This is a genomic window from Cytobacillus solani, assembly GCF_001420595.1.
GTDB classification, from domain to species: domain Bacteria; phylum Bacillota; class Bacilli; order Bacillales; family Cytobacillaceae; genus Cytobacillus; species Cytobacillus solani.
This window is the reverse complement of record NZ_LJIX01000006.1, coordinates 4,729,161-4,786,122: the sequence shown is the minus strand read 5'-3', so window position 1 is coordinate 4,786,122 and position 56,962 is coordinate 4,729,161. Positions and strand designations below refer to the sequence as shown.

Here is a 56,962-nt window from a genome sequence, read left to right as displayed (position 1 = left end):
ACAAAGGACGGTATGTTATATGAAAGTGAGCATGGTCCCTCGGCAAATGATGAAGTGAATCTTATTCAACCGGGCCATAATTATGGCTGGCCGCTTATTAAAGGAAAAGAGAGCAAGGAAGGATTGGAGACGCCACTATTTACCTCAGGGGACAGCGCCACATGGGCACCTTCTGGCATGGCATTTTATGAAGGGAAGCTGTATGCTGCTGCTCTAAGAGGCAGTGCCGTGTTGGAGTTTGATTTAAAATCGAAGAAGATGAGAGAAGCCATTACAGGTCTTGGGCGGATTCGAGATGTATATATTAAGGATGGATTCCTATATTTTGTCAGCAATAATACAGATGGCCGCGGCACTCCGCTGGAAAAGGATGATAAGCTCTATCAAATTCCGCTAGCTGATCTATAGAGAAAAGGTCCGGTCTCATCCAGGCCTTTTCTGTTTTGATTCAATAGAATATTATTCTATTTTCAGGATCGTTCGAATAATTGGAGTGAGACCACTTACAATAAATTCAACAGCTATAACCATAACGATCAGTCCCATCAATCGCATTAAAATATTGTTTCCAGTTTCGCCTAAAAGATTATAAATACGCGTTGAGTTCAGTAAAATCAGATAGGTTGCAAAACAAACAATGGAAATAACAATGATTAAGATACCTTGAAAGACAATGCTTTCAGCTGTATCCATCATGAGGATGGCATTCGTAATCGCCCCCGGTCCGCAAATCATAGGGATGGCAAGTGGTGTAATGGAAATATCATTTGTATAGCTATTTACTTCTTTTTCACTGATTTTAGCCCGAACAAGTCTTGCTTGAAGCATGTCCTGCCCCATGAGAAAGAATATGACTCCGCCAACAACCTTTAGGCTGTTGATTGTAATTCCAAAAAATTTAAAAATTAGCTGCCCTGTTATTGCGAACAATACAAGAATAATAAAGGAAACAATCGTTGCTTTTCTTGCTGTTCGCTTCTTCATCTCTTTATCTAAATCAGCTGTCATTGAGAGATAAATAGGCATAACACCGAGAGGATTTATAAGAGTAAAGAATGAAGTAAACCCAAGTAAGGCAAAAGCAAAATACTCGTGCATAAAAACCTCCAAAATTTTAATAACATATGTGCTAGTATATCAATATTTGTAAAAAAGCTAAACACGAAGAGTAAGAGAAAACAAAAAGCCCTATCATTTTAGATAAGGCTTACACTCGTTTTTTATATGTCCACTGCTTGTGTGCGAGTAACTCAACATTGCCATATGCAGTGTCTAATATCGCTAAGGTGTTTCAATAGTTAAATTTAATGATTCCATTTGTGACATGTAGAGCTCTTCGTACTTCTTATCAGTTAAATAGGATATTTCTTGTTCTGCTGCATCTGGATTTTCCTTTTTAACATCTTCTTTTAGTATATTATATATTTCCTCTGTTAAAACTCTTTGTTTAAAGTAAGTATTTAATTGAGTATTATATTCGTCTGATGAGCTAGCTTCTATTAGCTTCTTAGCTAATTCTGCTTGATCTACCTTTTGAGTAAAGTCATCGATCTTTTTTTGTAAAACTTGTTCATCTACTTTTAAACCCTTTTCCTCTGCAAGAAGATACATGGAGTTCTGTTCAATCATTTTGGATAGATTGACATTATAATTATCATGATATTTGATTTGTTCATCCCAGTATTTAAGCTTGTCTTCCAATTCCTTACCTGTAAGGCTTTGCTGGTCTTGAAGTCGATTCAATTCAATCTCAACTTTACTCATTAACTCGAAAAATTTAAGATCAGCATATGTGTAAACCATTCCATTAATTGTAACAACCTTGTCTTCATTCGTTAGCTTTTCCATACTCACATCTTCGTTTCCGGTATCACTTTTTTTCTCTTCGCTCGGATTTGAGGCTGCATTTATCTGGCAGCCGGCAAGAAAGCTGCATACAATTAAAATCAGCAAGGTAGTGAATAATCTTTTTTTACACATGTTCCTCATTCCTCATCAACATCAAATATAATTGCTTTTTCAAAGGATTCCCCATCTTTATCCGCTTCAATATTGGCAATCCATTCGCCCGCCATCGGCAACTCTACACTTGATTCGTATAGCCCATTCCCTTTATCTTGAAGGTTCAAATGGATTTCGCCATGGTCCATTTTTGCCATTTCAAGATTAGCAATGATTTCTAATCCTTCTATTGGCTTTCCATCCTCAGAAACTTTAAATATAATAGGTGAATCCTTCTCCCCATTATACGTTGGGGGTGTATCTATAGAGAACTCATAATTAGAGCCAGAACTACAGCCTGTGAGAAGGATAAGCAATAGTGTCAATATAGAAAAAAGCTTCCTCATTTTTTTCCAACCTCCTGCAAATGGTTACTCATAAAGTCGTCAACTGTATATTTGATAATTGTTCCTTCATTTAGAAAGGCAACATTTGTACAAGTTTGTTTAATTTCATCCATATGATGTGAAGACATCAAGATGGTCTTACCTGATAATGATTTCAGAATATCTAGCACCTCTTTGCGGCCAATTGGATCCAGTCCACTTGTTGGCTCGTCTAGGATTAAAATATCTGTATCGTAATAAAGCATGACACCAAGACCAAGGCGTTGCAGCATTCCTTTTGAATATCCTTTAATTTGGTGATGTCGATCGTCCCATAAAGACACAAGTCTCAGCTTTTCTTCCATCTTTTTCTCGTCTATTTCCTTTGAACTAAGGGAAGCAAAGAAGCGCATGTTTTCTTCCCCTGTCAGATGCGGATAAAGATGGAACTTTTCAGGTAAATAGGAAACTATTTTTTTCCATTCTCCTTTTTTGTGGGAATATCCCCCTAATTGAATGGATCCTTTTTTCACGGGAAGCAGGCCAAGCATAGAATGGATCAAGGTGGATTTACCAGCTCCATTCCGACCTACTAAAGCGCAATGCTCATTTTTTTCTATGATTAAATTTATATTATTTAGTACATTCTTATCTTTATAGGATTGATAAAGCCCCGTTATTTCAATCATGATTTTTCCCCCTTGCTTCTAAGCAGTATAGACATCTCGAAGAAAATGACCATCCATAGGACAATATCAATTAGAAGGAATTTCCATGGTTGCATCCAAATCATTTTTTCCATTAATCTGGACATGTTATTTAAAGAGAATAGACCTAGTGACGTCTCTAAAAAGAGTTGAAGGGTATGGATTGGATCTAAAAAATATAACCAAGAAAAAAGTTTTACATTTTCATATGAAACAGAAGAGACATATTGCAAAAATACAAGATCAATAAGAAAGATAAAGAAAAACCAAGTGAAAATCACGGCGCCAATCAGCTGCATTTTTGTATTGCAAATACTGCCGAGGAACAGTCCAATTTGATTAAAAATGAGTAAAAGGACAATCACAGTTCCTAAAAAAAATAGAAAGCTAGCTAGGTGAAATTGAAGAAACCATTTCATGAAAATAGCTAGAACAAAATACCAGACAACAAAGACACTAATAATAACACAATGAATGGCGAGACTTTTTTTCAATAATAGGGTCCGATAGGATTCTTTCTTTGTTAAAAGAATCATCGAAGTTTTTAACTCTCTTTCTTGAAAAATAGAAAAGGCAGATAGAAAAAGGCCAAAAATCGGAATGAGATAAACATTCATACCGTGAAGAGAAAGGAGAAAGGCGTCAAATCCTAATGCATCTGGATATGAACGTGCCTCCACTAATAAAAAGATGGAGGTAAGTATTACCATTGCAAGTCCTAGCCATAAACCTTTTCCACGTGATTGTTCAAGCCACTCCTTCCAAATGTAATTCATTGTCAACGGCTCCTTTTCGAATTGTAAAATCGACCAATACCAACCAAAAGAATTGGAATGGAAAATAATAGCATCGGCACCCAAGTAGGTGAACGGCCTTTTTGCTTTGCTATTAATGGAAATTGATCTTCGACCATTACATCCTGAGTATTCATTACCTCATTAATCTTTTCATAGATACCAATGGAAGGGCTTTTCAGAAATAGATAAGCAAGCTCGTTTTCATCAATTAACTTATATAATGAGGATTTATACTCAATGGGTGAATCACCAATACCGTTTTGATCTAAATCAAAACCAGATTGTTCATTTCCCCAATAATTTCCGCGACCATTTTTGAACCAATGATTTGTAGCCTCTCCGCCAACATTTAATACATGGGCTACATTTTGCTTGAAATGGTTATCTGTAAATACCTGATTGGTTGAGGAAGACCATAGTTCAATACCAATATCATTATGGAAAAATTTATTTCCAATAATTTGATTTTGATTCGATTGTTCTAAATAGATTCCTCGCTGGTTTAAATAAAATTCATTATTTTTAATGATATTATCTTCACTAGTTTGGATGATTAGCCCAAAAGACCTTGATCCTTGATTGAAAGAAAATTGATTTTCTTCTAAAATAATTCCTTGTGAGTGCATGATAGCTGCACCACCGGTATTTTTAATAAAGTGATTATTAATAAACTTGTTGTCATTTGAGTACATATAGTGGAGACCATAACGAGTCCTAGTAACAAGGGTATCTTTTACTTCAACTTGGTCTGCAAATTCAAAAAAAATGCCGTCTCTAGTTTGAGTAATAAAGGAATCTTGTATCATAATATCGGAAGATCGAATAAGTTGAATTCCATTCCCTTGACTACCAAGCTTTCCAGTTCCTTGCCCAGTCACTGAAACATTTTTTACTTCAGCGTGCCTCACCTTATTTAGAAATAAGCCATGGTAAACATCGTGAATAACAAGATTAATGAATTGATGGTGGTCTCCTTTAGCACGAATACCAGAAAACTCCTGATCTGAGCTTCTGTTTAAACTACCGTGCTCAATCGTCAAATTTTTCAATGTTACGTTTGAAGCATCTATTGTTATTACATTGCCTTTTCCATTTCCTCGTATGACTGTGTTTTCTTCACCGGTTATTGTTAGTGGTTTATTAATTTTAATATTTCCATCGTATTTTTTTCCTTCTAGTATTAACTCGCCATTTCTCGGTGTTTCATCTATTAATTGTTGTAAGGGAACATTGGCAGAGACGGGAGAATTGGTAAATATCCAGATGCCTATTGCAACAAATAATAAAACAAAATGCCTCATTTCTTTCGCTCCAACCATAAAGGAATAAGGGTGCAAATAAAAGCAGCACCAAGTATAAAGGCACCTGTTGTAAAGTAACTATTAGTTACAAAATTAGCAATGGTGTTTTCTCCGATAATTGGGGGGACAAAAGGATCTAATTCAATAGGTGCTTTCGGATCAAGCTCAGTACCAAATTTCTTGAGCCATCTCTTCATATCGTAAATACCAAGAATCCCTCCGATGGTAAATAAACCAATCCCAACATATAGTAGTTTCTTCTTCCGAAGGAATCCTATCATTAAGATAATGATAGCTAGGCCAATAACAAGATATTTCATATATGGTAATTCAGGAAAACTTTCATTGCTGAATTCCGTCATGCCAATATAGTGATTTAGACCATTAACAATATCGATATCTCCAGCTAATGTGTACGGATAAACAATAATATCGAGGCCTTCCGGATATTGCGGTGCAAAGAACTTCATACCCCACCAAGGGAAAAATAGGGAGGTAACTAAAAGGGCAGCAGCTATTATTAAACTAAGCATAGAACCAATTGATAATTTTTTAGACATGCCTTTCATCTCCTATATTTTGAACTTCCATTTTTCAAAGGTTCAAAATGGTGTCAAAGGTAGGAGGGTATTGTTCGTTATTTACCAATACCCTCCAAGAATAAATTATAGTTGATAATTACAATGCTTTATTTAGGTTCAACTAGTAAATATCCGCTCATTTCTTGGTGTAGCGCTGAACAGAAGTTTGTACAGTAAATAGGGAATGTACCTGCTTTGTCAGCTGTAAATTCCAATGTGTTTGTTTGTCCTGGCTGAACCTCGTAATTCAGGTTATAGTCCATAATACCGAACCCATGGGTTATATCTTGGTCAAGGTCAATGTTTGTCAAGTGGATAAAGACTTTATCACCTTGTTTCACAGTCAGTTCATCTGGACGTTTAGATTTAGCATCAAATATGAACTTTGAACGCATGGCAATCCCGTAAACATGGACTTCATTTCCTTTTCTTTCAATCCGTGTGTCTTCCTGGCTCCATACGGAATTAGGACGCTTCTCATCCTTTTCATAAATTGGTATTGTTTTAATTTTGTCTGCTTTAATAATTTGTGCATAATGTGGTTCAGGATCCACTGGATTGGTATAGACCAGTTCCATTTTGTCATTAGAAATATCGATTAATTCCATAGATTCTGGATGTGAAGGCCCTACTGATAAGAAAGCATCCTTTGCAATTTTATTTAATGATACAAGCCAGTTCCCATCTGGAGAAGCTGTATCCCCTTCAGCGGCAGAGGAGTGACCTGGTGAATAATGGACAGGAATTCGATCGATTACTTCCCCAGTGTCAATTTTCCACTTAATAACTTCTGAAGAAATAAACATTGTATTATAGGCATTTCCTTTGTCGTCATATTGGGTATGAAGAGGACCTAAAGCTCCTGGAGGATCAACCTCACGTTCCATCACCTTATCATATGGAAGAACAGGAATACCGAATTTCTCATCCGTAAAATCCTCATTTTTAACTGCTTCCATAGCTTTTTCAAAGGAGAAAACAGTCATTAGTGGAGCAAGTTTACCAGAAGCGATGAATCTTGTTCCATCAGGTGTAAAGTCCACTCCATGCGGAGACTTAGCTACTGGAATTGCATAAATTGATCCTTTAACTTTTGTTGGGTCAATCACTTTTGCACCGTTAATTTCCTCGAATTGGCCATCAGCAACCTTTTTCTCAAGTTCTTTCCAGTTAAGCAATACAATGTAGTCACGGTCATTTTGTGAAGCATTAATTTCTAAGTTAGTTGTTGCAAATTCAGTATTATACGTAGTCATGACAATCCAGTCGCCGGAAACCTTTTTACCGGCATCAGATAAATCGTAAGACCAAGGTGGAAGCATGATTTGGTAGCCTAAATCAAACTTCTTTGTTTCCTGGTCAAATTTAACCATTGAAACAATTCCTTTATATTTTTCTTCAAATTGGTCCAGAGATGCATAATCTCCTCCGAGAGGTCTAGAAAAGCGAGTAGGCATAACAATATATTCTGTATTTTGTGTTACAAATGTACCTGCATGAGGTCCACCCATATTAGGCATGCTCATAATATCTGCTGTATGAAATGTTTTTAAATCGACAGCAGCTATTCGGTTATTGGCCACGTCATTGGCAAATACAAACTTTCCATCATATTCAGCATCTGTTTCAGATATTGCTGGATGGTGGAAGTCACCCCAAGTAAAACCACCTAACATTTTCTTTGTGGCATCATCAAATCCATAACCTGTAGCTGGATCAGGAGTAAAAACTGGAACAGTCCGGAGTTTCCTCATTGACGGTACTCCATATACAAACAATTGACCAGAGTGTCCCCCTGATGAAAGCATATAGTAGTCATCGTGCTCACCATATGGAACGTAAACCTTTTCTGCATTCGTTTTGTTAGCGTTCTCATTGGTTGCTGATCCGGAAGGTCCTGATGAAAAATCCGCAAAAAATACTGTTGCTGCAAGGACGCCAGCAACTAAGCCGGTCGCAGCAGGAATCCAATTTTTCATTAATAATTGCACCGCCTTTTATTATTATATTTGTCTTTTGAGTCATCTAAGGTAATAGATATTATTCAGCTGCTTTTTTAAGTGCTTCTACAACTTGACTGATTTCTTCATCAGTTAATGGATTTCCGCCAATTACGCTAGACATAACTGCAGAAGTGGGTTCTTTTAAAAACTCAGCAAGTGGCTTGCCATGCTTGCCTTCAACATTATTAAATGCTTGTGTTAAATCAGGACCTGTTGCTCCACCCTCGAGATTTAATCCACTTACAGCATGACAGCCCAAGCATCCTTTTGCCTGAAGAATGTTATCATCAGAAACGGCTACTGTTTTATCTGTTTCTTCCGTTGCTTCCTCTGAGGATTTTGAGTCTTCCTTATCATTTACAGCTACTTCTGGCTGTGATTGACCAGGCGCTATAACATCAAATACTAAATAACCTAGCCCTAAGCCAATTAGAGCGCTAGTGACAAAAATAATTAAAGGTTTTTTCAATTGATTCCCCCCCTTTTTTTTGTATGTTTTTCCTTATTATCCTAACGTTTGGAAAGGGGAGGGCTGTGTGATGAGATTCACACCTTAGCTATTCTGCTGTGGATGTTCTGTGACTGGGTAGTGAAGAATTTGTGACGATTGAAAACCAAAAGGATCAAAAAACTCCTTTAAACCATACATCTATTAATATAAAACCAGTATTGATGATTTTTTTTGAGAAAGTGGATGTAGAAGGATAATGTGAAAAATGTCACATGCAACAACTGTAAGCTTAGATAGAATAAATATAAATATGAAATACTTTATAAGGTGGGAAATGAACATGAACAACCCAAATACAGCTCAGCAGCCAGATATTGAAGAGTTTTTAGGTCAAATAGAAGTGTTTAAGAACCTCCCAAAGCAATCGGTCCAATTAATTGATAAACGGATTGTAAAAAAAGCGTATAAAAAAGGTGAGCAAATTATTTCTGAGTATGAAGAGGCTCAAGGTGTCTTCTTTGTTTATTCAGGTATTGTGAAGTTAACGAAGCAGGATGAACATGGGAATGAAATCATTACTTGTATTAAGAAAAAAGGCGAAATTTTCGCAGAAGCTTGTTTGTTTAATGCGGAGGGCATGTGCTACCCGGCAACAGCAACGATGATTCAAGAAGGGGAAGTATACTTTTTAAATACAGATGACTTGGAGCAAGAGCTTGCGCTATCCCCAGAAATGTCTGTCCAAATCATCCGATATATGAGTGAACAGCTTCGGGATATGACATCGATCTTAAGAGATATTGCCCTTCTAGATGTTTATATGAAAACGATTCGTACGCTCGAGCGGCTTGCTGAGAAATTTGGAGCAAATCGCTGCAATAAAATGTATATTGAGCTTCCTATTACAGTTCAAGAGTTCTCCACCTTAGTTGGCACATCACGAGAAAGTGTCAGCAGAGTATTTTCAAAGCTTAAAAAAGATGGAATTATCGAAATCAAAGGGAAAACTATTGTTATTACCGATTGGTGTAAATTCTGTTCTCTGTTTCATCAAAAATTATAATTCACTAAAACAGGATTCTAATTAGAAAGAATTCTGTTTTTTGTTATAATAAAGAAAAAAGGCTCGTACTTAATAGAGGTGTAAATATGGCTGATTTTCGTTCAAGTGCTATCATTCATAAACCAGTGAAGGAAGTATTTCAATATATGGCAGGCATGGAGAATGTCCATGAGGTGATGCCGCTTGTTGCTAAAATGGAAAAGTTAACAGAAGGAGAGATCGGGAAAGGAACAAAATTTAAGGAAACGCGAATAGTTAGAGGAAAGGAAATCTTTGCAGATGTTGAATATATTCAATATGAGGAGAACCATTCCTTTACTTCAAGAAGCAATTCAAATGGATTAATTGTTGAGTATTACTATGTTTTCCATGAAATTGAAGAAGGAACACAAGTGGAGCTTGAGGCATTTATTAAAACAAGCGGTTTGAGGATGAAATTAACAAGGCCGATGATTGTCAAGATGATTAAGCAAGAAGACGGCTACCAGCTTGAGAACTTAAAGAATATGCTAGAGTCAGAAATCAATGAAACGAGTGATTTGCAAATATAATTCTTGTTTTGCAAAAAAACAGGCGGATATGCAAATAAAAATGGCATTTTGCAAAAAAAGCAGTTTTTCGCAAATTTGAAGTGAAAAACTGCCTTTTTTATTAGAACTTATAGGTCCAAAAACGCTCATTATGAATTCGTGCCATCACTGCGGGGTCTTGGTTTTTTAACTGTTCTTCCATTTCTGCGGCCATCAGCTGTGTTTGTGAAACATGCGCTTTTATGGCAGCCACCTTTAAATCAGCAACTTCACTTACATTGTTAACAACGTCTGCTTGGCCGATTTCTTCCTCGCAGTTATTAGAGAAGGCAACACAATGAACCTTTGGCCGCTTGTTTTCAGGCATATCTTTTACAGCTTTAATGACAGCGGCACCGCATGCATCATGGTCAGGATGTACAGCATAGCCTGGATAAAAGGTAATAATTAAAGAAGGCTTTACTTCTTTAATAATTGATCCCATATGGGCTGCAAGTACAGCTTCATTTTCAAATTCTACTGTTTTATCACGATAACCTAGCATGCGTAAATCGTTGATTCCAAGGACATTTGCAGCATCCTGCAGCTCTTTTTTTCTTATGTGCGGCAAGGATTCCCTCGTAGCAAATGGAGGATTTCCCATGTTTCTCCCCATTTCCCCGAGTGTCAAGCAAGCATATGTTACAGGGACCCCGCTCTTCGTATAGGAGGCAATTGTTCCTGAAACACCAAATGCTTCGTCATCTGGGTGAGGGAAAACGACTAATACATGTCTTTCTTTTTCCATGTCGCATACTCCTTTCTTTCACTTTATGTTCCGGTAAGCTCTAAAATGGCTGTTCACTTAATTGCAAGGAGACGGCCAGTTTGCCGCTAAAGTCATGTCCTGCTAGTAGCAGCCTTCCTTTGTTATCCACTTCAAAATGAGTAATTCCTTCTGCATACACCCAGCCGAAGCTCATTTTGAGCCCAACACGAAAAGGTCCATTTCCAGTTATTTTCCCATGTTCATATTGTAAAAGCGCATTCCGTATGTATGCTCCTGAAGAGAAAAAGGACTCATCGAAATGAGAAGCATATGCCCCGTTTGTTGTTTCTAAATGGATATACACTTCCTTTTGGGCAAAGCGATCCAATTCTTTTTGTACCTGATCAATAATTACCGGTTCCATCCTAATCCACCTTCTTCGTACGTTATCCCTATTTCTATCTTGATTTCAATTTTTATTTTACTAAAAAAGGAATGGAAAAGCGAAATTCATGCTTAAAGAAAAGCGCAATCGCCTTGGTTATCGCCGTACAAACTGGAAGGGCCGGTTCTTTCGATAAAGGAGACACAATGAGTGATAGCGAATTGATGTCGACTTATCGTAGGGAGGGGACCTGAAGTTTGATAGGCGATGGAGCTAGACAATTCTCTAACTCTAGAGTGTTTTCTGATGCTTTTAAAAAAACAGAGCCGCTTGGCTCTGTTTATGAATTAAGCTGTTCTGCTTCCAAACGACCTGTACCAAAACGGCGATAAGCTCCATGCATCGTTGGTCCAACATATTCATTTAATTTAAACCCATGACTAATAGCTGCTGTAATGAAATCCTTTGCAATTTCCACTGCTTCTTCTACTGTTTTCCCTTTTGCTAATTCTGCAGTAATAGCTGATGAGTAAGTGCAGCCTGCACCATGCGTGTAAGTCGTTTCAATTCGTTCGCTTTCAAACAGTTTAAATTCTTTCCCGTCATATAGCAGATCTACCGCTTTTTCATGCTGCAATTTACTTCCGCCTTTAATAAGGACATACTTTGCACCAAGCTCATGAATTTTCACAGCCGCTTCTTTCATATCATCAACGGTTTTGATCGGTCCCGTTTGAGCCAATTGCCATGCTTCAAAGAGGTTAGGTGTAACAACCGTTGCACGTGGAACAAGAATCGTTCTTAATGCTTCAGCAGTTTCTGGGTGAAGCACCTCATCTTCCCCTTTACAAACTAATACGGGGTCAATGACAACCCGGTCTAATTTATTTTCGTCTATCACTTTAGCTGCAAGTTCAATAATTTCAACAGAACCGAGCATACCCGTTTTCATTGCATCTATTCCAGTTGATAGGACCGTTTCTATTTGCGTTTCTAATGTATCAAGGGCAATTGGAAAGACATTATGATTCCAGTTGTTTTTTGGATCCATTGTCACGATTGTAGTTAGAGCTGTCATTCCGTAAACGCCTAGTTCTTGGAATGTTTTTAGGTCAGCTTGGATGCCTGCGCCTCCGCTTGTGTCAGATCCAGCAATAGTTAAGACTTTTTTCATCGTCATTTGCAAATTCCTCCCTGAAGTATTGCTTCATTAAATAAGTTGGTATTGTTTTTTCTATTATAACAATAATCACTTTTTCGAGAAACTTTAAATCAAAAGTCTTTTATTCCCAATTGCTATTCTCTATTATAAACGTAGGTGATAAAAATGAGAAGAATTCTATACATAGAAGATGATTTAGAAATTGGCAGCTGGGTGCAGGAGGATCTAGAGCAGAGAGGATATAACGTCCAGTGGTTAAAAACAGGCGAAGGAGCCGAAAAAGCAGTTATCAATAGTGATCTTGTCATATTAGATGTTATGCTCCCTGGACTTGACGGATTTACAGTCGGACAGCGGCTTAAAAAAGAGGCGCCTTATGTCCCTATATTAATGCTCTCGGCTCGTACAGCTGTAGATGATAAGCTGCATGGCTTACAATTCGCAGATGATTATGTAACAAAGCCCTTTCACCCGGATGAACTGGCAGCAAGAATTGAGGTATTGCTAAGAAGGTCTGGTCTATCGGTTTCAAATGAGATAAGGCTCGGCCATATATGTGTGAATCTCTCCGAAAATACCATTGTTGATCAGCGGAATGGAGAGGAAATCATTTTAACTGGCAAGCAATATCAGATATTTATGCATTTTATAAAACATCCAAATCAGATTCTAACGAAAGAGCAGATCTATGAGTCTGTTTGGGGAGAGCAGTACATGGAAGGCGACAAGACATTGATGGTTCATATTCGCTATCTTCGTGAAAAAATAGAAAAAAACCCAGGCTCACCTGAAATAATAGAAACAATCAGGGGAATCGGCTATAGGGTGAAGCAATGAAATTGAAAAACTCATTATTGAATCAGTATCTATTAATTATCTTATTTGCCATCATGATCGTACCAATATCCTTTTTAGGTATTTCAATTCTATTTTTTAATTATCTTCCTACTGATGTGGAGCCGAGTAAATATCAAAATGGGACAGATTTAGAAGCGATGTGGCATGAGGAAGCACAAAGCCTAGCTGGTGCTTCCGATGATCAAATAAACGAAAAGCTGACAGAAATAAAAAAGGAGTATTCAGAGGCATCTATGTTTTGGGTGGATGAAACAGGGCAGACGAGGGAAAGGCTGCCTGAAAGCCTTTCTGTTCCACCTTCATGGTCACCAGCCTTAACGATTGATTATATGAAAAAAAACCGTGGATTAGAGGTTGACCCTTTTACAGTCGTGGCTTTAATCGGCAAGAAAAAAGATGAAGGGTTTATGATTCTCCAGGTCCCGCGTTCAGCCATGCTCTCTGCTGGACAGAGTTTACAAGAACGGTACAGCTATGCCATTATTCTGGCTGTAGTAGCTGTATTAGCAATCTTTATATTTATCTCGTGGATTTTCTTCTACAAAATTAGAAAGCGCCTTCTGCGGCTTCAGCAGGCCATGTCCAGTCCAGCAGAAAGCGGCATTCCAGATACAATAAGTGTTGAGAAAAGGGATGAAATAGGGCAGCTGGAAGTTTCATTTAATGAAATGATTCATCAGCTTGAAATTAGCCGGGTCCGTGAGAAGGAAGAAGAAATGCTTAGAAGACAGCTGATTGCGAATTTATCACATGATTTAAGAACGCCATTAACAACGATTAGAGGACATGCCTTTAGCTTAAAGAAAGAAGCATTGAGTGACAAAGGTAAAGAATCGCTCGATTTAATCGACAATAAAATTGGCTATCTTGGCCAGCTAATTGAAAACCTTCTTTCTTATACATTATTGACAACAGGAAAGTATCCGTATTATCCAGAGAGGACAGACATGGTTCGGTTAGTAAAGACATCTTTTGCGGCATGGTACCCTGTATTTGAAGGAGCAGGCTTTCAAATGGAGGTTGAGTTTCCAGAGACGACCTTTTATTGGGAAGTTGATCCCCAAAGGGTGGAACGGGTGTTAGATAATTTTTATCAAAATATTTACCGGCATGCACGGAATGGCGCATATATTGGTGTGAAGATCGATGCTCATCTTCAGGAGATCTTCATTGAAGACCATGGTCCAGGGATGGGCGGGGAATCGATTGAAAAAGGAGCGGGAATCGGGCTTTCCATTGTATCTCTTATGCTGAAGGATATGAAGCTTAAATGGGAAACAGAAACAGGAGAGCATGGGACAATGATTAAAATTAGAAAAAGAAGTTGATGGCTGGCAGATAAAACGAAAAAAGAACTTACTTTTGAGCAGATGATTCTCAAAAATAGGTTCTTTTCTTTGTTAATTAAATATGTAAGGAGTTCTATTTATAATCAGCAATTGGGAATTCTTAAATAATCTCACATTTCTATGCATATAAATGCTTTGAGGTGGTTTTTATGACTAGGGATACAGGGAAATTTAGCTGGTCGAAACTTCCCGAGGGTGCAGAGGATGTTCTAGGTAAAGAGTTTTGGAATGATATTCAGCAGCTTTTCCCTAAAAAGGGACCACTTATTGATATGTATGAAACCGAACATGAAGGAATTATTCTTGTGGAATTACCAGGATTGCACTCTATTAATGATATAAAAATTAAGCTAAAAGACATGAATTTGGTTATTTTAGGCAATATTCCTGTTTTTTCGCTTAGCAGCAATGGGAAGGCAACTATAAAGGAAAGGTTTACAGGTCCCTTTGAAAGACAAATACCTCTTCCTTTTTCATTTATGGCAAAGAATGTCACTGCAAAGTATCAAAATGGTCTCCTTGTGATTAGGCTTGAAAAAGTGGTGAGTGAGCAATTAATTGATGTCCATTTCGAGTAATGAAGCGACGGAGGTGAAAAGAATGGCTCAGATTAAAATAAAGCAATTCGCGATTGGTCAAATCAAAGATTCTTCAGCTGTATTTTCTGGAAAAAATACACAGTATCGTTTTTCATCAGCCGCATACAAAGCAGAGGGAAATGGAACGATTCAGGGGAATCATAATCACATTTTTAATAATATTCATATGGTGAAAAATAATAAACCTACTTCAGAAAATGAGTGATTCCTTTGTTTTGGCATAAGCGGAGAAAAGATGATCTTTCTTACAAAGAACTGCAGAAGCAATTAGAGGATTTGCAGAAGAGGATCGATCGAATGAAGGAACATCAAAAGGCAGAATATCATTTTCATATTGATAGAGTAGATATTCATCAGCCTGTTCTTGATCAATTATCGTTTCACCTTGATCAAATTGATATAGAAGAATTGAGCGGTGCGCTCAATGTAGGGAATAATTTTGGCGTAAATATAGGAAATGAAAAAGAAAAGGGACAAAAGAACAAAAAGGAAAAACAATCTCAAGATAACAGTGTCTTCAAAACAACGAAAGAAGGCTATTCCATCTCTTTAAAAGACAAGGAGGCTAAGAATGACACTACTATCTCCTAACTTCTTTATTGGGACAATCCGAATTGGGACAGTAGAAGGTGCTTCATGTGTAAACTTCGGCAATAATGCTCCTTCGGGATTTGAAAGCTTTAAAAAACATAGTCAAGGCCTTGGGAGTATTAGTGGTGACGGGAATCATATTGAAGGCTTACGATCATTGTTAAATGACTCGGCCATTATGGATCTGCTAACCAGCCGGGATGAGAAGGATGTTCCAGATTGGGTAAAGGAGTTAATACAAGAAAAGATGAAAGGGGAGGACTAATGGTGTCCATCCCCTTTTTTTTTGTTACTCTGATTCATTTGGCTGGGCTCAGTGATAATAGGCATATCTATTAAATCATTATCGTAAACAACATTTATATTATTCATTAGGTGATTAAAGTCTCCTATCACCGTTCCCAATGCGCTGTTTTCTTTTGTTTGTGATTGCCAGTTTAATTGAATATTAGATCCTGTAAAAACACCAGAATTTTGGCTAATGCTATTAATTGAAATCGAATCAAAGACAATTTTCATGTAAATTCCTCAATACTGTATATTAGGCTGTGGATTGATCACTTCAGGAGTATTAATTGGAGTATCAACTAAATCGTTATCAAAATTAATATTCAGATTGCCTGTTGCAGCCGCCAATCCAAACTGCTGACCGGCAGCAAGATTATTTTTCCCTTGAAAAGACCAGTCCGCTTGGTTGTTTTGACCTGTTGCTACTGATGAGTTTTGATTGATTGTGTTTACTGCAATTTGGTTGAAAATGATGGATACAGGCATCGTCTTCCCCCTTTACGAAAAGCTGCGCCCTTGAATAATTTGTCAAAGGTGATCATACGTAAGCGGCATGATTTTTTAAATAAAGCATAATTGCTAAATATGGAGACTACTTATAGGTATCATATTCGCCTAATCGGGAAATGTGTTTAGTCCATTTGCATTCGAATATTTAAACGAATTTTAAACTTCATTGCCCTTCGTTTTAACCAAGGCTAGTTATGATGGGTATCGAGGTGATGAAGATGAGTGAATTAATTATTGAAACGAATCAATTGACGAAGAAATTTTCGAATAGGTATGCCGTGGAGAATATTGATCTCAAAATAAATAAAGGTGAGATCTATGGATTCCTTGGACCAAATGGTGCAGGGAAAACAACTACGATTCGGATGCTTCTTGGACTTGCTAAACCAACAAAGGGATCCATTCATATATTTGGAAAGAATATGAAAAAGGAAAAACTTAATGTGTTAAAAAAAGTAGGTTCTTTAGTCGAGTACCCATCCTATTATGGCCATTTAAATGCGTATGAGAATTTGGAGGCTCTGCGTATTCTGCTCGATGCGCCCAAATCGAGGATTAATGAAGTGCTTTCGATTGTCAGATTATCGAATGAAGCGAAAAGACCGGTGAAAGGATTTTCATTAGGAATGAAGCAAAGATTAGGGATTGCTGCGGCACTTTTAGGAAATCCTGAGCTGCTTATCTTGGATGAACCGACAAATGGACTCGATCCTTCGGGCATCCTGGAAATAAGAGAACTCATTAAAAGTATGCCAAAAGAGCATGGCATTACAATTCTCGTATCAAGCCACTTATTATCAGAAATGGACCAGATGGCAACGCAGGTAGGCATCATTTCAAAAGGAAAAATGATTTTTCAAGACTCCATTGAAGCGCTTAGGCAAAGAGCACAAAGCAAAATAGCTATCAAAGTTGATCAAACAGAACAAGCATGGAGAATGCTGCTTTCAAAAGGCAGGCAGGCAGAAATGGACAACAATCAAATATATTTGCCTCATACTTCGGATGAAGAGATTTCTACTGTGATTGGTGACCTCATTCATGATCGCTTCTCTGTGTACAGAGTCCAGGAGGAGAAAAAATCACTTGAAGATATTTTCCTGGAGCTTACTGGCGGGGAGGGGAGTTTGTAATGCTGAGCATTCTAGCCTCGGACTTTATTAAGATTAAAAGGAAGCTGATTTGGTTTTTGATATTTCTCGGGCCCTTCGGAGTTGTAGCACTTGAAGCCGTTAATTTTGGACTTCGGTATGACTATTTAACAAAGGTCCATGAAAAGGATTTATGGGCCGGTCTGATAGGAGAGGCAAAGTATTTAGCTATTCCTGCTCTCATGCTCGGGTTGACACTTATTGCCTCTATGATTTCGAACATTGAGCATCAGACAAATGCATGGAAGCAGCTTCTCGCATTGCCAGTTTCTAAACTGCGGGTTTTCACCGGGAAATTTGTGTTAACAGCCCTTTTGCTTTTCGTATCAAGCACGTTCCTATTCCTTGGGATCATTGTCCTTGGTTTCTTTCTTAAGTTTGGAACGGACGTCCCGTTTCTGTCCTTGCTTAAAATGGCTTACTTTCCTTATCTTGCTGCCATGCCTTTTATCGCGCTGCAAATCTGGCTTTCCATCACAATGAAAAATCAGGCCATTCCTTTGGTTATCGGAATTGTAGGTACGATTCTCTCATTGATGTCCTTTCGATTCCCAGATTGGATGCCTTGGAAATGGCCATCATTAAATAATGGCTGGGATGATCCATTGTATTCCGTCATTTTCGGTCTTGTTTGCGGATTAGCCATATACTTGATTGGTTTGCTTGATTTTGCAAGAAAGGATGTGAAGTAATGGGAAAGGTATTAAGGTCTGAGTTTTTAAAACTTAGAAAGTCAGCAATCTGGCTGTTAATTTTTATAAGCCCTGCTCTCTCATTCTTAGTTGGCCTTGGTGAATCTGTAGAAGATACACCTCACAAATGGGAGATGGCAATAACTTATATGGCATTTATACACGCACTTTTATTTTTGCCTTTACTCACAGGTGTTTTTTCTGCTTTTGTGTGCCGATATGAGCATATTGGAGGAGGCTGGAAGCAGCTGCTTGCTATGCCTGTTTCCCGCAGCAATGTTTATCTTGCGAAATTCCTGCTTGTTCTAGGTTTGCTTGCATTCACACAGCTGCTGTTTGCTTCAGGAGTACTGTTGGTTGGACAATTAAAAGGATTCGAAGAAGCCATTCCGTGGAAGACGATAGCGATAAGCTCATTAGGCGGCTGGATCGCTTGCCTTCCTCTTGCTGCTCTGCAAATATTCGTATCTGTTGCATGGTCCAGTTTTGCTGCTCCATTAGCCATTAATGTCATATTTACATTGCCAAATATGTTAGTAGTGAACTCAGAAAAGTTTGGTCCTTTTTATCCGTGGGCTCAGCCATTTTTAGCAATGGTGCCAACAGGACAGGATGGATTTGGTGCAATGAATGTAACGATGGAGACATTGCTGCTTGTCATTTTTGGGAGCTTTGTTCTATTTTTTCTATCAGGTTTTACTTATTTTCAAAGAAAAGAAATTTAGCATCCTTCCAATTTTGGAAGGATTTTTTTCTGTCTATGAAATAATAAATTTGGATGTTGTGGATAACTTTGCGACAGGTTTGTCTGCGTTCAGCTCCAGCGCCTACCCCCGACGTACAGGACGTACTAGTGTCGACAATGCGACAGGACAAGGAAAGCTTCGTCAGCGATGCATCGCACGACTAAAAGTGAAGCTTTTAGGAGGACGTCGCGTTTTTGTCGACCCCGTCTTGTGCTTGTCGGGGGTGATCAAGACGCTTGCGCATTTGTTCTAATTTGGAAAGGAGGATCATAATTTTCATTAATTATTCACAATAATTTTTAACAATATGGTGAACAAATGAACTGCTTTTTATTTGCCACTATTGAAACGTGATAAATGTTACTGCTGTTATTGCTTGTTCCATTTACTATATATTACGTATTAATAATAAATTTTCACATTAATCTCATATTTTAATCCTAGTTTTCGTGATAATTGTCGCAGAAGAGTTAGAACGGTTCTTCTTATAATAAAAAGGGAGATCACTCCGTACAATTGATATGGCCTGCGCTTCCTTTAGCAAAAGGGGTGGAAACGATGAATAAAAAGGGATGTCCTGAGGAGTATCCGATTACTCTCATAATAAATGGATATGAGGTAGCCGTTTTCCAGCTGACAAATCAAGATTTGGAGGACTGGGTATACGGCTATTTATTTTCAGAAGGAGTGATTGATGGAGCAGAGGATATTCAGTCTATTACGAGTGAAGAAGACTCTGGAACACTTTCAGTCACTTTAAGGGAAGGGTTTAACCCCGAATTAATGTTTTCGAAGAAGAAGCACTATACCGCTGGCTGCGGAAGGGGAGTCACTTTCTTTTCTATGACAGATGTGAAGACATTTAATAAGGTGCAATCCAACAATACGTATCTATTAAGTTATATCTTGAAGAAGCGCAGTGAATTTGCTAAGAACTCTCCATTGTATGCAGAAACAGGAGGCATGCATGGTGCCTGCATTGTACATGCAGATGGGGAAATGGCGATTCGAGAGGATATCGGCAGACATAATGCAGTTGATAAAGTTATCGGACATGCCATCCGGACAAACTGTAAGCCTGAGGAGCTGGTTTTGCTAACCACAGGAAGGGTTTCTTATGAAATGCTTTCGAAAGCAGCAAAGTTTGGCTTTTCGGTTATCGGATCGAGAACCGCTGCGACAAAGCAGGCGATTCAGCTAGCGAAATTTCTAAATATTGAGGTAGTTGGCTATTTAAGAGGAAGAATGGCTATTTCATATACGTCATTCGGAAGGGTCATTAACGATTTGGAAGAAAAGACTGTGGGGGTTCATCCAAAATAATTGGGTTTAATATATGTTCTATTTATGGAAAAGAGGGGAAAATAGATGGAATTTACAAGAAGACAGTTTCTGAAATTGTCCGGGGCTGTGGCAGCGACTCTAGCGGTTGTTGAGCTTGGCTTCGACGATAAAGGAGCGAGAGCAAAAACAAGAGAGTTCAAGATTGCTGAACTCAAGCCTACACCAACCATTTGTCCTTATTGTGCGGTTGGCTGCGGAATTTTAGTTTATTCTAAAGGCGATGATGTGGTGTATACGGAGGGGGATCCGGACCATCCGATCAATGAAGGAAGCCTTTGCAGTAAAGGAACGACAGTAAGACAGGTGTATACAAGTGAAAAACGGATAACAAAGCCAATGTACCGTGCACCTGGCAGCGACAAGTGGAAAGAAGTAGATTGGGACTTTGCCCTTGAAAAGGTAGCCAAAAATATTAAAGAAACACGGGACCGTACGTTTATCCATAAGGAAAAAGGACTGACAGTCAATAGAACAGATTCTATCGCCTATCTTGGCGGAGCTGCATTAGATAACGAAGAGTGTCATTTGCTGCAGAAATTGTTCCGTGCAGGGCTCGGGCTAACCTATATCGAACACCAGGCCCGAATATGACATAGTTCAACGGTTGCCGGTCTGGCACCTACATTTGGTCGTGGAGCAATGACAAACCACTGGAATGATCTTAAGCATGCCGATGTATTAATGATTATCGGTGCGAATCCCGCTGAAAATCATCCGATTAGCTTTAAATGGATTTTAAAGGCATTAGAAAAAGGCGGGAAGCTTATCTCTGTTGACCCGCGTTTTACAAGAACCTCACAAATGGCAAATGTGTATGGGCAGCTTCGTTCTGGGACAGATATTGCCTTCATTGGCGGAATGATCAACTATATTCTTGAAAACGAATTATTCCATAAAGAATATGTAGCCGCTTACACTAATGCCTCTTACATTGTCGAAGATACGTATTCGTTTAATGATGGAATGTTCAGCGGCTATGATATAGGAAAGAGAAGCTACGATAAGACAAAGTGGGCTTTCAAAAAGGATAAAGAAGGAAAAACCCTTAAAGATCCAACATTGAAAGATCCGAAATGTGTATTCCAGCTGATGAAGAAACATTTTTCTCGTTATGATATTGACACAGTTATTGGCGTGACAGGTACTGCGAAAGAAACGTACCTAGACATTTGCAAAACATATGCATCTACAGGTGAAGTAGGTAAAGCAGGCACCATTCTATATGCAATGGGTGGAACACAGCATACGGTTGGAACGCAAAATATTCGTTCTTATGCGATACTTCAGCTGCTCCTTGGTAATATTGGGATTTCTGGCGGTGGTGTGAATGCATTGCGTGGGGAATCCAATGTTCAAGGTTCAACCGATTTCGGTCTTCTATATGATAATGTGCCAGGATACATGCAAGTACCAACAACAGCTGAAACCGATTTTACTTACCAAGGCTTCCTAGATCGCATTACTCCTAAAGAAGGCTATTGGGTGAATAAGCCGAAGTTTTATACAAGCATGATGAAATCCTTCTATGGGGACAATGCAACAAAAGGAAATGAATTCGGTTATCACTATTTACCTAAGCTTGCAGCAGGCAAAAACTATTCATTTATGCGATTGTTTGATGCGATGCATCGGAAAGAGCTTGAAGGTTTATTGTTATTTGGTTCAAACCCAGCAGTTGGCGGACCAAATGCTGGCAAAGAAATCGAGTCTCTCAGCAACCTAAAGTGGATGGTTGCAGTGGATCTTTTTGAAACAGAAACCTCTTCCTTCTGGCAAAAAGAAGCAGGGGCAGACCCAGCATCCATTCAGACAGAAGTCATTTTCCTTCCTGCAAGCGGATCTTTTGAAAAAGAGGGCTCGGTTACAAATTCAGGCCGCTGGATGCAGTACCGCTGGCAAGCGATTAAGCCAAAGGGTGAGTCGAAGGCAGATTTGGAAATTGTCCATATGCTTGCACGTCGCTTAAAGGAAATGTACAAAAATAGCTCAAATCCTGCAGATATGCCGATGAAGGCATTGACGTGGGACTACGGTGAAAGTGATCACCCTGATATTGATCTCGTATGCAGAGAAATAAATGGCTATGACATGAAAACAAAACAACAAGTAAAGAAATTTGGCGACTTAAAGGATGATGGTTCCACATGCAGTGGAAACTGGATCTATTGTGGTTTCTATCCTGAAAATGAAAACCTGTCAAAACGAAGAGACAATACAGATGAAGGAATGAGTAATTTCCTAAACTGGTCTTATGCATGGCCAGCAAACCGCCGTATTCTCTATAATCGTGCAAGTGCGGATTTAAACGGGAAGGCATGGAGCAAAACAAGAGTTGGCATTGAATGGAATGCTACTGAAGGGAAATGGAAGGGAAATGACGTTCCGGACTTCGTTGTCGATAAGGGGCCAAATGATCCAACTTTCATTGATCCTTTCATTATGATGGCAGGAGGAAAGGGAGCCCTATTTGCTTCCATTAATGAAGGACCACTTCCTGAACATTACGAGCCATATGAAAATCCGATGTCCAATTCATTCTCAAGTGTCCAGCTGAATCCAGCTGTACAATTTGGTGAAGAAGAAATGAATGCACAAGGGGATGTATCCAAGTTTCCAATTGTTGCAACAACATACCGTCTATCCGAACATTGGCAATCTGGGGCGATGACGCGGAGCCAGGAATGGCTGGCAGAGCTTGTTCCTCATATGTTCGTTGAGATTAGTGAGGAATTAGCAAAAGAGAAAGGCATTAACAATAAGGATAAAATCATTGTTTCATCCGCACGTGGTGAAATTAATGCTTACGCAATGGTTACGAAGCGTTTTAAACCATACAAATTAAAGGATAAAACGGTTCATCATATTGGTATGCCATGGCATTTCGGATATAAAGGCATTGTCACAGGCGGCTCAGCAAACCGCTTAACACCGCATATTGGAGATGCAAACTCAACAATACCAGAATACAAAGCATTCCTGTGCGATGTTAGGAGGGCGAAATAATGGCTGAAACAATTAAATTAGTTGATGTAACGAAATGTGATGGCTGTCGTGCATGTATGGTGTCATGTAAAAATTGGAATGATCTCCCTTCTGAAATGGAGGATTTCCACGGAAGCTATCAATCTCATGAAAAGATTACAGCAAATACATGGAATGTCTTAACATTTAACGAGCAAGAAAGAAAGGATGGCGGGCTTGATTGGCTCTTCCGCCATTCCTCCTGCTTGCATTGTACGGAAGCTGCATGTGAGAAAGCATGTCCTGAAAATGCAATTAGCCATACAGAATTTGGATCAGTTGTCGTTGATTATGATACATGTGTTGGCTGTGGCTACTGTGTGCAGGCATGTTCGTTTGATGCTATCAATCTCGCAACATATATAGATAAAAATGGAAAAGAGTTCAGAAAGGCACAGAAGTGTACGCAATGTACGGACCGTTTAGAGGAAGGGCTTCAGCCTGCGTGTGCAACTGCTTGTCATACGGGAGCTATTGTTTATGGGGATAAGGATGAACTTCTTTCTTCAGCTGAGGATCGTTTAGCGCAAATAAAGGAGCGTTACCCGAATGCAAATATATACAATCCACAAGGCATTAGCGGAACAAATACGGTGTATATCCTTGCTGATAAACCGACAACATACGGCTTACCGGAAAACCCTAAAGTGGCACTTTCTCAAATTGTTTGGAAGGACTATGCACAGCCAATTGGGAAAATGATGCTTGGTGCGACAACGATGGCCGTTATTGGTTCATTCATCGCAACCAATTTAAACAAGAAGAACCATTCCAGTGAAGGAGACCAGAGCCATGAATAAAAGTGGAAATCAAAAAACGGTTAAACGTTTTAATTTGGGCTTTAGAATTTCACACTGGGTAAATGCAGCAGCCTTCTTTGTTCTTTATATTTCAGCATTGCCAATGTATACCGAATTCTTTGACTGGCTTTACCCTGTTTTTGGCGGACCAGCAGGTGCAAGATTAGTGCATAGAATTGCCGCAGTCGCCTTTATGCTTCCACTGCCAATTATGATAATTTTTGATTGGAAGGGTTTTAGTAATTGGGCAAAAAATATCTTTTCATGGAAGAAGCATGACCTGCAATTCTTCCCCCAATTTATTAAAGAGTTTTTTGGAATGAAAGCAAAGGTCCCAAAGCAGGATTTCTTTAATGCTGGTGAAAAAATTAATTCCTGGTTAATGATTATTACAACGATTATGCTGATTTGTTCAGGACTTATCATGTGGTTCCCGCAGTATTTTCCATATGGAATCATCATGTGGGCATATCCAATGCATAGCATTGGTTTAGGTCTTGCTGCAGCTGTTGCCATTGGTCATATTTATATGTCTCTTGTTACCGCAAAACCTTCTATGAGAGGAATTATCAAGGGGGATGTATCGGAGGAATATGCGAAGGATCACCATGGCCGTTGGTATGATGAGCTTCAGGCGGCAAAACCGAAAAAGAAAAAACATGCATAACCGCTCATGCTTTGAACAATTGATAACCGAATAATAATAGAGAGGAGCTACCCTGGATAAAGGGTAGCCCTTCCTCTCTTCAATGAAAGTGGTGTTTTCGATGGCAAAAATGAATGTTCTTGATGAAAACTATGAAAAACTGCAACAGGAGATACAGTCATTAAATGAAAAATGGAGAGGAGAAATAGGTAATCTGCAAATAGAGGATATAACAGGGAACGGTTCACCCATCCTTCCTCAAGCAGAACTTTCAATTGATTTCAGCCAATATCAACGATTTATTGAAGAGCTTCTCCAGATGCTTGGTCAAAATAATGAGGGCATAATCCATACAGCAGATAAAATAAAAGCACTATTGACGTTAGATGTCTTACAAGCATGGTTTAAAGAAGCAATTGTTGTGAACCATTTCTACTTTAAAAACTATGCAGATGAAAATAACCTTCCTGATTGGCTTCCAATCTTTGTTGCTGAACAGGCTGCACGTCCTTTTTTACAAGAGGCAACCGCTCTATTGGAATCACAATTAAGGGGAATGAATCATGCCAATGGCTGCCCTTCCTGTGGTGAACCTGCACGCTTTGCCTTGCTCAACAAGAAAGGCAAGAAGGAGCTGACATGTCCAAGATGTCTTCATGCTTGGGAAGAAAAGAAAATTAGCTGTGCACACTGTGGATCAGAAGACGAGTTAGTGATCCTTAAAGTAGAGGGCGACGAAAGTGCGGAAATTCATGCATGCCATAAATGTAAAGGGTATACTAAAGTTATTGATAGCAGAAAAATGTTTAAAAAGGAATCTCCAACCCTATTAGATGTGAAAAGCATCCATCTCGATTATATTGCTCAAGAAAAGGGTTTTGGGGTTTCAGACGATTCGGGTATAGGGACTCACTAATTTTCAAAGCAGGTGAGAAAAATGAGGACTACAGGAATAATCATGGCGGGCGGCAAGTCAAGCAGGATGGGAAAAAATAAAGCTCTGTTAAAAATAGGCGAAAAAACGGTCATAGAACATATTGCTGCAGAGCTTGAAAAGACGGTTACGGATCTAATGATTGTGACCAATACAATTGAAGATTATCACTTTCTTAATCTTCCAATGGTTGAGGACGAGTGGAAGGGTATGGGGCCGCTTGCAGGCATTCATGCGGGACTAAAAGCCTCCAAAACAGATAAAAACCTTGTTGTTGCTTGTGATATGCCATTTGTATCTTCGAAGCTAGGAGAAATTTTGCTAGGTTTCTTAGATGATTTTGATGCGGCCGTGCCAAATATCTCGGAACAGCTTCATCCATTATTCGCAGCTTATCGTAAAAATGTTCATGAGGAAATCAGCCATTCCTTACAGAAACAGGAGCTGCGAATTAGACAATTTTTTCAAAAGATAAATACAAAAATTGTGTTAGAAGAAGATCTCCAAATGCTGCATTTCCCTTATCAAGATCATCATTTTTTTAACATGAACCATCCAGAGGAATTTGAGGAAGCTCTAAAGCTAGCAAATGGATATCCAAAAGAAAGCAGAGATTTATCATGAAATTTTTTCAAGTGAAATCGGTAGAAGAAACGTTTGATCTAATCAGCCACCATGTAAAACCATTAACTGAATATATAACCATTCCGCTCATTGAAGCGCTGCATTTCGTTTTAGCTGAAGATATCTATGCCCTTGAAAATGTTCCTGATTTTCGCCGCTCAACTGTTGATGGATATGCTGTTAAAGCAAAGGATACATTTGGATCATCCGAAAGTCTGCCGGGTTTTCTTGCTCTTGCAGGAGAAGTTCAAATGGGCGAAGTACCACCAAGAGCACTTCAAGCAGGGGAAGCGATGTATGTACCGACTGGAGGCATGCTCCCTGATGGCAGTGATGCGGTTGTAATGATTGAGCATTGTGAAGATTTGGCTGGATTAATCAATGTCTTCAAGCAGATCGCTCCAGGTGAAAATGTCATTTCTGTCGGAGAGGATATAAGCAAGGGAGCCCTTCTCTTAGATAAGGGGACGAAGCTTCGTTCTCAGGAGTTAGGTGCACTTGCCTCTCAAGGAATTACAGCAGTTTCCGTGATAAGAAAACCGGTTATCGGCTATCTGTCCTCAGGTGATGAAATTGTTCCAATTGAAACGAAAAATCTAGCTCCAGGCGAAATACGAGATATGAACGGGATGACAATTGGTGCCCTTGTGACTGAGTGGGGCTACAGCTTCCATTATGGAGGAATTGTCAAAGATAACCGCGAGGAGTTTGAACGAAGGGCAAAAGAATTATTAGCACGTACAGATTGTTTAATTGTATCTGGCGGCAGTTCAGTTGGCACGAAGGATTATTCAGTAGAAGTGATCCAATCGCTAGGAAAACCAGGAGTATTTGTGCATGGTGTATCTATTAAGCCGGGAAAGCCGACGATTTTATCTTTAGCGGATAACAAGCCTGTTATTGGTCTCCCAGGTCACCCAGCATCAGCTGTTATTATTTTCCACTTGTTCGGAAAGGCTATCTTAGAACAGCTGCACGGAGCTCGAACGAAGGAGAAACAGCTAACCTTTGCGAAGGTAACGAAGAATATTCCCTCATCACCAGGACGGACAGATTATGTGAGAGTACGATTATTTGAAGAGAATGATGATTGGTACGCTGAACCGATTATTGGAAAATCCGGTCTCATCTCTACCCTCGTTCAAAGTGATGGAATGATCGAGATCGCAGCAAGGCGAGAAGGTGTTCAAAAGGGAGAACTCGTTCCGGTAAGAATTTTTAGGTAGGGGGTGGAATTAGATGTCAACATTCCATTTCAAGAGGAAGGTATATTTACAGGACAAGCCACGGCATGAGGCAGTTCAACAAATGCTTGCCCATTTTGAATCCAAGCAAGAGATCGAATGGCTGGACAGCTCAAGTTCATTAGGAAGGGTATTAGCTGAGCCTGTTTTTGCAAACAGTTCCATGCCCCATTACCATGCGTCTGCGATGGATGGAATTGCTGTTATTGCAGAGGAAACCTTCTCAGCTCACGAGCAGCGACCGATTCAGTTAAAACGAAATGAAGATTTTGTATACGTCGATACAGGAAATGAAGTTCCTTCTCCTTTTGATGCTGTTATTATGATTGAGCAAGTAAATGAGCTTACTGAGGATACGATTGAGATTATTGAACCTGCTGTACCTTGGCAGCATATTCGGCCCATTGGAGAGGATATTGTACAGGAAGAAATGCTATTTCCTCAAGGTCATCTTATTCGGCCTGTGGATATCGGAGCCCTTCTTGCATCAAGAACGGTGACCGTTCCGGTAGTGAAAAAGCCGATCGTTACAATTATTCCAACAGGGAATGAGCTGGTTTCTCCAGCTGCCGCCATCTCTGCTGGCCAATTAATTGAATTTAATGGAACAGTTTTTGCTAATTATATTCATGAATGGGGTGGAGAACCACACCTGCACCCGATCGTGAAGGATGAACCGGAGGAATTACGGGTAGTTCTTTTGGAAGCTGTCAAACATTCTGATATTGTTGTTATCAACGCAGGCTCTTCGGCAGGATCAAAAGATTACACGGTTCACATGATTCAAGAGCTTGGAGAGGTTTTTACTCATGGAGTGGCAACCAGACCAGGTAAGCCTGTAATCATTGGGAAAATTGAAGATACAATCATCATTGGGGTTCCTGGCTATCCTGTTTCCGCTTATCTAGCGCTTGAATGGTTTGTCAGGCCACTAATTTATGAAGTATTGCAAACACCTGAGCCAGTAAGGCAAAAGCTGAAGGTGAAAGTTGGACGCCGCATTGTTGGGGCAATGGGGGCAGAGGATTTTATTCGGATGAACATTGGGTTTGTAGACGGTGAATATATTGCTAATCCACTCCCAAGAGCAGCTGGAGTAACCATGTCGTTAGTCCGGGCAGATGGGATTCTTGTTATTCCACCTACAAGCCTTGGATATGAACAAGGTGAGTACGCAGAAGTTGAATTGTATAGACCGTTAGAAGAAATTCAGCAATCCATCGTTTGTATTGGAAGTCATGATTTAACGATTGACCTCCTATCATCCCAATTGAAAAAAGTAAAAAGAGATTCAAGAATCATGTCCTCTCATGTCGGAAGCTTGGCAGGAATTATGGCAATTAAGAAGGGAGAGGCACATGTGGCCGGCATCCATCTTCTTGATCCAGAAACACTGGAATATAATCAATCCTATATTGAAAGATTTTTGGCAGATAAAGAGGTTGTTCTTTATCCATTTTTAAAACGAAAACAAGGCTGGCTAGTGCCGAAGGGCAATCCACTTGATATACAATCAATAAAAGATATTGTTCAAAAACAGGGACATTTTGTTAATCGTCAAAAAGGAGCGGGCACGAGAATCCTATTTGATATGCTCTTAAGAAAAGAAGGAATGGGTGCGGAAGCCATTATAGGCTATGATAGGGAAATGTTCTCCCATTTAAGTGTGGCGGCAGAGGTAAAAGGAAATCAGAATGCAGTTGGGCTAGGAATTTACCCTGCAGCAAATGCAATGGGCCTTGATTTTCTCCCTGTTGCAGATGAACACTATGATTTACTTATGACAAAGGAATTCTTCGAAAGTCAAAAGGGCAAGGATTTAATCGATGCGATTCAGTCGGAAGAGTTTATAGAAATAGTAGAAGGAATTGGCGGGTATCATCTAGAAAGGAAACCTAATCCGATCTACTTTAGCAAAAAGGAGTGATTAAATGAATTACGCAATCTCAAAGGAACCAATCCATGTTCAGGAAGTGATTGATAAGGTTGTGCAGCGTGAAGCAGGTGCGATTACTACCTTTATAGGGACAGTTCGCGAATTGACGCATGGAAAGAAAACACTATATTTAATATACGAAGCATACGAATCGATGGCTGTGAAAAAGCTCGAACAAATCGGAAATGAGATTAAAGAGCGCTGGCACGGATCAGAGGTGGCAATTACCCATCGAGTAGGGAAGCTGGATATAACAGATGTAGCCGTTGTCATTGCCGTTTCAACTCCCCATCGTGCAGATGCATATGAAGCGAATCGATATGCAATTGAGCGGATCAAGGAAATTGTACCAATTTGGAAAAAGGAACATTGGGAAGACGGACAAGAATGGATTGGAAATCAGCTTGAAACAGTTGCCTATCCAAAAGGAAAACCGGAGGAGAGTGACTTAAATGAATAAAATTTTGTTTTTTGCTCATTTACGTGATGCTGTCGGTGAAGAGTCAATCATGATGGATGCAAAAGGAAAAACGATAGCGGATCTGAAACAGATGGTTTTGGAAACTTATAAGTCGGTCAATCTTGAAAATGTAATGACTGCTATTAACGAGGAATTTGCTTCGGATGAGGATATCATTCATGAAGGAAATGAAATTGCCTTTATTCCTCCAGTCAGCGGTGGCTGATAAGGGGAAAAAGATGTCATTTTTATAAATAGTAAGAAACCATCTTTAAGTTAGAGAATTGTCTAGCTCCAGCGCCTACCCCCTCGAGGTCACAAGCCAAGCCTCCCAGAAAGGTAAAGAACACCTTTCCGTGAGGCTCGTCTTGTGCTTGTCGAGGGTGACCTAGGCGCTTCCGCATTTCTTACTGAAAGGAGTAACGCACATGGATGAAAGGTATTCAAGGCAAACCTTATTTTCACCAATTGGAAAAGCGGGACAAGAGAAAATTCGTTCAAAGCATGTATTGATGATAGGTGCTGGTGCGTTGGGTTCAGGCAATGCAGAAATATTAACAAGGGCAGGAGTAGGCAAGCTGACGATCGTTGATAGGGACTATGTAGAGGCTAGCAATCTTCAGCGTCAGCAGCTGTATACAGAGCGAGATGTAGAAGAAAAGCTGCCTAAAGCAGCAGGTGCTGAAAAACGACTGAGGAAGATTAATTCTGATGTAGAGATAGAGGCATTTATTACGGATGCAACACCTGAAAAGCTAGAGGAGCTCGTTCAAGGTGTGGACCTAATTATTGATGCAACAGATAATTTTGAAACGAGAATGGCGATCAATGATGTCTCACAAAAATATCAGATCCCTTGGATTTATGGGGCATGTGTAGGCAGTTTTGGCATGAGTCTTACAATTATTCCTGGGAAGACGCCCTGCTTAAATTGTATTCTGAAAAAGATCCCCATTCAGGGAATGACATGTGATACAGGTGGGATCATTGCTCCTACTGTTCAGATGGTTATTTCACACCAAGCAGCTGAAGCATTGAAAATCCTTGTTGAGGATTGGGAAGCTGTTCGTACTTCATTTATTAGCTTTGATCTTTGGAGAAATCAATATACGAGCATGAAGGTTTCGAAAGCGAAGGATGCAGGCTGTTTATCATGTGGGGAAAATAGAACCTATCCGTATTTAGATAGCGAGAATATGACAAAGTCGACTGTTCTTTGCGGAAGAGATACAGTACAGATTCGCCCGCCCGAACGGCAGAATATCCAGTTAAATGATTTATCCCAGCAATTAAAAGAACTTGGATACAAAGTGAAGGGGAACCCCTATTTACTATCTGTTGAGATAGATGAACAGCGTCTCGTTATTTTCAATGATGGACGTGCACTTATACATGGAACTAAAGATTTAACACAAGCAAAAACAATTTATCAGCGACTGCTAGGATAAAAGTAAAGCCCTGACTATACATCGGTCAGGGCTTTTTTTTCGTGTGAAAAAAACGTCGACTGGTTAATACTAACTAGTTTTTAAATGAGCGGAATAACTAGGTAGGCAGATACCAAAAAAGGTTTCTATACGACAAAATTCCCCAGGAAATGAGTTGTTTCACGTGAAACAGACAGTATTTGTCATCATACGAGATGTAGCAGAAGAAAAGTAATGATGGATCGAAAAAATCAGCCAGTTCATGTATAATGAATGTTGATTAAAAAGAGGAATGGGAAAAATGGAGAAAAACAGAATTGATTGTTTCAAATGTAAATTTTTCTATTTGTCTAGTTCCGGCTCCTAGTCCCTCGAGGTCATAAGCCAATCTGTCTAGAAGGTTAAAGAACAACCTTCCAGCCAGCTCGTCTTATGCTTGTCGGGGCAACCCAGTCGCCTCCACTTTTCAATATTACTTGGGACCAAAGGTTTCCAAAGGGCTGCAAAGCGTTCCAATTTAAAATAGCAAAGCTTCCATCAGTAGAAGTACTCCGTGCATCAGGTAAGCCTTGCTTACGCTTTGAAAAGAGAGTGAATAAAAAGTAATTAAAATAAAGCTATTTTCTAAAAGATTGTGTTAATTGTGTAAATGATAATTGCAAAAAAGATTAGTTGATTGGAGCGGAAGGTGCGAGACTCCTGCGGGAAGTGTGGGACAGGTGAGACCCCGCAGACGCTTTAGCGTCGAGGAGGCTCAGCGCCCACCCCGCGGAAAGGGAGCATCCTGGAGCGGAAATCAACCACTATGAACTATATAATAGTAGAAACAAAAGCTTGATAAAGTAGAGGTGAAAATGTTGAACATTTCCGTCCAGCAATTGCTAAGGAAAATCGAAGAGGAATTGCACGAAGCTAAAGGAAACATAAATGAAGCAAGAATAAGAGAAAGAATCTATTCGATTAAATCACTATGTGAGCTCATACTAGATGAACAGGTGCAGCTAGCTGCTCCAAAAAAAACATTTGTTCCTCAAGAACCAGTTCATCAGGCTCAGCCAGTTAGTATTCAGCACCCTAAACGTCTAGAGATAGAAGATGATGCAAATGGGGATTCATTGTTCGACTTTTAACAGGAAGAGAGGGAGTTAAAATGAAATTATTTATTATTCTTGGTGCCATTAATGCTTTTCTATCAGTTGCTCTAGGAGCATTCGGCGCGCACGGCCTAGAAAAAATGGTAGAACCAAAGTATTTGGAAATCTGGAAAACAGGAGTCACCTATCAAATGTTCCATGCGACGGGATTATTAGTAATAGGTGTCCTTCTAGGCAAACTGCCAGCAAGTGCTTTATTATCCTGGTCAGGCTGGATCATGCTAATTGGGATTATCTTTTTCTCTGGAAGCTTATACATACTGACGCTAACGAAAATTGGTGTTCTTGGTGCGATCACTCCAATTGGCGGTGTTTGTTTTTTAGTGGCATGGGTATTGTTAATCATCGCAGCAGTAAAGCATTTATAAGAAAAAAGAGCTTTGACATTTTGTGTCAAAGCTCTTTTTTTAATCACCTCGGACTGTATTGTGAAAGGCTTGGTGCTCCACCGAATGAAGGATATTCATACTCGATTTCTTCTTCAAACGTGACATAGTCTACGTAAACCATTGGAATTAAGTATCGCATGCCTGATTGCGGGTCACTTAAGATTACATGATCCCTGCCTGCAGCTTCGATTATGCCTTCGAATTTTTTGGCGTTCCACTCTCGATTATTTTCAAAGGTGGCATAAACCGTTGCAAGTTTCCCTTTGTTCAAACGTAGAATGTTTTCGATATAGGATTGCTCAATCGGAAGCATCCCTGGAACTTGAGGAGCTTGTGAGGGGGCACTGCCGCCTCCTGTTGTTGGAAATGGTACAGTTTGCATTTGCGGGTAGGCCATTGGCTGCACTCTATATGCAGGAGTAGCAGTTCCTCCTGTATATGGCTGCTGATACCCGTAGTATGGGTTGGCTGTGTACTGATTAAAGTTTTGACTCACACTTTTCCCTCCTAGAAATCAAAGTGAAACTTCATATAAAGCTCAGGAGAATATGGATTTAATAGACTAATGGAAAACGATATTGATGATAAATACTCACTAATTCATAGTATGTATAGGCATGTTTTTTTATGCTTTTTTCTTTGTAAGAAAATTGTTTTAGTATACACGCAGTAAAGCCGAAAAAAACCTCCTTCGCATGATTGCAAAGGAGGTAAAATAAAGATTTATTAATTTATGTGTAATAGCTGTGCAATACGATCTTCCTCAAGAAGATTACCTACGAAGAATGAACCGAATTCTCCATACCTTGCACTTACTTCATCAAAACGCATTTCGTATACAAGCTTCTTAAATTGAAGGGCATCATCAGAGAATAAAGTAACACCCCACTCATAATCGTCGAAGCCTACAGATCCAGTAATAATTTGTTTTACTTTTCCAGCGTATTGGCGGCCAATCATACCGTGGCTGCGCATCATATTACGGCGATCTTCCATAGGAAGCATATACCAGTTATCATTTCCTTGACGGCGCTTATCCATTGGATAGAAGCAAACATGCTTGGATTTAGGCAGAATAGGATACAGACGTGCCAATATTTCTGGACTTTGGTATGGATCCTGATCTGAAGGTAAATAGTTGCTTAATTCAACAATGGAAACATAAGAGAATGTAGGTACAGTATACTCTGCTAGTTTCGTTTTATTGAATTCATTTTCAATTTCATTTATTTCCTCAAGTGTTGGTCTTAAAATCATCAGCATAAAGTCAGCCTTTTGGCCAACCACTGTGTATAATGCATGGCTTCCCTTTTTCTCGCTTTGAGTTGTGTTCCACTTATCTAAAAGGGATAAAAACTCATGGATAGCTGCTTGGCGCTCATCACTTGACAACATCTTCCATGATGTCCAATCGATTGCACGGAAGTCATGTAAACTATACCAGCCTTCAAGCGTTTTTGCTGCTTCACTCATTACTATCACTCCTAATATGTATATGTGCGAATAATCACACCATAACTATATCATAGTTTCTCCAAATGATAAGGGAATAAAACTTGTAAAAATGATGGATATTGATTAATATGACAGATTTGTGGATATTTTGTTACAAGAGGCTAATATTAAGGGACGTTCATGTTTATAAATGAGTAATAACTGGAAAATACATAAGAAAAGCGCAAGCGCCTTTGTCATCGCCGCACAAACTGGAAGGGCCGCGACTGAGATATAGGAAACACGGTGAGCGAGAGCGAACCGATGTTGACTTATCGTAGGGAGGGGACCTGAAGTTTGATAGGCGATAGGCGCTGGAGCTAGACAATTCTCTAACTCCAAAGTTATACTTTCTTATCTTTTAAGAAAAGACATTGTAAATGTGATAAAACCAACTTGAAATTTTACTATAGTAACGTATTCTAGAAGGGGAAGCTGTACGGATTAAATGGAGAATCTTAAGTGAATACATACAATTGAAAAGTAGGAGGAGCTCTTATGAGTGATTTATTTTCAGTCTTGAAAGAGAAAGTGAATGGGAAGGGTTTAAAGATTGTTTTTCCAGAAGGAATGGATGAGCGGATTTTGGTAGCGGCAGGCAGATTAGCTGCTGAAAAAATGATTATACCGATTTTAATCGGAAATGTTCAATCGATTGAGGCAAAGGCGAAGGATTTGAATGTTTCTTTAGAATCTGCAGAAATTTATGATCCAAGCCACTATGAAAAAATGGATGAGCTTGTCGCTTCTTTTATTGAGAGAAGAAAAGGGAAAGCGACGGAAGAAGATGCCCGAAAGATTTTACTAGATGAAAACTATTTTGGGACCATGCTCGTATACACGAATAAAGCAGATGGCTTAGTGAGCGGTGCTGCCCATTCAACAGCAGATACAGTACGGCCGGCACTTCAAATTATCAAAACAAAGGCAGGCGTTGGCAAAACTTCAGGTGTTTTTATTATGGTACGAGAAGATGAAAGGTATATTTTTGCAGACTGTGCAATCAATATTTCACCTGATAGCCAGGACTTGGCAGAAATTGCGATTGAAAGTGCAAAAACAGCAAAAATGTTCGATATTGAACCACGTGTAGCAATGCTGAGCTTTTCAACAAAGGGTTCCGCAAAGTCGCCAGAAACAGAGAAGGTCACCGCTGCTGTTCAGGAAGCGAAATTACGTGATCCACAGCTGATTTTGGATGGAGAGTTCCAATTTGATGCGGCATTTGTTCCTTCTGTTGCAAAGAAGAAGGCGCCGGACTCTCCGCTCCAAGGCGATGCCAATGTATTTATTTTCCCAAGTCTGGAGGCTGGAAATATTGGCTATAAAATTGCCCAGCGCCTTGGTAATTTTGAAGCAGTTGGGCCGATTTTACAAGGCTTAAACCGCCCGGTAAATGACCTGTCCCGCGGATGCAATGAAGAGGATGTTTATAAGCTGGCTTTAATTACAGCTGCGCAGGCGTTAAATCAATAGATTGATGAAGAGCTAGTCTATGCCTAGCTCTTTTTTCTGTAAAATCTGTTGGTATAATTGGGTTTGGCGAATAAACAGCTTCATTTGGCGAATAAAATTTAATTTTGTCCAATATAAGGTAGGGTTTGTCCAATATACTGCAGTTTTGGCGAATAAAATACAGAAATTGTCCAATAAATGATTAGTGTAAGATAAATTAGGTTAGGGGAATACCATAGATGAAAGATATATTACAGCAAGAGCAATGGAGAGTTATTGATGAATCGGTTTTGGCTAAACATTTGCCTGCACTGCATTCATTTGGAATAGATGATACGCTATGTGCATCTGTTGGAGGAGAAATGGTTCCAGCGACGGCTCGAAGCTGGGTGCATGAAAAGACAATTGTATTAGGCATCCAAGATACAAGACTCCCTTTTTTGGAAGAAGGCATTGATTTTCTAAAAAACGAAGGCTATCAGGTCATTGTCAGAAACTCTGGCGGGTTAGCAGTAGTGCTGGATGAAGGTGTGTTAAATATTTCACTGATCTTTCCAGAAGGGGAGAAAGGCATTGATATTAACCGCGGCTATGATGCGATGTGGATGCTGATTAAAGAAATGTTTTCAGATTTTAAAGCAGACATTGAGGCAAAGGAGATTGTTGGTTCTTATTGTCCGGGGAGCTATGATCTTAGCATTGGCGGTAAAAAATTTGCTGGCATTTCTCAAAGGCGGCTCCGCGGTGGGGTAGCTGTACAAATTTATCTTTGTGTAGATGGAAGCGGAAGTGGCAGAGCTAAGTTAATCGAACAATTTTATCAAACAGCGAGAAAGAATACAGATACAAAATTTCAATATCCTACGATTAAACCGTCAGTTATGGCGTCCTTGTCTGAGTTATTGAATACAACTCTAACAGTGCAGGATGTCATGTTCCGGTTTTTAACTAGTTTGAAAAACAGATGTAATCATTTATTCACCGGTGGGCTTACAGAAGAAGAACGAAAACTATATGAAGCTTATTACGATCGCGTCGTCCAGCGGAATGAAAAAATACTCGGTGATAACAAATAACGAAAAGCCGTACCTTATAAAGGGGTTACGGCTTTTCTTAATCGAGGCATAGCGGCCTTCCTTCTCCTATTACTGTATAAGTCGTCCACGTGACAAGTGAATGACCTCTTTCTATATATCCGTCTAGCTACAGTGCCTACCCCCTCTTGGGTCTAAGCTGAATCCTCCCAGAAAGGTAAAGGACACCTTTCCGAGAGGCTCGTCTTATGCATGCCGGGGGTGGTCAAGGCACTTCCGCTTTTGGGTTACTCCGCGACCTTTTCTAAATTCCCGTTTCGGTCCATTTTAAATTTGGTTGCAGGTCTTTCCTCTTCATCAAAGAGTACAAGTTTGCGAGCGCGGTTCATAATTTTCATTAAGGTCTCGTAATCTTCTTGAATGGTTACGGTGTTTTGCTCTAACTGGCCAATTTTTCCCTCTAGTTCGTCGTTTCGGCTCTTAATCTGCGCATTTTCACGTTTTAATCTTTCATTCTCATTTCTTAAAATATCCAATTGAATACTCGAGTGTTTTAAAGATTGTAAGTATGAAATAACACGATCGAGATTGATTTCAGAACTGACAGGATAATTTTGGACTTCATTATAGACTGGCGTTGGCCTTGTTTCAATTATTTCTTCAGCATACTCTTCAATATAATCTTCATTTGCTGAAACAGGCTCTGGCAATGAAATGGTAGTAGTTTCCATTTCATTTAATTCCGGTACTGGCGGTGAATATAGCAGCTTTTTCTTTCCGCCTTGATCTTTTCCAAGGATTCGCTGTCTTTGCTTCCGCTGCTTCTTAGCAAGCTGGAGTGCTTTCTCATATTGATGTCTAACGACAGCATTCCAACGAAATCCGCAGGCTGCAGAAGTGCGATCGAGCTTGTCTCCAACCTCTTCAAAGGCGTTTAATTGTGTGCTGCCCTCTCTTACATGTCTTAATACAGTTTCGGCTAGTAATAAATCATTTTCATCTGTCCATGCATCTTGACGAACTTTCATTTCCTCAACTCCCAATTTAATTTTGCAATTTTTTAAAACCTTAGTTTAAGGATGGACAACTTTGGGCGAATTTATACAAATTGGATTAAAAGGATAGTAGATTTTTATAAAAACAATAGATAGGTATGATAAAATAGAACTTGTGATTTGCTTGAAGCAGCGTTAGAAAAATTTAAAAAATTCCATATTGCTAGTGGGATAAAACGGCTTGCAAAGAAAAAGGTTAAGCTGTAAAATACAGCATGAGCCAAGTGAATAAGAGTAACTAGCATCGGAAAAACTTATAGATACTATGCTAGACCGCAGAAAGGGTTGTAATATAGATGGCAAACGAATTTCGTGTTTGCGATGATTGTCTAGGCGTAAACTTAAAAACATTAATTCCTCTTTTAAAAGAAATAGATCCAGAGGCAAAGATAGAAATAGGTTGTCAATCCTATTGTGGGCCAGGCAGAAAGAAAACATTCGCATTTGTAAATAATCGTCCGTTAGCCGGTTTAACGGAAGAAGAATTAAAGGAAAAAATTAATAAAAAGCTGAAGAAGTAAAAATCACCTTTGAAGAGTGTCCTAAGGTGATTTTTTGTTTTCGAGGAATTTATATAATTGGATATTGTAGCTAGCCTTTATTCAAAGGCGCTTGCGCTTTTCTTGTTGTCGAATATAGCTGAAATATCAGAAAATGTGTAGTGAATTGCGTTTGAAATCGAGATATAATAGAGAGAAGTTGGAAAATCGGAGGTAAAAGATGGCCTATTCGATGGAGAAGCTACGTGAAGAAAAGGTGTTTAAGGATCCTGTTCATCGGTATGTTCATGTGAGGGATCGGGTAATCTGGGATTTAATAGGCACGAAGGAGTTCCAGCGGCTAAGAAGGATTAAGCAGCTTGGAACAACCTATTTAACCTTTCATGGGGCCGAACATAGCCGTTTTAATCATTCGCTCGGTGTTTACGAGATTGTCAGGCGGATTGCAGATGATGTATTTATTGGAAGGCCGGAATGGAATGAAGATGACCGCCTCCTCTCTTTATGTGCTGCACTTCTTCACGATTTAGGACATGGTCCTTTTTCGCATTCTTTTGAGAAAGTCTTTGATTTGGATCATGAATATTTTACAAGAGCTATCATTCTCGGAGAAACGGAAGTTAACCAGGTGTTATCAAGGGTAGGAAAGGATTTTCCTATAAAGGTAGCTGAGGTTATCGCGAAAACATCAAAAAATAAGCTAGTAGTCAGCCTCATCTCCAGTCAGATTGATGCAGATCGGATGGATTATCTGCAAAGAGATGCTTATTTTACAGGGGTTAGCTACGGTCATTTTGACATGGAACGAATCCTGCGTGTCATGCAGCCGAGAGAGGATCAAGTGGTCATTAAGCAAAGCGGAATGCATGCTGTTGAGGATTACATAATGAGCCGATATCAAATGTATTGGCAAGTATATTTCCATCCAGTAACCCGAAGCGCAGAAGTTATTTTGACGAAAATTTTGCATCGGGCCAAATACTTGCATGAGCATGGATATTCCTTTAAATCACAGCCGATTCATTTTTATTCAATGTTTAATGGGGAACTAACATTAGAAGATTATATTAAGCTTGATGAAGCCATTATTCTTTATTACTTTCAAATGTGGCAGGAGGAGGAAGATCCAATCCTTCGAGATCTATGCTGCCGCTTTATGAACCGTAATTTATATAAGTACGCGGAATTTGAGCCTGCAAAGGAATATAAGAAGCTTGCAGAGCTTTCTGTCCTTTTTGAGAAGGCAGGGATTGACCCGGACTACTATCTTGTTGTCGATTCGTCATCAGATTTGCCGTATGATTTCTACCGCCCAGGTGAAGAGGAAGAGCGGCTCCCCATTCAATTATTAATGAAAAACAAAGAAATTCGAGAGCTTTCCAGGGAATCAGAGATTGTAGATGCGATCTCGGGGAAAAGAAGAACCGACCATAAATTGTATTATCCAGCGGATTTGCTCCAGGATGATTCGACCGAGCCGCTGATTAAGAAGCAAATTCGAAAGCTATTGGAAATAGAATAGAGATTTTAAAGTTAAGATATGGGACTAAACGGAGTAGGAGATGAAGAGCTTGTTAAAAGATCATGCCAAAATCATTCATGCGATTGCCGCTTCGGAGGAAATTATCGGACGAAAAAAACTGCAGAAGATAGTGTATATCGCAAAAAAGCTGGCTTTCCCCTTTCAGGAGCGATTCCAATTTCATTTTTACGGCCCTTATTCAGAGGAGTTAACATTAAGAGTAGAAGAGCTTTGCAATATGGGTTTTTTAGATGAAGTGAAGGAGAAGAAGGGCGGATACTATCAGTACCGATATACATTAACGGAAAATGGCAAGGAATTTTTAAGCCTGAATGAAGTGTCTATGCCGAATCTTCAAGAATGTTTAACAGATATGAACAATCAAAATGCCAGATTTCTTGAGCTTGTTTCAACGGTGTTGTATTTTGACACCCTTCCGAAAGAAGAAGTAAAAGAAAAGATCTTTACGTTAAAAAGCAAGCAGCGCTACACGGATGAAGAAGTAGAAACTGCTTATCAATATATTGCCAATTTAAGAGAAAAAGCCGGGCATTAATGCTCGGCTTTACTTATCGCTCAAACGTTCTCCACCTACAGCATAATGATTCTTTGTCATTTCTTCAATAAAGACAACGATCTTTTCCTTCGGTGCTCCAGTTGTCTCGTTCACTGCTGCTGTTACTTTTTCTACAAGTGCTTTCTTTTGCTCCTCAGTGCGTCCCTCTAGCATCTTTACCGTTACATATGGCATGAATATCATCTCCTTTTAAAATGAGTTAAAATGAGTTTTTCATATTTCGGAAAAATGTGCAAGTAGTGCAGTGGTGTCTATCTTTCACTTTCAGAGCAAAGTCGTGTATACTTTTAAATAATGTATAAGGGGAAATTCATTCCCTAGATAGGATCTCCAGTTTGAAAGAGGGGTTTGGTGTTTGGAACAATTTCTAGCCTTTTCACTTAGAGAAATTCCATATGTTGCGATTACGTTAATGATCGCTTTCACGGTCCATGAGTTTGCCCATGCGTTTGTGGCTTATAAATTTGGCGATTCAACCGCACAAAGGCAGGGAAGATTGACGTTAAATCCAATTCAGCATCTAGACCCAATCGGAACAATATTAATCTTTATTGCAGGCTTCGGGTGGGCAAGACCCGTGCCGGTAAATCGCTTTTTCTTTAAAAATCCAAGACTTGCGGGAATCATGGTTTCGATTGCCGGGCCGATAAGTAATCTGCTAATGGCCATTTTAGGCTTTATAATATTGTTTGCTCTGCTTGGAATGGGTGCTGCAGCTGGTCTGCCAACGTTTGTACCGGAGTTTTTAAATATTTTTATCCAGCTTAACTTAGTTTTATTTGTTTTTAATTTATTGCCGTTTCCGCCATTGGACGGGTATCGAATAGTTGAGGACTTGGCACCGGCGCATATACGTCCGAAGCTTACACAATTTGAAGCATATGGCTCTGTCATTTTTCTGATACTTGTTATCACACCGCTTGATCAATACACAATTCAGCCGATCTTTAGAACGGTCTTGCCTATCCTATCTAATGGATTAGGTGATTTCTTTTACCAATTATTTATCGCAGATTAACGGGCTGTAAGACCCCCTTAAGAAGTTTAGGAAACAAGAGATTCTAAGTAGGGGATCTAACAGTCTGTAAATGCCGATTGGTTCAACTAACAATCAACGGGGGATGAAGGAAAACCCCACTGATTGAGTTTCACTTTATGTAAGGAGGAATACCTTTGGAAGAGAAAAAAAAGAAAGATATTGGGTTTAATATTATCAAAAATGATCCGACAGAGGGGCATGGAGGATTTGGTTCAGGCTCATTAAGCCTAGACAATGTATCTCCCGTCATTATTGATGTGGATGCTGGAGAAGCATCGATAGAGGTTGGGGCGATGCATGCCCGCAGCCCTGTGGAAAAGGGGATAAAATTCTTAAAAAGCAAAGAAGAGGTTCCGAATGGAAAACCTTATTGGCTTGTTTGGGTGACGATTGACCGCAAGGAAGATGGCCCGTACTATGCGGGTGTAACAGCTTGCGAGATGACAGTAGACAGGGGAATCCGCAGAGGATACAAGTCCTTGCCAGAGCATGTTAATCGGATGGATAAATCCATTAAAAAACATATTATCGTTGATCATATGGATGCTAAATCAAAGGCAATTCTTACTGAGTTTTTGCAGAATCATAATCTTGGGATGTGGGATCGCTCTATACAACAGCTCAAAGACGATTTGCAAGCAAATTAATCGAAATAGCGCATGAATTTTGACGAAATTGTGACAGTTTACTGACTTAAATTTTTAACTACTTGCCCAAATCCAATAAAATAAGTAAACTTATAAACAGTGTGTAGACACTTATAAAAACTAGGACACGAAAAAACTCGGGGGAATTCCTCCGAGTTTTTTCATTTATATTTGCGGAGAAATTATTCTTGAATAATTTCTCTTAAATTTATATGTCCACTCCATAAAGACAAATATTGCACGATACTGTTACCAGTCAAATAATTTTTTATACCAAGGTTTTTTGGCCACTTTTTCCTTTTTGCTAGGTTTTTCCTCTGAGTAAGGCAAATGGTCTGTACAATATTCGGTTGGTTCGGTGCCTCTGACATAGTACGTAAATCGCTTGATTGGGCAATCGTCTGTTGCAAGCTTTCCATTCGCAGGATTCACATAAACTCCTACTGTCCCTTTCGGCTGCTTAAAGCTTTTGGAAGGCTTTCCTTTATGAGCATCCTCCATGAAGCGGGCCCAAATATTCTTCGCGTAGGATTTATCTGCAGAAAGTGTAATCGCCTTTCCTTTATCATATCCAGTCCAAACAGCAGAGACGAGCTGAGGGGAAAAGCCAATCATCCAGCTATCCGTGTCTGTTGTTCCAGATTTCCCAGCATATGTGCGTGAAATATCATTTATGATTGTACTCCCTGTCACACTAGTGTAGCCATTTAGTTTCCGATCAAAAATCCCTGTCATCATTTGTGTCATTACAAAGGCAGATTCAGGCTTTAAAATCGGAATGGACTGCTTGTCATTCTCATAAATCACTTTTCCGCGATGATCTTCAACTCGTGTAATCATAACAGGTGAAACCTTTTTTCCACCGTTTGCCAGGATGCTATAGGCACTTGCCATTTCAATGACTCTTACTCCGGATGTCCCTAGGGCTAATGATGGGACGTCAGCCATCTTTGTTGTAAGTCCGAATTTTTTTGCCGTATCGGCAAGTGTGTTTTCGCCTAAAAATAAATGTGTTTTCACAGCAAAAATATTATCGGATAGAGCCAGTGCCTGAGCCATTGTAATATCACCGTCTGCATACTGGCTATTAAAGTTCTTTGGTGAGTAGTCAGGTCTCCCGTCATCAAAACGAAAGGTTGTCTGCTCACTGCGCATGACAGTGGAAGGGGTAAAACCCTTTTCAAGCGCCGCATAATATAGAAGCGGTTTTATGGTGGATCCAGGCTGGCGAACCGCCTGTACAGCCCGGTTAAAGGGGCTCTCTTCATAACTTCTTCCACCAACCATCGCTTTGACATAGCCGTTTTTAGGATCCATCGCAACGAGTCCTGTTTGGATCTCTGATTCCTTAGAGATCAATCTCTTAACCGTTTGTTCAGCAATTTCCTGTTGTTTTAAATCAATGGTTGTGTATACTTTTAATCCGCCAAGCTCAATGACCCGATCATCTAAATTCAGCTCTGTTCTTAATATATGCCGAACCGTATCCTGAAAATAAGGTGCTGTCTTTGTTTTTGTGTGGAGATGCTTTCCAACGAAAGTGAGCTGTTCATTTAAAGCCTCATCTACTTCAGTTTTGTGAATGAGTTTGTTCTCAACCATTGTTTGTAAAATAAGCTTTTGGCGGCTCTTGGCATTTTCCATTGAGTTGAACGGGGAGTAAATGCCTGCCCCTTTTGGTATACCAGCAAGCATTGCTGCCTCTCCGAGAGTTAACTCACCAGCTTTTTTTCCAAAGTAGTATTGGCTTGCTGCTTCAGCTCCATAAGCGCCATGTCCATAATAAATCGTATTTAAATAGCCTTCTAAAATTTCCTTCTTCGTATAATTCATTTCAAGACGAATCGTATAAAAGGCCTCGAGCATTTTTCGCTTCCATGTTTTTTCATGTGCCAGGAATAAATTACGGGCATATTGCTGACTAATGGTGCTCGCGCCTTGAACCTTGGCCATTGCTTTGATATCTGCAATTAAAGCACCGACAATCCGTTTATAATCAAACCCATGATGGGAATAAAATTTGCGATCCTCTATAGAGATGGTAGCGTCGATTAAATGCGGGCTGATTTGGTCAAGTTCAACCCAATAACGCTTTTGGCCATTATGGCTCTCTCCGATCACAGTTCCGTCATCGGAATAAAATAAAGTTGACTGCGGAACAGCAAGTGGCGGGGGACCCAGTATTTTTGCGTAGAGCAATATACCTGCACCAATAAGCAAGGTTAATGCGAGTCCAATTAAGCTAATAATGAAGATTGCTCGAAAATATTTACCTGCTTTTCTAAATCGCTGGTTTGTCATTATCTCCATTTCGGTGCCTCCCCCTTTCTGGGCTAACCTAAAGAATTACGGTAAAATTACCTAAAAATCACATCTATTTATCTAGTATTGAAGAAACAGTGGGATTTTAAACATTTTTATCAAATACATGTAACTTTTTCTTGCATTTTCGCTAGATTCATCTATACTTTTTCTCATGTTTGTAATTATGGCGTTTGGGAATTATAAGAAAAGTGCAAGGCATTGATCATTGCTATACAAAATGTGGGGGCACCAACTGAGATAAAGGAAACATGGTGAGCGCGGGCGCATCGATGTTGACTTCTTGCAGGGTGGAAACCTGAAGTTGATAGGCGATAGTCTGCTGCTTGCGCTCGCCTTATTCTTTTTACATTAAATACACGTCATTTTTTTGATGGAAGGGATGATTCTAAAATGGGACTATGGTTTACTGAGAAACAAACAGAGAATTTCGGAATTACAATGAAAATTAAGCAGACTTTACATACAGAGCAAACAGATTTTCAAATGCTTGAAATGGTTGAAACAGAAGAATGGGGAAATATGCTTTTGCTTGATGGCATGGTTATGACTTCTGTAAAGGATGAATTTGTTTACCATGAAATGGTGGCGCATGTGCCATTGTTTACACACCCAAATCCTGAAAACGTCCTTGTAGTAGGCGGAGGAGATGGCGGTGTTATTCGTGAGGTGCTTAAGCATCCTAGCGTGAAAAAGGCAACGCTCGTTGATATCGATGGAAAAGTAATCGAGTATTCTAAGAAATTTTTGCCGGAAATTGCTGGCATGCTGGATGATCCGCGTGTAGATGTCCAAGTTGGAGACGGCTTCATGCATATTGCTGAAAGTGAAAATGAATACGATGTCATTATGGTTGACTCAACTGAGCCAGTGGGTCCTGCTGTTAACTTGTTTACAAAAGGATTCTACGCAGGAATCTCTAAAGCGCTAAAGGAAGATGGCATCTTTGTTGCTCAATCAGACAACCCTTGGTTTAAGGCTGACTTAATCCGCAATGTCCAAAAAGATGTAAAGGAAATCTTTCCAATCACAAATCTATATGTGGCAAATATTCCTACTTATCCAAGTGGCATGTGGGCTTTCACAATTGGTTCAAAAAAATATGATCCATTAGCAGTTAGTGAAGAACGCTTCCATGAGATTGAAACAAAGTATTATACGAAGGAACTTCATAAAGCCGCATTTGTTTTGCCGAAATTTGTACAAGATTTAGTGAAGTAACCTAGATTTGCAATAATAATTGTAATTTCACAATTAAAATTGAGATTTTGCAAAAATAAGGTTAATTTCGCAAATAAAAGTGGATCTTTCGCAAATAAATTCATTTTTTTGCAAATTAGACTTGAAAGGAGCTTCATGCTCCAAATACATACGAACGAGGGATGACAGTTATGCGTTTTGATGAAGCATACTCAGGCAATGTTTTTATAAAAAGCCATCCGAATTACGAAGAAAGTGAAGCTGTTTTATATGGAATGCCAATGGATTGGACGGTCAGCTATCGTCCGGGCTCCCGCTTTGGCCCTGCACGTATACGCGAAGTATCCATTGGTCTTGAAGAGTACAGTGCTTATTTAGATCGTGAATTAGAAGAAGTAAAATACTTTGATGCAGGCGATATTCCGCTTCCGTTCGGAAACCCGCAAAGAAGTCTGGACTTAATCGAGGAATTTATTGATAAGCTTTTAGCAGAAAATAAGTTTCCATTAGGGATGGGCGGCGAGCATCTAGTCTCTTGGCCTGTAATGAAAGCGATGTATAAAAAATATCCAGATCTTGCGATTATCCATATGGATGCACACACAGATTTGCGTGAGAATTATGAAGGGGAGCCATTATCTCATTCAACACCTATTCGCAAGGTGGCTGAATTAATTGGACCTCAGAATGTTTATTCATTCGGCATCCGCTCTGGTATGAAGGAAGAGTTCCAATGGGCAAAAGAAGTGGGCATGCACATTTCAAAGTTTGAAGTGCTTGAGCCTCTAAAAGAAGTGCTGCCAAAATTAGCCGGACGACCTGTGTATGTCACGATCGACATTGATGTACTCGATCCTGCGCATGCACCAGGTACGGGAACAGTTGATGCAGGAGGCATTACATCTAAAGAGCTGCTAGCCTCCATCCATGAAATTGCCCGTTCGGAAATTAATGTAGTAGGAGCAGATCTTGTAGAAGTTGCCCCAATCTATGACCCGTCAGAACAAACGGCAAATACAGCAAGCAAGCTAATCCGCGAAATGATCCTTGGCTGGGTTAAATAATAAAGCACTTTTCTAAAAGATTGTTGTATAAAACTAGTTGTGTAATTGAAAAAATTGGTTGATTAGAGCGGAAATCAACTTTTGCCAACTATGTGTTATTTAGCAACAATGTTAAAACAAAAACGGAGACCCGCTGTCTCCGTTTTTTTCCGTGAAATAAGAAAGTATAGCTTTGGAGTTAGAGAATTGTCTAGCTACGGCTGCTAGGGGCTCGAGGTCATAAGCCAACTCGTCAAGAAGGCTAAAGAGCAGTCTTCCTGCCGATTCGTCTTATGCTTGTCGCCCCTGGGCAAGCCGCCTCCGCATTTCGGATTGTCTAGCGCAAGCGCCTATCGCCTATCAAACTTCAGGTCCCCTCCCGACGATAAGTCGACATCAATTCGCTCTGCTTATTGTGTCTCCTTTATCTCGGTCGCGGCCCTTCCAGTTTGTACGGCGATAACCAAGGCGCTTGCGCTTTTCTTATTCAACTAGCACCTGTTATCGTTTTCTACTATAATGAAATGAAAAGGATGTGTAGCCAACCAGTGGAGCAAGTGCCTGTGAAAATTAAGGTAAAAACGGATATACGTGATGGGAGCAGTAAGGATACTTTTGAACTTACAGCTTTTGGACAATACTACAAAAAGGAAAATGCCCGTTTTCTGCAATATAATGAGGAAATGGAAGAAGGCACCGTAAAGACTATTATTAAAATTTCAGATCAGGATGGTCTAATTTTGCGAAGTGGTGCAGTGAAAATGAGGCTTCCTTTTCAAATGAATAAAAAGCTAAGAGGCAGCTATGATACGCCGTATGGGGTATTTGAAACGGCTACTTTAACAAAAAGGCTTGACCATCAGTTTGATGAACAGACAGACATTGGATCAATTGATCTTTTATATGAAATGAGCATACAAGGTGCAAATTCAGGTACATATCATTTAGTCATAACATTTCAAAAGGAGGAAGAAAAATGAATAGTGTTGAGCAAATGCAGAATAAATTAAAACAAGAAATCAAAGATGCTGTTCTAAAAGCGAATTTAGCAGCTGAAGAACAAATTCCGGATGTTATCCTAGAAGTGCCGAAGGATAAATCACATGGGGATTATTCAACAAATATGGCCATGCAGCTGGCACGTGTTGCAAAAAAGGCGCCTAGACAAATAGCAGAAGCATTAATCGAGAATTTTGATGCTTCCAAAGCGTCCATTAAAAAAATTGAAATGGCTGGACCGGGGTTTATTAATTTTCACATGGATAATAGCTACTTAACAAATTTAATTCCAACGATTCTTGAAGCAGGGGATCGATATGGGGAAACAAATATCGGCCGCAAGCAAAAGGTTCAAGTGGAGTTTGTGTCTGCAAACCCTACCGGTGACCTTCATCTTGGACATGCTCGCGGAGCGGCAGTTGGCGACTCTTTATGCAACATCTTAGCAAAGGCCGGCTATGACGTTTCTCGCGAATATTATATTAATGACGCGGGCAACCAGATTAATAATCTGGCATGGTCTGTTGAAGCTCGTTATTTCCAAGCACTTGGCATGGAAAAAGAAATGCCGGCAGATGGATACCATGGGGAAGATATTATTGGCATCGGCAAAAAGCTTGCCGAGGAATATGGCGATAAGTATGTTCATGCAGACGAAAAGGAGCGCTTTGACTTTTTCCGTGCATACGGGTTAAAGGTTGAAATGGCCAAGCTAAAGGCTGATCTTGAAGATTTCCGTGTCCCATTTGATGTCTGGTATTCTGAAACGTCTCTTTATGAAAATGGGAAAATTGATAAGGCATTAGCAGCATTGAAGGATAATGGCCATATTTTTGAAGATGGTGGAGCGACATGGTTCCGTTCAACTACTTTTGGCGATGATAAAGACCGTGTTCTTATTAAAAATGACGGCTCTTACACTTATTTAACACCAGATATTGCTTACCATAAGGATAAGCTTGAGCGCGGATTTGAACAGCTGATTAATATTTGGGGTGCAGACCATCACGGCTATATCCCTCGTATGAAGGCAGCGATCGAGGCACTTGGCTATAATCGTGAGGCATTAGAGGTAGAAATTATCCAGCTCGTTCATTTATATAAAAACGGCGAAAAAATGAAGATGAGCAAACGCACAGGGAAAGCTGTAACAATGCGTGATCTTGTTGAAGAGGTAGGACTTGATGCAACTCGTTATTTCTTTGCAATGAGAAGCGCAGATACGCACATGGACTTTGATTTAGACTTAGCTGTTTCTCAATCTAATGAAAACCCTGTATATTATGCGCAGTATGCACATGCGCGTATTTCAAGCATTTTACGCCAAGGAGAAGAACAAGGAATGACTGTCGACAGACAGGCTGATTTCTCTCTTATTTCTTCTGAGAAGGAAATGGATGTCCTGAAAAAATTAGGCGAATTCCCTCAAGCAGTTGGAGAAGCAGCTGCGAAGCGGTTGCCGCACAGAATTACAAACTATATTTTTGAACTAGCATCTACTTTCCACAGCTTCTATAATGCTGAAAAAGTATTAGATGCAGATCAACCTGAACGAACAAAAGCACGCTTAGCACTAATTAAGGCAGTTCAAACGTCTTTGAAAAATGCTCTTGCTTTAATCGGTGTGTCTGCTCCGGAAAAAATGTAATCGAAAAAGCTGACTCGCGGGAGTCAGCTTTTTTGCGATTTTCAATTATAAGAGTGGTGCAAAAAGCCTGGCTGCCCATTCTTTGATATTGCGCCTCCGATTTAATTCTGTTAGGGATAATTGTCTGGAATCCTGAATATCTTTTTTAATGACAGCCTGTACTTTTTTTATGAAAGGCTGATCATAAATATAACAGTTAATTTCATAGTTGATAAAAAGGCTGCGCCTATCGAAGTTTGCTGTGCCAATATCGCAAACCTCATCATCGATAATGATTGTTTTGGCATGATAAAAGCCAGTTTGAAATTCATAAACGGCAGCGCCATTTTCAAGAAGTTTCCTTAAAGATGGATAGGAAGCCTCTTTTACAAGGATATGATCTGAAATTTTTGGAACAAGGATGGTTAATGCAATTCCCCTTTCCTGCGCTGCGATTAAGTCATTAAATAATCTTTCACTAGGAATAAAATAGGGTGTACCAATGAAAATTTTTGTTTTTGCTCTATTAATTAAAGAAGAAAAGGTGTCTTCCAAAAAGGCACCTTTTGACGGAATAATCTGATGCTGAATCTTTCCAGTATGCAATGCAGGAAAATAAGCGTTATTTGCTAATAGATTTGTGTTCGTCTCTTTATGCCAGTCGACCAAAAATTCCTTCTGCAGATCAGCCGCACCTTCACCGGCCATTTTTAAATGATAGTCGCGCCAAGGGCTTAATTTTGGATCTAAATTAATATACTCCTTGCCAATATTGAATCCGCCAATATATCCAATTTTCCCATCAATAATCGTGATCTTTCGGTGATTTCTAGCTTGGAATGTATAGAAAAGGTAGGGCAGCTTAGGTGTATGGGCAAAGGAAAAATGAATCCCATGCCTTTTTAGTGATTCAATTGTTTTTTTCTTAATCGGGAAGCTCCCCATTCGATCAAGAAGCAAACGGACTTCTACTCCTTCATCCGCCTTTTTCTTTAATATGCTTAGAAATTCTTTACTGATTTTGTCGTCCTTTACAATGTAAAAGAGGATGTGGATATGATGTGTTGCCTTTTTTAGCTCGGAAAAATAGTCGGCAAATAGCTCTTGCCCCTGAGTGAAAATATCGATATTGCTTACTCGAAAAGGGGAGTCTACTCGTTTTAAGCCTTGTAACTGTTTTTTTCTCCCGAGGGTGAAATCAAGTGAAAGCCAAAGAGCAATTATTAGTAAAATAGCTGCTACTGTCAATATGATCGTCATTGCTGCGTGCTCCCCAGATATATGTTACCAATTATTATCTCCATGTCCATGCATTCTATAATTATTTTTGTAGAAAAAGCAAAAACTGGTTGACTGAATGCTCATTCATTATATAATAGATACAAGTAATAATATCTGAAAATTTAATTGTATTAAAAATTTTCGACTAATATGTATATTAGGAATCCAAGAAAGGAGCGCTTTATATATGAATGGGTTATTATGGATTAACTTAATCGCATTTCTCCTTGTAACCGCTTACGCTATTAGCTTGTTTGTCTATGTGATTAAGACAAGAATGGCGTATATCAAGCTCGGTAAGAAGGTTGACTTCGATAATAATGTGAAAGAGCGGCTCGGAAAAATCTGGGTGAATGTCTTTGGGCAGAAAAAGCTTATGAAGGATAAGAAAAGTGGAGCGATCCATGTTATGTTTTTCTACGGCTTTATTCTTGTTCAATTCGGTGCGATTGATTTTATCATTAAAGGGATCAAGCCAGGAGCTCATTTGCCGCTTGGGCCATTATATCCAGCCTTTACCTTTTTTCAGGAAATTGTCACGTTAACGATTTTAGTAGCGGTTGTTTGGGCGTTCTATCGCCGATATATTGAAAAGCTTGTCCGATTGAAAAGAGGCTTTAAATCAGGTCTTGTTTTAATTTTTATCGGTGGGTTAATGCTATCCGTTCTACTTGGAAACGGCATGGGTATGATCTGGCATGGACATGAAGGTGTATGGACAGAGCCAGTTGCATCTTTAATCGCCGGAGCATTCTCCTGGATGGGAGAAACAGCCTCTGTCGTCGTTTTCTACATCTCTTGGTGGATTCACTTGCTATTCCTGCTTGCATTCCTAGTATACGTTCCACAGGGCAAGCATGCTCACTTAATTGCTGGACCAGCAAATGTGTACTTTAACCGTTTGGAAAATCCAGGAAAATTAACGAAGATTGACTTTGAAGATGAATCACAGGAATCGTTTGGTGTTGGAAAAATTGAAGATTTCAACCAGCTGCAAATGATTGACTTCTATGCATGTGTGGAGTGCGGACGCTGTACAAATATGTGTCCAGCAACAGGCACAGGCAAGATGCTATCACCGATGGACCTAATTCTTAAGCTTCGCGATCATTTAACAAACCATGGGGCGGCTGTTACATCTAAACAGCCGTGGGTGCCGACATTTGCATTTTCAAATACAACAGGCAATCAGCTTGCATTAGCAGCGTCAGGTAAAGGAGCGCAAGAGGCTGCAGCAGGACTTGCCTACAGCCCAAGCTTAATTGGCGATGTGATTACGGAAGAAGAAATCTGGGCATGTACAACTTGCCGAAACTGTGAAGACCAATGTCCAGTAATGAATGAACATGTGGATAAAATTATTGACCTTCGCCGTTATCTAGTTTTAACAGAAGGAAAAATGGATGCAGATGCACAGCGCGCCATGACAAATATTGAACGCCAGGGCAATCCTTGGGGACTTAACCGTAAGGAAAAAGAAAACTGGAGAGAAGCACGCGAGGATGTATATGTACCAACAGTGAAGGAATTGAAAAAATCCGGAGAAGAATTCGAATACCTCTTCTGGGTTGGCGCAATGGGCTCATTTGATAACCGCAGCCAAAAAATTGCCCTTTCCTTTGCAAAATTAATGAATGAAGCAGGCGTTAAGTTTGCGATTTTAGGAAATAAAGAAAAGAACTCTGGTGATACACCAAGGCGTCTTGGAAATGAATTTTTATTCCAGGAGCTTGCAACGAAAAATATCGAAGAGTTTGAGAAAAATGAAGTGAAGAAGATCGTTACAATCGATCCGCATGCATACAATATTTTCAAAAATGAATATCCTGATTTCGGATTAGAAGCTGAAGTGTACCATCATACAGAAATTCTTTACGATCTTGTTAAAAAGGGCAGACTGAAGCCGCAGTATGCCGTAAACGAAACGATTACCTTCCATGACTCCTGTTACTTAGGACGCTATAACGAAGTGTATGATCCGCCTCGTGAGATCCTAAAAGCGATTCCAGGCGTCAAGCTTGTAGAGATGGAGAGAAGCCGTGAAACAGCGATGTGCTGTGGAGCAGGGGGCGGCTTAATGTGGATGGAGGAAGAAACTGGTCATCGCATTAATGTCTCACGGACAGAGCAAGCATTGGCGGTTAATCCAGGTATCATCAGCTCTGGCTGTCCATATTGCTTAACGATGCTTTCTGATGGGACAAAGGCGAAGGAAGTAGAAGAACAAGTAGGTACGTACGACGTAGCTGAAATTCTAGAGAAATCCGTCATTGGCGAACAGCAAACACTCGTATCCTAATAAATAATCAAGAGAAATTGAAACACAGCATCATTCATAAATATAATTTTATGAATTTTGGGTAAAGTGTTTCAATTTCTGCTATTTTTAAAGTAAAATAGAATAATAAGATAAAGCGCTTACAATTCTTGAAATGGAATATGTAAATTTTTTTATATCTGTTTCGAGCGAGCGTTCAGTCATTTAACTAGTCCACTAATTGAAACTTCAGCTATGAACAACTTCAAAGACAATTACTTTTTCATCTCAATATTTTAATACTTTTTAACAATTGAATTAAAGGAGCGATTCGAATGGGGAAGACCGTAATAGTAGGCGGGGCAAGAACGCCTTTTGGAAAATTTGCAGGCGGATTAAGCAGCTTTTCAGCATCTGATCTTGGCGGCATTGCAGTAAAAGAGGCCTTAAATCGCGCGGGTGTGAAGCCTGAAGAAGTTGGCGAAGTGATTCTGGGTACTGTTCTCCAAGGGGGGCAAGGTCAAATCCCATCGCGGCAGGCAGCACGAAAAGCTGGATTGCCATGGGAAGTGAAGACGGAAACAGTAAATAAAGTCTGTGCCTCAGGTATGCGCAGTGTGACACTCGGTGACCAAATTATTCGCTTAGGGGATGAAGAGGTCATTGTTGCAGGCGGAATGGAATCGATGAGCAATGCGCCGTATTTCTTGCCGAATGCTCGCTGGGGGTTGCGAATGGGAGATGCACAAGTTAAGGACCTGATGACACATGATGGCCTAAGCTGCAGCTTTACCGGTGTCCACATGGGTACGTATGGCAATGAGGTAGCAGAGGAGCTTGAGATTAGCAGGGAAGAGCAGGATCGCTGGGCATTAAGGAGCCATGAACGGACTGTTGCAGCGATGGAGTCTGGAAAACTAGCAGAGGAGATCGTTCCTGTTGAGGTTCCGCAACGAAAGGGCGAACCGATTATTATAGCAGAGGATGAGTCACCTCGAAAGGATACCTCTCTTGAAAAGTTAGCTAAGCTTCGTTCAGCCTTTGGTCAAGGCGGAACAATCACAGCGGGGAATGCACCAGGTGTGAATGATGGGGCAGCAGCCCTCGTATTGATGAGTGAGGAACGTGCGGAGCGTGAAGGAAGAAAGCCGGAAGCGGTTATTCTAGGGCATGCGGCCATTGCAGTAGAAGCAAAGGATTTTCCGAAAACACCAGGGCTAGTGATTAATGAGCTTCTTCGGAAAACTGGAAAATCTGTTGAAGATATCGATTTATTCGAAATCAATGAGGCATTTGCAGCCGTGGCATTAACGAGCGGAAAAATTGCAAACTTAGATGAAAGCAAAGTCAACGTGAATGGCGGTGCGGTTGCCCTTGGTCATCCAATTGGTGCGAGCGGGGCGCGAATCATTCTAACATTAATGCATGAATTGAAAAGACGCGGCGGCGGGGTAGGCATTGCGGCTATCTGCAGCGGCGGCGGCCAAGGCGATGCGATTATGATTGAAGTGCCAAAACACTAGGTCGTATCCTAACCTCTTGAAAAAAATTTAGTTTCTATTATCTGAAATCTATGTATATTGCTTAAATTTAAAATACACTATTCAACGAATAAATTGGGGGAGCAGAGAAAATGAACGTACAAAAAATCATGGTAATCGGTGCTGGCCAAATGGGATCAGGGATTGCACAAGTATGTGCCCAAGCAGGATACAGTGTTTTATTAAATGATCTGAAACAGGAATTTGTAGACCGCGGACTGAGTGTCATTAAGAAGAACCTCAATCGACAAGTAGAGAAAGAGCGGATGACAGCTCAGCAAATGGAAGAGATTTTGAATCATCTTACACCTTCAACTGAATTAACGGATGCAAAAGATGTTGACCTGATCATTGAGGCAGCAGTTGAAAATATGGAAATCAAAACGAAGATTTTCGGTCAGCTGGATGAAATTGCCCCAGCACATGCGATTTTAGCAAGCAATACCTCTTCCTTGCCCATTACAGAAATTGCAGCAGCGACAAAACGTCCTGAACAAGTGATCGGCATGCATTTTATGAACCCAGTTCCGGTGATGAAGCTTGTTGAAATCATCCGTGGATTGGCTACTGCTGATGAAGTCTATCAAACAATCGAAGATATCACAAAGACTTTAAAAAAGGTTCCTGTAGAAGTCAACGACTTCCCAGGGTTTGTCTCTAACAGAGTGTTAATGCCAATGATTAATGAAGCTATTTTCACCTTATATGAAGGAGTTGCAACGAAGGAAGCCATTGATGAGGTCATGAAGCTCGGCATGAATCATCCAATGGGGCCATTAACTCTGGCTGACTTCATCGGACTCGATACTTGCCTGTATATTATGGAAACCCTTCATGAAGGCTTCGGCGATGATAAATACCGTCCATGCCCGCTGTTAAGGAAGTATGTCAAAGCAGGCTGGCTTGGAAAGAAAACAGGCAGAGGCTTTTACGAATACGAATAGAGGTTTTAAGAAGGGTAAGAAAGTATAACTTTGAGACAGAGAGTTGTCTAGCGCAAGCGGACTATCGCCTATCAAACTTCAGGTCTCCTCCCTACGATAAGTCAACATTGGTCCGCTACCGAAAACCGTGTTTTCCTTTATCTCAGTCGGGGCCCTTCCAGTTTGTACGGCGATGACCAAGGCGCTTGCGCTTTTCTATAAACACCGAAGAATGAAGTCCGGAGGGGAAAGAAATGAACCTAAGATTTACTGAAGAGCAGGAAATGATGAGAAAAATGGTGCGTGACTTTGCACAAACAGAAATTGCGCCATTTGTTGAAAAAATGGAGCAGGGAGAGTTCCCGCGTGAGATTCTGCGTAAAATGGGAGAGCTAGGATTGATGGGGATTCCGATTCCTGAGCAATACGGCGGATCTGAAATGGATTTTACCTCGTATATCATTGCTATTAACGAGCTTTCAAAAGTGAGTGCGACGGTAGGCGTGATTTTATCTGTTCATACATCTGTGGGAACAAACCCAATCGTTTATTTTGGAACAGAAGAGCAAAAGCAAAAGTACGTGCCAAAGCTGGCATCAGGTGAATATCTTGGCGCGTTCTGTTTAACTGAACCGAGTGCAGGATCAGATGCAGGGGGCCTAAAATCAAAAGCGCGTAAAGATGGCGACCATTATATCATCAATGGATCCAAAGTATTTATTACAAACGGCGGGGAAGCAGATATTTATATCGTTTTCGCTTCAACCAATCCTAAGCTTGGCAGCAAAGGAATTTCAGCATTCATCGTTGAGAAAGACACGCCTGGTCTCGTGATCGGGAAGGATGAACATAAAATGGGGCTGCATGGATCAAGAACACTGCAGCTCAGCTTTGAGGACATGCGTGTTCCGGCAGAGAACCTGCTTGGTGAAGAAGGGCAAGGGTTTAAAATTGCGATGGCTAACCTTGACGTCGGCCGCATCGGAATTGCCGCACAGGCGCTTGGAATAGCAGAGGCAGCACTCGAGGCTGCAACAGGGTACGCGAAGGAACGTGTTCAATTTGGCAAGCCAATTGCAGCTCAGCAAGGTATTGGGTTTAAGCTGGCAGATATGGCAACAAGTGTGGAAGCTGCGAAGCTATTAATCTACCGTGCGGCAGATCTTCGCCAAAGAGGGGTTAAATGTGGGAAAGAAGCGTCAATGGCCAAGCTTTATGCCTCAAGAACAGCGGTGGAAGTAACGACAGATGCCATTCAGGTATTTGGCGGCTACGGCTATACAGAGGATTACCCAGTTGAACGTTATTTCCGTGATGCAAAAATTACTGAAATTTATGAGGGAACAAGCGAAATTCAACGAATTGTTATTAGCAAACAGCTGTAAAACAAATACCATCATTAATGGAGGATAAGTGAGATGAACTTTCAATTAACTGAAGAACATGAAATGATCCGAAAAATGGTACGTGATTTTGCGAAAAATGAAGTAGCTCCAACAGCAGCTGAGCGTGATGAGGAAGAGCGTTTTGACCGTGAGATTTTCGATAAAATGGCTGAGCTTGGTTTAACAGGGATTCCATGGCCTGAAGAGTACGGCGGCATTGGCAGTGATTATTTAGCGTACTGT

General features: G+C 39.9%; 61 protein-coding genes (2 of these 61 only partly in view). 41 read left to right on the top strand and 20 right to left on the bottom strand.

The genetic code is table 11. From position 1 onward, the window contains the following. A protein-coding gene (locus tag AN957_RS25555; RefSeq protein ID WP_056686857.1) for a PQQ-dependent sugar dehydrogenase crosses the window boundary here: on the top strand, positions 1–408 show its 3' portion. It extends 669 nt beyond the left edge of the window; the window shows 408 of its 1,077 coding nt (coding positions 670–1,077); its start codon lies beyond the left edge, outside the window; its stop codon occupies positions 406–408. A 51-nt stretch (positions 409–459) separates the two neighbouring features. Here the strand turns inward: AN957_RS25555 and AN957_RS25550 are convergent, their stop codons facing one another. The 9 genes from AN957_RS25550 to AN957_RS25510 form a co-directional block, all read right to left on the bottom strand. Next, complete coding sequence (locus tag AN957_RS25550) at positions 460–1,098, bottom strand: MarC family protein (protein ID WP_053478459.1); 639 nt, start codon at positions 1,096–1,098, stop codon at positions 460–462. Between the two features lie 183 nt (positions 1,099–1,281). Next, the gene (locus tag AN957_RS25545; RefSeq protein ID WP_053478460.1) at positions 1,282–1,980 is read right to left on the bottom strand and encodes a hypothetical protein; all 699 of its coding nucleotides are present in this window, start codon (positions 1,978–1,980) and stop codon (positions 1,282–1,284) included. Positions 1,981–1,985: 5 nt separating this feature from the next. Then, positions 1,986–2,348 (bottom strand): FixH family protein, encoded by a 363-nt coding sequence (locus tag AN957_RS25540; protein ID WP_053478461.1) that lies wholly within the window; start codon positions 2,346–2,348, stop codon positions 1,986–1,988. Continuing rightward, on the bottom strand, positions 2,345–3,016 hold the full coding sequence (locus AN957_RS25535) for an ABC transporter ATP-binding protein (RefSeq protein ID WP_053478462.1): 672 nt from the start codon (positions 3,014–3,016) through the stop codon (positions 2,345–2,347). The genes AN957_RS25540 and AN957_RS25535 overlap by 4 nt, the downstream gene beginning before the upstream one ends. Next, on the bottom strand, positions 3,013–3,810 hold the full coding sequence (locus AN957_RS25530; RefSeq protein ID WP_053478463.1) for an ABC transporter permease: 798 nt from the start codon (positions 3,808–3,810) through the stop codon (positions 3,013–3,015). Before AN957_RS25530 ends, AN957_RS25535 begins: the two co-directional genes overlap by 4 nt. Before the next feature lie 2 nt (positions 3,811–3,812). After that, positions 3,813–5,132 (bottom strand): nitrous oxide reductase family maturation protein NosD, encoded by a 1,320-nt coding sequence (nosD, locus tag AN957_RS25525; RefSeq protein WP_075209262.1) that lies wholly within the window; start codon positions 5,130–5,132, stop codon positions 3,813–3,815. Then, positions 5,129–5,692, bottom strand: a complete 564-nt coding sequence (locus tag AN957_RS25520; protein ID WP_053478465.1) for a hypothetical protein — start codon at positions 5,690–5,692, stop codon at positions 5,129–5,131. Before AN957_RS25520 ends, nosD begins: the two co-directional genes overlap by 4 nt. A 128-nt stretch (positions 5,693–5,820) precedes the next feature. Beyond that, entirely contained in the window at positions 5,821–7,692 is a 1,872-nt protein-coding gene (nosZ, locus tag AN957_RS25515; protein WP_053478466.1) for a Sec-dependent nitrous-oxide reductase, read from the bottom strand. A gap of 61 nt (positions 7,693–7,753) precedes the next feature. Then, complete coding sequence (locus AN957_RS25510) at positions 7,754–8,185, bottom strand: cytochrome c (RefSeq protein WP_053478467.1); 432 nt, start codon at positions 8,183–8,185, stop codon at positions 7,754–7,756. 322 nt (positions 8,186–8,507) lie between these two features. Between AN957_RS25510 and AN957_RS25505 the strand changes: the two genes are divergently transcribed. Together AN957_RS25505 and AN957_RS25500 are read left to right on the top strand one after the other, a co-directional pair. Then, the gene (locus tag AN957_RS25505) at positions 8,508–9,230 is read left to right on the top strand and encodes a Crp/Fnr family transcriptional regulator (protein ID WP_053478468.1); all 723 of its coding nucleotides are present in this window, start codon (positions 8,508–8,510) and stop codon (positions 9,228–9,230) included. Between the two features lie 86 nt (positions 9,231–9,316). After that, complete coding sequence (locus tag AN957_RS25500; protein ID WP_056686854.1) at positions 9,317–9,781, top strand: SRPBCC family protein; 465 nt, start codon at positions 9,317–9,319, stop codon at positions 9,779–9,781. Between the two features lie 100 nt (positions 9,782–9,881). Here AN957_RS25500 and bshB2 read toward each other — a convergent pair whose 3' ends face one another. The 3 genes from bshB2 to pdxK form a co-directional block, all read right to left on the bottom strand. Continuing rightward, positions 9,882–10,547 (bottom strand): bacillithiol biosynthesis deacetylase BshB2, encoded by a 666-nt coding sequence (bshB2, locus tag AN957_RS25495; protein WP_053478470.1) that lies wholly within the window; start codon positions 10,545–10,547, stop codon positions 9,882–9,884. A 40-nt stretch (positions 10,548–10,587) separates the two neighbouring features. After that, complete coding sequence (locus AN957_RS25490; RefSeq protein ID WP_053478471.1) at positions 10,588–10,932, bottom strand: YojF family protein; 345 nt, start codon at positions 10,930–10,932, stop codon at positions 10,588–10,590. A 301-nt stretch (positions 10,933–11,233) separates the two neighbouring features. Further along, on the bottom strand, positions 11,234–12,073 hold the full coding sequence (gene pdxK, locus AN957_RS25485) for a pyridoxine/pyridoxal/pyridoxamine kinase (RefSeq protein ID WP_053478472.1): 840 nt from the start codon (positions 12,071–12,073) through the stop codon (positions 11,234–11,236). A gap of 147 nt (positions 12,074–12,220) precedes the next feature. On the opposite strand from pdxK, the gene AN957_RS25480 reads away from it, so the two are divergent. The 6 genes from AN957_RS25480 (at position 12,221) to AN957_RS25455 (ending at position 15,717) form a co-directional block, all read left to right on the top strand. Beyond that, a complete protein-coding gene (locus tag AN957_RS25480) occupies positions 12,221–12,892 on the top strand; it encodes a response regulator transcription factor (RefSeq protein ID WP_075209261.1) in 672 nt (223 codons plus the stop codon). Continuing rightward, positions 12,889–14,241 (top strand): HAMP domain-containing sensor histidine kinase, encoded by a 1,353-nt coding sequence (locus AN957_RS25475; protein WP_056686851.1) that lies wholly within the window; start codon positions 12,889–12,891, stop codon positions 14,239–14,241. Before AN957_RS25480 ends, AN957_RS25475 begins: the two co-directional genes overlap by 4 nt. A gap of 170 nt (positions 14,242–14,411) precedes the next feature. Then, the gene (locus AN957_RS25470; RefSeq protein WP_056686848.1) at positions 14,412–14,840 is read left to right on the top strand and encodes an Hsp20/alpha crystallin family protein; all 429 of its coding nucleotides are present in this window, start codon (positions 14,412–14,414) and stop codon (positions 14,838–14,840) included. A 22-nt stretch (positions 14,841–14,862) separates the two neighbouring features. Further along, positions 14,863–15,066, top strand: coding sequence for a hypothetical protein (locus tag AN957_RS25465; RefSeq protein WP_056686845.1), 204 nt, complete (start codon positions 14,863–14,865; stop codon positions 15,064–15,066). Positions 15,067–15,071: 5 nt separating this feature from the next. After that, positions 15,072–15,452, top strand: a complete 381-nt coding sequence (locus tag AN957_RS25460) for a hypothetical protein (protein WP_056686842.1) — start codon at positions 15,072–15,074, stop codon at positions 15,450–15,452. After that, positions 15,433–15,717: a hypothetical protein gene (locus tag AN957_RS25455; protein ID WP_053478477.1), complete on the top strand. Its 285-nt coding sequence runs from the start codon at positions 15,433–15,435 to the stop codon at positions 15,715–15,717. Before AN957_RS25460 ends, AN957_RS25455 begins: the two co-directional genes overlap by 20 nt. Here AN957_RS25455 and AN957_RS25450 read toward each other — a convergent pair. Next, a complete protein-coding gene (locus tag AN957_RS25450) occupies positions 15,714–15,971 on the bottom strand; it encodes a spore germination protein (RefSeq protein ID WP_056686838.1) in 258 nt (85 codons plus the stop codon). The two genes, AN957_RS25455 and AN957_RS25450, sit on opposite strands and share 4 nt — an antisense overlap. A gap of 9 nt (positions 15,972–15,980) precedes the next feature. After that, positions 15,981–16,226, bottom strand: coding sequence for a hypothetical protein (locus AN957_RS25445; RefSeq protein WP_053478479.1), 246 nt, complete (start codon positions 16,224–16,226; stop codon positions 15,981–15,983). A gap of 242 nt (positions 16,227–16,468) precedes the next feature. On the opposite strand from AN957_RS25445, the gene AN957_RS25440 reads away from it, so the two are divergent. The 16 genes from AN957_RS25440 to AN957_RS25360 all read left to right on the top strand — a co-directional run bounded on the left by AN957_RS25440 (position 16,469) and on the right by AN957_RS25360 (position 32,797). Then, positions 16,469–17,383: an ABC transporter ATP-binding protein gene (locus AN957_RS25440; protein WP_053478480.1), complete on the top strand. Its 915-nt coding sequence runs from the start codon at positions 16,469–16,471 to the stop codon at positions 17,381–17,383. Continuing rightward, entirely contained in the window at positions 17,383–18,093 is a 711-nt protein-coding gene (locus AN957_RS25435; RefSeq protein WP_053478481.1) for an ABC transporter permease, read from the top strand. Before AN957_RS25440 ends, AN957_RS25435 begins: the two co-directional genes overlap by 1 nt. Continuing rightward, entirely contained in the window at positions 18,093–18,818 is a 726-nt protein-coding gene (locus AN957_RS25430) for an ABC transporter permease (RefSeq protein ID WP_053478482.1), read from the top strand. The genes AN957_RS25435 and AN957_RS25430 overlap by 1 nt, the downstream gene beginning before the upstream one ends. A gap of 579 nt (positions 18,819–19,397) precedes the next feature. Further along, complete coding sequence (gene fdhD, locus AN957_RS25425; protein WP_053478841.1) at positions 19,398–20,162, top strand: formate dehydrogenase accessory sulfurtransferase FdhD; 765 nt, start codon at positions 19,398–19,400, stop codon at positions 20,160–20,162. Positions 20,163–20,207: 45 nt separating this feature from the next. Beyond that, complete coding sequence (fdnG, locus tag AN957_RS25415; protein ID WP_082446764.1) at positions 20,208–23,186, top strand: formate dehydrogenase-N subunit alpha; 2,979 nt, start codon at positions 20,208–20,210, stop codon at positions 23,184–23,186. Beyond that, a complete protein-coding gene (locus AN957_RS25410; protein ID WP_056686833.1) occupies positions 23,186–24,004 on the top strand; it encodes a 4Fe-4S dicluster domain-containing protein in 819 nt (272 codons plus the stop codon). Before fdnG ends, AN957_RS25410 begins: the two co-directional genes overlap by 1 nt. After that, on the top strand, positions 23,997–24,671 hold the full coding sequence (locus tag AN957_RS25405; RefSeq protein ID WP_053478486.1) for a formate dehydrogenase subunit gamma: 675 nt from the start codon (positions 23,997–23,999) through the stop codon (positions 24,669–24,671). The genes AN957_RS25410 and AN957_RS25405 overlap by 8 nt, the downstream gene beginning before the upstream one ends. Positions 24,672–24,771: 100 nt before the next feature. Then, a complete protein-coding gene (locus AN957_RS25400) occupies positions 24,772–25,566 on the top strand; it encodes a formate dehydrogenase accessory protein FdhE (protein WP_053478487.1) in 795 nt (264 codons plus the stop codon). Between the two features lie 21 nt (positions 25,567–25,587). Beyond that, complete coding sequence (gene mobA, locus AN957_RS25395) at positions 25,588–26,208, top strand: molybdenum cofactor guanylyltransferase (protein ID WP_053478488.1); 621 nt, start codon at positions 25,588–25,590, stop codon at positions 26,206–26,208. Beyond that, positions 26,205–27,434: a molybdopterin molybdotransferase MoeA gene (locus AN957_RS25390; RefSeq protein WP_053478489.1), complete on the top strand. Its 1,230-nt coding sequence runs from the start codon at positions 26,205–26,207 to the stop codon at positions 27,432–27,434. The genes mobA and AN957_RS25390 overlap by 4 nt, the downstream gene beginning before the upstream one ends. Before the next feature lie 13 nt (positions 27,435–27,447). After that, on the top strand, positions 27,448–29,379 hold the full coding sequence (locus AN957_RS25385) for a molybdopterin biosynthesis protein (RefSeq protein ID WP_053478490.1): 1,932 nt from the start codon (positions 27,448–27,450) through the stop codon (positions 29,377–29,379). Between the two features lie 4 nt (positions 29,380–29,383). Further along, on the top strand, positions 29,384–29,848 hold the full coding sequence (locus AN957_RS25380; protein WP_053478491.1) for a molybdenum cofactor biosynthesis protein MoaE: 465 nt from the start codon (positions 29,384–29,386) through the stop codon (positions 29,846–29,848). Continuing rightward, the gene (gene moaD, locus AN957_RS25375; RefSeq protein ID WP_053478492.1) at positions 29,841–30,074 is read left to right on the top strand and encodes a molybdopterin converting factor subunit 1; all 234 of its coding nucleotides are present in this window, start codon (positions 29,841–29,843) and stop codon (positions 30,072–30,074) included. The genes AN957_RS25380 and moaD overlap by 8 nt, the downstream gene beginning before the upstream one ends. A 202-nt stretch (positions 30,075–30,276) precedes the next feature. Further along, positions 30,277–31,296 carry a thiazole biosynthesis adenylyltransferase ThiF gene (locus AN957_RS25370; protein WP_053478493.1) on the top strand — a complete coding sequence of 340 codons (1,020 nt, stop codon included), beginning with the start codon at positions 30,277–30,279 and terminating at the stop codon, positions 31,294–31,296. An 833-nt stretch (positions 31,297–32,129) separates the two neighbouring features. Next, on the top strand, positions 32,130–32,405 hold the full coding sequence (locus AN957_RS25365; protein ID WP_231690176.1) for a YwdI family protein: 276 nt from the start codon (positions 32,130–32,132) through the stop codon (positions 32,403–32,405). Positions 32,406–32,425: 20 nt separating this feature from the next. Continuing rightward, positions 32,426–32,797 carry a DUF423 domain-containing protein gene (locus AN957_RS25360; protein ID WP_053478494.1) on the top strand — a complete coding sequence of 124 codons (372 nt, stop codon included), beginning with the start codon at positions 32,426–32,428 and terminating at the stop codon, positions 32,795–32,797. 43 nt (positions 32,798–32,840) lie between these two features. Here the strand turns inward: AN957_RS25360 and gerQ are convergent, their stop codons facing one another. Together gerQ and hemQ are read right to left on the bottom strand one after the other, a co-directional pair. After that, positions 32,841–33,314, bottom strand: a complete 474-nt coding sequence (gene gerQ, locus AN957_RS25355; RefSeq protein WP_053478495.1) for a spore coat protein GerQ — start codon at positions 33,312–33,314, stop codon at positions 32,841–32,843. Between the two features lie 230 nt (positions 33,315–33,544). Continuing rightward, a complete protein-coding gene (gene hemQ / locus AN957_RS25350) occupies positions 33,545–34,291 on the bottom strand; it encodes a hydrogen peroxide-dependent heme synthase (RefSeq protein WP_053478496.1) in 747 nt (248 codons plus the stop codon). A gap of 519 nt (positions 34,292–34,810) precedes the next feature. Between hemQ and pta the strand changes: the two genes are divergently transcribed. Continuing rightward, positions 34,811–35,788 carry a phosphate acetyltransferase gene (pta, locus tag AN957_RS25345; RefSeq protein ID WP_053478497.1) on the top strand — a complete coding sequence of 326 codons (978 nt, stop codon included), beginning with the start codon at positions 34,811–34,813 and terminating at the stop codon, positions 35,786–35,788. A 218-nt stretch (positions 35,789–36,006) separates the two neighbouring features. Continuing rightward, positions 36,007–36,843 carry an octanoyl-[GcvH]:protein N-octanoyltransferase gene (gene lipL / locus AN957_RS25340; protein WP_056686830.1) on the top strand — a complete coding sequence of 279 codons (837 nt, stop codon included), beginning with the start codon at positions 36,007–36,009 and terminating at the stop codon, positions 36,841–36,843. 245 nt (positions 36,844–37,088) lie between these two features. Here the strand turns inward: lipL and AN957_RS25335 are convergent, their stop codons facing one another. Beyond that, positions 37,089–37,829: an RsfA family transcriptional regulator gene (locus AN957_RS25335; protein ID WP_056686827.1), complete on the bottom strand. Its 741-nt coding sequence runs from the start codon at positions 37,827–37,829 to the stop codon at positions 37,089–37,091. Between the two features lie 323 nt (positions 37,830–38,152). Here AN957_RS25335 and AN957_RS25330 point away from each other — a divergent pair, with 323 nt between their 5' ends. From AN957_RS25330 to AN957_RS25320, 3 genes are all read left to right on the top strand, one after another. Beyond that, positions 38,153–38,377: a YuzB family protein gene (locus AN957_RS25330; protein WP_053478500.1), complete on the top strand. Its 225-nt coding sequence runs from the start codon at positions 38,153–38,155 to the stop codon at positions 38,375–38,377. Between the two features lie 199 nt (positions 38,378–38,576). Beyond that, positions 38,577–39,878 carry an HD domain-containing protein gene (locus AN957_RS25325; protein ID WP_056686823.1) on the top strand — a complete coding sequence of 434 codons (1,302 nt, stop codon included), beginning with the start codon at positions 38,577–38,579 and terminating at the stop codon, positions 39,876–39,878. 49 nt (positions 39,879–39,927) lie between these two features. Further along, positions 39,928–40,434 carry a YwgA family protein gene (locus AN957_RS25320; RefSeq protein ID WP_053478502.1) on the top strand — a complete coding sequence of 169 codons (507 nt, stop codon included), beginning with the start codon at positions 39,928–39,930 and terminating at the stop codon, positions 40,432–40,434. Between the two features lie 9 nt (positions 40,435–40,443). On the opposite strand, the gene AN957_RS25315 is transcribed toward AN957_RS25320, so the two are convergent. Continuing rightward, positions 40,444–40,629, bottom strand: a complete 186-nt coding sequence (locus AN957_RS25315; protein ID WP_056686821.1) for a 2-hydroxymuconate tautomerase — start codon at positions 40,627–40,629, stop codon at positions 40,444–40,446. Positions 40,630–40,810: 181 nt separating this feature from the next. Between AN957_RS25315 and AN957_RS25310 the strand changes: the two genes are divergently transcribed. Both AN957_RS25310 and AN957_RS25305 read left to right on the top strand, forming a co-directional pair. After that, complete coding sequence (locus AN957_RS25310) at positions 40,811–41,473, top strand: site-2 protease family protein (protein ID WP_053478504.1); 663 nt, start codon at positions 40,811–40,813, stop codon at positions 41,471–41,473. A 155-nt stretch (positions 41,474–41,628) separates the two neighbouring features. After that, on the top strand, positions 41,629–42,141 hold the full coding sequence (locus tag AN957_RS25305) for a YwhD family protein (protein WP_053478505.1): 513 nt from the start codon (positions 41,629–41,631) through the stop codon (positions 42,139–42,141). A 249-nt stretch (positions 42,142–42,390) separates the two neighbouring features. On the opposite strand, the gene AN957_RS25300 is transcribed toward AN957_RS25305, so the two are convergent. Beyond that, a complete protein-coding gene (locus AN957_RS25300) occupies positions 42,391–44,451 on the bottom strand; it encodes a transglycosylase domain-containing protein (RefSeq protein WP_056686819.1) in 2,061 nt (686 codons plus the stop codon). A 405-nt stretch (positions 44,452–44,856) separates the two neighbouring features. On the opposite strand from AN957_RS25300, the gene speE reads away from it, so the two are divergent. From speE to argS, 4 genes are all read left to right on the top strand, one after another. Further along, positions 44,857–45,684: a spermidine synthase gene (speE, locus tag AN957_RS25295; RefSeq protein WP_053478507.1), complete on the top strand. Its 828-nt coding sequence runs from the start codon at positions 44,857–44,859 to the stop codon at positions 45,682–45,684. A gap of 170 nt (positions 45,685–45,854) precedes the next feature. Next, a complete protein-coding gene (speB, locus tag AN957_RS25290; protein ID WP_056686816.1) occupies positions 45,855–46,727 on the top strand; it encodes an agmatinase in 873 nt (290 codons plus the stop codon). 542 nt (positions 46,728–47,269) lie between these two features. Beyond that, positions 47,270–47,686: a YwiB family protein gene (locus AN957_RS25285; RefSeq protein WP_245637815.1), complete on the top strand. Its 417-nt coding sequence runs from the start codon at positions 47,270–47,272 to the stop codon at positions 47,684–47,686. After that, positions 47,683–49,353: an arginine--tRNA ligase gene (gene argS, locus AN957_RS25280; RefSeq protein WP_056686811.1), complete on the top strand. Its 1,671-nt coding sequence runs from the start codon at positions 47,683–47,685 to the stop codon at positions 49,351–49,353. Before AN957_RS25285 ends, argS begins: the two co-directional genes overlap by 4 nt. A gap of 45 nt (positions 49,354–49,398) precedes the next feature. Here argS and cls read toward each other — a convergent pair whose 3' ends face one another. Then, on the bottom strand, positions 49,399–50,583 hold the full coding sequence (cls, locus tag AN957_RS25275; RefSeq protein WP_379999727.1) for a cardiolipin synthase: 1,185 nt from the start codon (positions 50,581–50,583) through the stop codon (positions 49,399–49,401). A gap of 217 nt (positions 50,584–50,800) precedes the next feature. Here cls and AN957_RS25270 point away from each other — a divergent pair, with 217 nt between their 5' ends. From AN957_RS25270 to AN957_RS25250, 5 genes are all read left to right on the top strand, one after another. Then, on the top strand, positions 50,801–52,912 hold the full coding sequence (locus AN957_RS25270; protein ID WP_056686808.1) for a (Fe-S)-binding protein: 2,112 nt from the start codon (positions 50,801–50,803) through the stop codon (positions 52,910–52,912). Between the two features lie 293 nt (positions 52,913–53,205). Beyond that, the gene (locus AN957_RS25265) at positions 53,206–54,393 is read left to right on the top strand and encodes an acetyl-CoA C-acetyltransferase (protein WP_056686806.1); all 1,188 of its coding nucleotides are present in this window, start codon (positions 53,206–53,208) and stop codon (positions 54,391–54,393) included. 110 nt (positions 54,394–54,503) lie between these two features. Beyond that, complete coding sequence (locus AN957_RS25260) at positions 54,504–55,355, top strand: 3-hydroxybutyryl-CoA dehydrogenase (RefSeq protein ID WP_056686803.1); 852 nt, start codon at positions 54,504–54,506, stop codon at positions 55,353–55,355. Between the two features lie 233 nt (positions 55,356–55,588). Next, positions 55,589–56,719, top strand: a complete 1,131-nt coding sequence (locus AN957_RS25255; protein WP_053478515.1) for an acyl-CoA dehydrogenase — start codon at positions 55,589–55,591, stop codon at positions 56,717–56,719. A 33-nt stretch (positions 56,720–56,752) separates the two neighbouring features. Beyond that, positions 56,753–56,962 carry the start of an acyl-CoA dehydrogenase gene (locus AN957_RS25250; RefSeq protein WP_053478516.1) on the top strand. 930 nt of this gene lie beyond the right edge of the window, so 210 of the gene's 1,140 nt are visible here — the first part of the coding sequence; it begins with the start codon at positions 56,753–56,755; its stop codon lies off the right edge, out of view.

What these genes read in the sequence shown, in the direction of transcription:
- AN957_RS25520 (WP_053478465.1), bottom strand. Translation starts at nt 5,692, where the DNA reads ATGTCTAAAAAATTATCAATTGGTTCTATGCTTAGTTTAATAATAGCT.
- AN957_RS25475 (WP_056686851.1), top strand. Translation starts at nt 12,889, where the DNA reads ATGAAATTGAAAAACTCATTATTGAATCAGTATCTATTAATTATCTTA.
- AN957_RS25370 (WP_053478493.1), top strand. Translation starts at nt 30,277, where the DNA reads ATGGATGAAAGGTATTCAAGGCAAACCTTATTTTCACCAATTGGAAAA.
- AN957_RS25545 (WP_053478460.1), bottom strand. Translation starts at nt 1,980, where the DNA reads ATGTGTAAAAAAAGATTATTCACTACCTTGCTGATTTTAATTGTATGC.
- lipL (WP_056686830.1), top strand. Translation starts at nt 36,007, where the DNA reads ATGAAAGATATATTACAGCAAGAGCAATGGAGAGTTATTGATGAATCG.
- AN957_RS25530 (WP_053478463.1), bottom strand. Translation starts at nt 3,810, where the DNA reads ATGAATTACATTTGGAAGGAGTGGCTTGAACAATCACGTGGAAAAGGT.
- AN957_RS25535 (WP_053478462.1), bottom strand. Translation starts at nt 3,016, where the DNA reads ATGATTGAAATAACGGGGCTTTATCAATCCTATAAAGATAAGAATGTA.
- bshB2 (WP_053478470.1), bottom strand. Translation starts at nt 10,547, where the DNA reads ATGGAAAAAGAAAGACATGTATTAGTCGTTTTCCCTCACCCAGATGAC.
- AN957_RS25365 (WP_231690176.1), top strand. Translation starts at nt 32,130, where the DNA reads ATGTTGAACATTTCCGTCCAGCAATTGCTAAGGAAAATCGAAGAGGAA.
- AN957_RS25270 (WP_056686808.1), top strand. Translation starts at nt 50,801, where the DNA reads ATGAATGGGTTATTATGGATTAACTTAATCGCATTTCTCCTTGTAACC.
- AN957_RS25405 (WP_053478486.1), top strand. Translation starts at nt 23,997, where the DNA reads ATGAATAAAAGTGGAAATCAAAAAACGGTTAAACGTTTTAATTTGGGC.
- AN957_RS25325 (WP_056686823.1), top strand. Translation starts at nt 38,577, where the DNA reads ATGGCCTATTCGATGGAGAAGCTACGTGAAGAAAAGGTGTTTAAGGAT.
- AN957_RS25260 (WP_056686803.1), top strand. Translation starts at nt 54,504, where the DNA reads ATGAACGTACAAAAAATCATGGTAATCGGTGCTGGCCAAATGGGATCA.
- AN957_RS25255 (WP_053478515.1), top strand. Translation starts at nt 55,589, where the DNA reads ATGAACCTAAGATTTACTGAAGAGCAGGAAATGATGAGAAAAATGGTG.
- AN957_RS25540 (WP_053478461.1), bottom strand. Translation starts at nt 2,348, where the DNA reads ATGAGGAAGCTTTTTTCTATATTGACACTATTGCTTATCCTTCTCACA.
- fdhD (WP_053478841.1), top strand. Translation starts at nt 19,398, where the DNA reads ATGAATAAAAAGGGATGTCCTGAGGAGTATCCGATTACTCTCATAATA.
- AN957_RS25380 (WP_053478491.1), top strand. Translation starts at nt 29,384, where the DNA reads ATGAATTACGCAATCTCAAAGGAACCAATCCATGTTCAGGAAGTGATT.
- AN957_RS25455 (WP_053478477.1), top strand. Translation starts at nt 15,433, where the DNA reads ATGACACTACTATCTCCTAACTTCTTTATTGGGACAATCCGAATTGGG.
- AN957_RS25335 (WP_056686827.1), bottom strand. Translation starts at nt 37,829, where the DNA reads ATGAAAGTTCGTCAAGATGCATGGACAGATGAAAATGATTTATTACTA.
- AN957_RS25435 (WP_053478481.1), top strand. Translation starts at nt 17,383, where the DNA reads ATGCTGAGCATTCTAGCCTCGGACTTTATTAAGATTAAAAGGAAGCTG.
- AN957_RS25330 (WP_053478500.1), top strand. Translation starts at nt 38,153, where the DNA reads ATGGCAAACGAATTTCGTGTTTGCGATGATTGTCTAGGCGTAAACTTA.
- AN957_RS25410 (WP_056686833.1), top strand. Translation starts at nt 23,186, where the DNA reads ATGGCTGAAACAATTAAATTAGTTGATGTAACGAAATGTGATGGCTGT.
- pdxK (WP_053478472.1), bottom strand. Translation starts at nt 12,073, where the DNA reads ATGACGATGAAAAAAGTCTTAACTATTGCTGGATCTGACACAAGCGGA.
- AN957_RS25360 (WP_053478494.1), top strand. Translation starts at nt 32,426, where the DNA reads ATGAAATTATTTATTATTCTTGGTGCCATTAATGCTTTTCTATCAGTT.
- AN957_RS25465 (WP_056686845.1), top strand. Translation starts at nt 14,863, where the DNA reads ATGGCTCAGATTAAAATAAAGCAATTCGCGATTGGTCAAATCAAAGAT.
- moaD (WP_053478492.1), top strand. Translation starts at nt 29,841, where the DNA reads ATGAATAAAATTTTGTTTTTTGCTCATTTACGTGATGCTGTCGGTGAA.
- AN957_RS25450 (WP_056686838.1), bottom strand. Translation starts at nt 15,971, where the DNA reads ATGAAAATTGTCTTTGATTCGATTTCAATTAATAGCATTAGCCAAAAT.
- AN957_RS25385 (WP_053478490.1), top strand. Translation starts at nt 27,448, where the DNA reads ATGTCAACATTCCATTTCAAGAGGAAGGTATATTTACAGGACAAGCCA.
- speE (WP_053478507.1), top strand. Translation starts at nt 44,857, where the DNA reads ATGGGACTATGGTTTACTGAGAAACAAACAGAGAATTTCGGAATTACA.
- AN957_RS25490 (WP_053478471.1), bottom strand. Translation starts at nt 10,932, where the DNA reads ATGGAACCGGTAATTATTGATCAGGTACAAAAAGAATTGGATCGCTTT.
- AN957_RS25550 (WP_053478459.1), bottom strand. Translation starts at nt 1,098, where the DNA reads ATGCACGAGTATTTTGCTTTTGCCTTACTTGGGTTTACTTCATTCTTT.
- nosD (WP_075209262.1), bottom strand. Translation starts at nt 5,132, where the DNA reads ATGAGGCATTTTGTTTTATTATTTGTTGCAATAGGCATCTGGATATTT.
- AN957_RS25400 (WP_053478487.1), top strand. Translation starts at nt 24,772, where the DNA reads ATGGCAAAAATGAATGTTCTTGATGAAAACTATGAAAAACTGCAACAG.
- AN957_RS25440 (WP_053478480.1), top strand. Translation starts at nt 16,469, where the DNA reads ATGAGTGAATTAATTATTGAAACGAATCAATTGACGAAGAAATTTTCG.
- argS (WP_056686811.1), top strand. Translation starts at nt 47,683, where the DNA reads ATGAATAGTGTTGAGCAAATGCAGAATAAATTAAAACAAGAAATCAAA.
- AN957_RS25315 (WP_056686821.1), bottom strand. Translation starts at nt 40,629, where the DNA reads ATGCCATATGTAACGGTAAAGATGCTAGAGGGACGCACTGAGGAGCAA.
- AN957_RS25470 (WP_056686848.1), top strand. Translation starts at nt 14,412, where the DNA reads ATGACTAGGGATACAGGGAAATTTAGCTGGTCGAAACTTCCCGAGGGT.
- AN957_RS25265 (WP_056686806.1), top strand. Translation starts at nt 53,206, where the DNA reads ATGGGGAAGACCGTAATAGTAGGCGGGGCAAGAACGCCTTTTGGAAAA.
- AN957_RS25300 (WP_056686819.1), bottom strand. Translation starts at nt 44,451, where the DNA reads ATGGAGATAATGACAAACCAGCGATTTAGAAAAGCAGGTAAATATTTT.
- AN957_RS25480 (WP_075209261.1), top strand. Translation starts at nt 12,221, where the DNA reads ATGAGAAGAATTCTATACATAGAAGATGATTTAGAAATTGGCAGCTGG.
- AN957_RS25505 (WP_053478468.1), top strand. Translation starts at nt 8,508, where the DNA reads ATGAACAACCCAAATACAGCTCAGCAGCCAGATATTGAAGAGTTTTTA.
- speB (WP_056686816.1), top strand. Translation starts at nt 45,855, where the DNA reads ATGCGTTTTGATGAAGCATACTCAGGCAATGTTTTTATAAAAAGCCAT.
- mobA (WP_053478488.1), top strand. Translation starts at nt 25,588, where the DNA reads ATGAGGACTACAGGAATAATCATGGCGGGCGGCAAGTCAAGCAGGATG.
- AN957_RS25500 (WP_056686854.1), top strand. Translation starts at nt 9,317, where the DNA reads ATGGCTGATTTTCGTTCAAGTGCTATCATTCATAAACCAGTGAAGGAA.
- hemQ (WP_053478496.1), bottom strand. Translation starts at nt 34,291, where the DNA reads ATGAGTGAAGCAGCAAAAACGCTTGAAGGCTGGTATAGTTTACATGAC.
- pta (WP_053478497.1), top strand. Translation starts at nt 34,811, where the DNA reads ATGAGTGATTTATTTTCAGTCTTGAAAGAGAAAGTGAATGGGAAGGGT.
- AN957_RS25445 (WP_053478479.1), bottom strand. Translation starts at nt 16,226, where the DNA reads ATGCCTGTATCCATCATTTTCAACCAAATTGCAGTAAACACAATCAAT.
- AN957_RS25390 (WP_053478489.1), top strand. Translation starts at nt 26,205, where the DNA reads ATGAAATTTTTTCAAGTGAAATCGGTAGAAGAAACGTTTGATCTAATC.
- nosZ (WP_053478466.1), bottom strand. Translation starts at nt 7,692, where the DNA reads ATGAAAAATTGGATTCCTGCTGCGACCGGCTTAGTTGCTGGCGTCCTT.
- AN957_RS25430 (WP_053478482.1), top strand. Translation starts at nt 18,093, where the DNA reads ATGGGAAAGGTATTAAGGTCTGAGTTTTTAAAACTTAGAAAGTCAGCA.